General features: G+C 73.0%; 36 protein-coding genes, 7 tRNA genes and 3 pseudogenes. 33 read left to right on the top strand and 13 right to left on the bottom strand.

What is annotated here, in order from left to right; genetic code table 11:
- The 3 genes and pseudogenes from cobT to C3486_RS25940 all read left to right on the top strand — a co-directional run.
- Positions 1-1,801, top strand: a pseudogene (gene cobT / locus C3486_RS25950) (nicotinate-nucleotide--dimethylbenzimidazole phosphoribosyltransferase); the annotation flags it as partial.
- 607 nt (positions 1,802-2,408) lie between these two features.
- Positions 2,409-3,650 carry a uroporphyrinogen-III C-methyltransferase gene (gene cobA / locus C3486_RS25945; RefSeq protein ID WP_103835179.1) on the top strand — a complete coding sequence of 414 codons (1,242 nt, stop codon included), beginning with the start codon at positions 2,409-2,411 and terminating at the stop codon, positions 3,648-3,650.
- Between the two features lie 412 nt (positions 3,651-4,062).
- Positions 4,063-4,884, top strand: a complete 822-nt coding sequence (locus tag C3486_RS25940; protein WP_103835178.1) for an RNA methyltransferase — start codon at positions 4,063-4,065, stop codon at positions 4,882-4,884.
- A gap of 108 nt (positions 4,885-4,992) precedes the next feature.
- On the opposite strand, the gene C3486_RS25935 is transcribed toward C3486_RS25940, so the two are convergent.
- Complete coding sequence (locus C3486_RS25935; protein WP_258052991.1) at positions 4,993-6,711, bottom strand: serine/threonine-protein kinase; 1,719 nt, start codon at positions 6,709-6,711, stop codon at positions 4,993-4,995.
- 851 nt (positions 6,712-7,562) lie between these two features.
- Here C3486_RS25935 and C3486_RS25930 point away from each other — a divergent pair.
- From C3486_RS25930 to C3486_RS25920, 3 genes are all read left to right on the top strand, one after another.
- A complete protein-coding gene (locus tag C3486_RS25930; protein ID WP_103835177.1) occupies positions 7,563-7,772 on the top strand; it encodes a hypothetical protein in 210 nt (69 codons plus the stop codon).
- A gap of 288 nt (positions 7,773-8,060) precedes the next feature.
- Positions 8,061-9,047, top strand: coding sequence for a phosphotransferase family protein (locus C3486_RS25925; RefSeq protein WP_374936917.1), 987 nt, complete (start codon positions 8,061-8,063; stop codon positions 9,045-9,047).
- Positions 9,048-9,185: 138 nt separating this feature from the next.
- Positions 9,186-9,464 carry a zf-TFIIB domain-containing protein gene (locus tag C3486_RS25920; protein ID WP_103835175.1) on the top strand — a complete coding sequence of 93 codons (279 nt, stop codon included), beginning with the start codon at positions 9,186-9,188 and terminating at the stop codon, positions 9,462-9,464.
- 104 nt (positions 9,465-9,568) lie between these two features.
- On the opposite strand, the gene C3486_RS25915 is transcribed toward C3486_RS25920, so the two are convergent.
- The 5 genes from C3486_RS25915 to C3486_RS25895 form a co-directional block, all read right to left on the bottom strand.
- Positions 9,569-9,640: transfer RNA gene (locus tag C3486_RS25915), tRNA-Val, on the bottom strand.
- Between the two features lie 43 nt (positions 9,641-9,683).
- Positions 9,684-9,755, bottom strand: a tRNA-Val gene (locus C3486_RS25910).
- 68 nt (positions 9,756-9,823) lie between these two features.
- Positions 9,824-9,895, bottom strand: a tRNA-Val gene (locus tag C3486_RS25905).
- Between the two features lies 1 nt (position 9,896).
- A tRNA-Cys gene (locus tag C3486_RS25900) sits at positions 9,897-9,970 on the bottom strand.
- A gap of 35 nt (positions 9,971-10,005) precedes the next feature.
- Positions 10,006-10,078 (bottom strand) — tRNA-Gly (locus C3486_RS25895).
- Positions 10,079-10,267: 189 nt separating this feature from the next.
- Between C3486_RS25895 and C3486_RS25890 the strand changes: the two genes are divergently transcribed.
- The 3 genes from C3486_RS25890 (at position 10,268) to C3486_RS25880 (ending at position 13,105) form a co-directional block, all read left to right on the top strand.
- Positions 10,268-11,323 carry a chorismate-binding protein gene (locus C3486_RS25890; RefSeq protein ID WP_103835174.1) on the top strand — a complete coding sequence of 352 codons (1,056 nt, stop codon included), beginning with the start codon at positions 10,268-10,270 and terminating at the stop codon, positions 11,321-11,323.
- Positions 11,320-12,144: an aminotransferase class IV gene (locus C3486_RS25885; RefSeq protein ID WP_103835173.1), complete on the top strand. Its 825-nt coding sequence runs from the start codon at positions 11,320-11,322 to the stop codon at positions 12,142-12,144. Before C3486_RS25890 ends, C3486_RS25885 begins: the two co-directional genes overlap by 4 nt.
- Before the next feature lie 127 nt (positions 12,145-12,271).
- Positions 12,272-13,105 (top strand): GNAT family N-acetyltransferase, encoded by an 834-nt coding sequence (locus C3486_RS25880; RefSeq protein WP_103835172.1) that lies wholly within the window; start codon positions 12,272-12,274, stop codon positions 13,103-13,105.
- A 12-nt stretch (positions 13,106-13,117) separates the two neighbouring features.
- Here C3486_RS25880 and C3486_RS25875 read toward each other — a convergent pair whose 3' ends face one another.
- On the bottom strand, positions 13,118-13,645 hold the full coding sequence (locus C3486_RS25875; RefSeq protein ID WP_103835171.1) for a DsbA family protein: 528 nt from the start codon (positions 13,643-13,645) through the stop codon (positions 13,118-13,120).
- Between the two features lie 175 nt (positions 13,646-13,820).
- On the opposite strand from C3486_RS25875, the gene C3486_RS25870 reads away from it, so the two are divergent.
- Entirely contained in the window at positions 13,821-14,267 is a 447-nt protein-coding gene (locus C3486_RS25870) for a hypothetical protein (RefSeq protein ID WP_103835170.1), read from the top strand.
- Positions 14,268-14,336: 69 nt separating this feature from the next.
- Positions 14,337-14,510 carry a hypothetical protein gene (locus C3486_RS37450; protein WP_181138693.1) on the top strand — a complete coding sequence of 58 codons (174 nt, stop codon included), beginning with the start codon at positions 14,337-14,339 and terminating at the stop codon, positions 14,508-14,510.
- A gap of 87 nt (positions 14,511-14,597) precedes the next feature.
- Here C3486_RS37450 and C3486_RS25865 read toward each other — a convergent pair whose 3' ends face one another.
- A complete protein-coding gene (locus C3486_RS25865; RefSeq protein WP_103835169.1) occupies positions 14,598-15,164 on the bottom strand; it encodes a CGNR zinc finger domain-containing protein in 567 nt (188 codons plus the stop codon).
- A 338-nt stretch (positions 15,165-15,502) separates the two neighbouring features.
- Positions 15,503-15,916 (bottom strand): SsgA family sporulation/cell division regulator, encoded by a 414-nt coding sequence (locus C3486_RS25860; protein ID WP_003959770.1) that lies wholly within the window; start codon positions 15,914-15,916, stop codon positions 15,503-15,505.
- Positions 15,917-16,102: 186 nt separating this feature from the next.
- On the opposite strand from C3486_RS25860, the gene C3486_RS25855 reads away from it, so the two are divergent.
- The 4 genes from C3486_RS25855 to C3486_RS25840 all read left to right on the top strand — a co-directional run bounded on the left by C3486_RS25855 (position 16,103) and on the right by C3486_RS25840 (position 17,457).
- Positions 16,103-16,534: a TIGR02611 family protein gene (locus tag C3486_RS25855; RefSeq protein WP_103835168.1), complete on the top strand. Its 432-nt coding sequence runs from the start codon at positions 16,103-16,105 to the stop codon at positions 16,532-16,534.
- Positions 16,535-16,630: 96 nt separating this feature from the next.
- Positions 16,631-16,702, top strand: a tRNA-Val gene (locus C3486_RS25850).
- A 151-nt stretch (positions 16,703-16,853) separates the two neighbouring features.
- A complete protein-coding gene (locus C3486_RS25845) occupies positions 16,854-17,324 on the top strand; it encodes an SRPBCC family protein (protein ID WP_103835167.1) in 471 nt (156 codons plus the stop codon).
- Between the two features lie 61 nt (positions 17,325-17,385).
- Positions 17,386-17,457, top strand: a tRNA-Val gene (locus C3486_RS25840).
- Between the two features lie 75 nt (positions 17,458-17,532).
- On the opposite strand, the gene C3486_RS25835 is transcribed toward C3486_RS25840, so the two are convergent.
- Entirely contained in the window at positions 17,533-18,258 is a 726-nt protein-coding gene (locus C3486_RS25835) for a 3'-5' exonuclease (protein WP_103835166.1), read from the bottom strand.
- 238 nt (positions 18,259-18,496) lie between these two features.
- Between C3486_RS25835 and C3486_RS25830 the strand changes: the two genes are divergently transcribed.
- Both C3486_RS25830 and C3486_RS25825 read left to right on the top strand, forming a co-directional pair.
- Complete coding sequence (locus C3486_RS25830; protein WP_103835165.1) at positions 18,497-19,090, top strand: DUF4365 domain-containing protein; 594 nt, start codon at positions 18,497-18,499, stop codon at positions 19,088-19,090.
- Positions 19,090-20,265, top strand: a complete 1,176-nt coding sequence (locus C3486_RS25825) for a hypothetical protein (protein WP_103835164.1) — start codon at positions 19,090-19,092, stop codon at positions 20,263-20,265. The genes C3486_RS25830 and C3486_RS25825 overlap by 1 nt, the downstream gene beginning before the upstream one ends.
- A gap of 97 nt (positions 20,266-20,362) precedes the next feature.
- On the opposite strand, the gene C3486_RS25820 is transcribed toward C3486_RS25825, so the two are convergent.
- A complete protein-coding gene (locus C3486_RS25820) occupies positions 20,363-20,917 on the bottom strand; it encodes a DinB family protein (RefSeq protein WP_103835163.1) in 555 nt (184 codons plus the stop codon).
- 160 nt (positions 20,918-21,077) lie between these two features.
- On the opposite strand from C3486_RS25820, the gene thrS reads away from it, so the two are divergent.
- Positions 21,078-23,060, top strand: coding sequence for a threonine--tRNA ligase (gene thrS / locus C3486_RS25815; protein ID WP_103835162.1), 1,983 nt, complete (start codon positions 21,078-21,080; stop codon positions 23,058-23,060).
- Positions 23,061-23,159: 99 nt separating this feature from the next.
- Positions 23,160-23,720: an HIT domain-containing protein gene (locus tag C3486_RS25810; protein WP_103835161.1), complete on the top strand. Its 561-nt coding sequence runs from the start codon at positions 23,160-23,162 to the stop codon at positions 23,718-23,720.
- A gap of 78 nt (positions 23,721-23,798) precedes the next feature.
- On the opposite strand, the gene C3486_RS25805 is transcribed toward C3486_RS25810, so the two are convergent.
- Both C3486_RS25805 and C3486_RS25800 read right to left on the bottom strand, forming a co-directional pair.
- Positions 23,799-25,451: a hypothetical protein gene (locus C3486_RS25805; RefSeq protein WP_103835182.1), complete on the bottom strand. Its 1,653-nt coding sequence runs from the start codon at positions 25,449-25,451 to the stop codon at positions 23,799-23,801.
- Between the two features lie 200 nt (positions 25,452-25,651).
- Entirely contained in the window at positions 25,652-27,859 is a 2,208-nt protein-coding gene (locus tag C3486_RS25800) for an elongation factor G-like protein EF-G2 (protein WP_103835160.1), read from the bottom strand.
- A 363-nt stretch (positions 27,860-28,222) separates the two neighbouring features.
- On the opposite strand from C3486_RS25800, the gene pgsA reads away from it, so the two are divergent.
- The 14 genes and pseudogenes from pgsA (at position 28,223) to C3486_RS25730 (ending at position 41,488) form a co-directional block, all read left to right on the top strand.
- Complete coding sequence (gene pgsA, locus C3486_RS25795; protein WP_103835159.1) at positions 28,223-28,873, top strand: phosphatidylinositol phosphate synthase; 651 nt, start codon at positions 28,223-28,225, stop codon at positions 28,871-28,873.
- The gene (locus C3486_RS25790; protein WP_258052990.1) at positions 28,870-29,844 is read left to right on the top strand and encodes a phosphatidylinositol mannoside acyltransferase; all 975 of its coding nucleotides are present in this window, start codon (positions 28,870-28,872) and stop codon (positions 29,842-29,844) included. The genes pgsA and C3486_RS25790 overlap by 4 nt, the downstream gene beginning before the upstream one ends.
- Positions 29,841-31,000, top strand: a pseudogene (locus tag C3486_RS25785) (glycosyltransferase family 4 protein). The gene C3486_RS25790 and the pseudogene C3486_RS25785 overlap by 4 nt, the downstream one beginning before the upstream one ends.
- Positions 31,001-31,241: 241 nt before the next feature.
- Positions 31,242-31,784 (top strand): hypothetical protein, encoded by a 543-nt coding sequence (locus tag C3486_RS25780; RefSeq protein ID WP_103835158.1) that lies wholly within the window; start codon positions 31,242-31,244, stop codon positions 31,782-31,784.
- A gap of 144 nt (positions 31,785-31,928) precedes the next feature.
- On the top strand, positions 31,929-32,840 hold the full coding sequence (gene pdxS / locus C3486_RS25775; protein WP_103835157.1) for a pyridoxal 5'-phosphate synthase lyase subunit PdxS: 912 nt from the start codon (positions 31,929-31,931) through the stop codon (positions 32,838-32,840).
- A 49-nt stretch (positions 32,841-32,889) separates the two neighbouring features.
- Positions 32,890-33,486, top strand: coding sequence for a pyridoxal 5'-phosphate synthase glutaminase subunit PdxT (gene pdxT / locus C3486_RS25770; RefSeq protein WP_103835156.1), 597 nt, complete (start codon positions 32,890-32,892; stop codon positions 33,484-33,486).
- Between the two features lie 64 nt (positions 33,487-33,550).
- The gene (locus tag C3486_RS25765; RefSeq protein WP_103835155.1) at positions 33,551-34,303 is read left to right on the top strand and encodes a YebC/PmpR family DNA-binding transcriptional regulator; all 753 of its coding nucleotides are present in this window, start codon (positions 33,551-33,553) and stop codon (positions 34,301-34,303) included.
- 330 nt (positions 34,304-34,633) lie between these two features.
- Positions 34,634-35,200, top strand: a pseudogene (ruvC, locus tag C3486_RS25760) (crossover junction endodeoxyribonuclease RuvC); the annotation flags it as partial.
- A 197-nt stretch (positions 35,201-35,397) separates the two neighbouring features.
- Complete coding sequence (gene ruvA / locus C3486_RS25755) at positions 35,398-36,018, top strand: Holliday junction branch migration protein RuvA (protein WP_103835153.1); 621 nt, start codon at positions 35,398-35,400, stop codon at positions 36,016-36,018.
- Between the two features lie 67 nt (positions 36,019-36,085).
- Positions 36,086-37,186 carry a Holliday junction branch migration DNA helicase RuvB gene (gene ruvB, locus C3486_RS25750; RefSeq protein ID WP_374936916.1) on the top strand — a complete coding sequence of 367 codons (1,101 nt, stop codon included), beginning with the start codon at positions 36,086-36,088 and terminating at the stop codon, positions 37,184-37,186.
- A 162-nt stretch (positions 37,187-37,348) separates the two neighbouring features.
- Positions 37,349-37,909 carry a preprotein translocase subunit YajC gene (yajC, locus tag C3486_RS25745; RefSeq protein WP_103835152.1) on the top strand — a complete coding sequence of 187 codons (561 nt, stop codon included), beginning with the start codon at positions 37,349-37,351 and terminating at the stop codon, positions 37,907-37,909.
- Positions 37,910-38,059: 150 nt separating this feature from the next.
- The gene (secD, locus tag C3486_RS25740) at positions 38,060-39,805 is read left to right on the top strand and encodes a protein translocase subunit SecD (protein WP_103835151.1); all 1,746 of its coding nucleotides are present in this window, start codon (positions 38,060-38,062) and stop codon (positions 39,803-39,805) included.
- A 1-nt stretch (position 39,806) separates the two neighbouring features.
- Positions 39,807-40,943: a protein translocase subunit SecF gene (gene secF, locus C3486_RS25735; RefSeq protein WP_103835150.1), complete on the top strand. Its 1,137-nt coding sequence runs from the start codon at positions 39,807-39,809 to the stop codon at positions 40,941-40,943.
- The gene (locus C3486_RS25730; RefSeq protein ID WP_103835149.1) at positions 40,940-41,488 is read left to right on the top strand and encodes an adenine phosphoribosyltransferase; all 549 of its coding nucleotides are present in this window, start codon (positions 40,940-40,942) and stop codon (positions 41,486-41,488) included. Before secF ends, C3486_RS25730 begins: the two co-directional genes overlap by 4 nt.
- Positions 41,489-41,546: the final 58 nt, after the last annotated feature.

Here is a 41,546-nt window from a genome sequence, read left to right as displayed (position 1 = left end):
CCCCCGCCGACGCCGGGCAGCCCGCCGCGGACGCCGAGGCGCCCGAGGCCCCGGCGCCGCGCCCCGCCGACCCCGCCGCCGGTTACGGCGACGAGGAGCGTGCGGCGTACACCGCGTCATGCGCGAGCGCCGCGACATCCGGAACGGCTTCCGCAACGACCCGATCCCCAACGACGTACTGCTGCGCGTCCTGGAAGCGGCGCACACCGCACCCAGCGTCGGCCACTCCCAGCCCTGGGACTTCGTCGTCATCCGGTCCGCCGAGACCCGCGAGCGGATGCACGAGCTGGCGATGCAGCAGCGCGAGGCGTACGCGAAGTCGCTGCCCAAGGCGCGCGCGAAGCAGTTCCGCGAGCTGAAGATCGAGGCGATCCTCGACACGCCGGTCAACATCGTCGTCACGGCCGACCCCACCCGCGGCGGCCGCCACACGCTCGGCCGGTACACCCAGCCGCAGATGGCGCCGTACAGCTCCGCGCTCGCCGTGGAGAACCTCTGGCTCGCCGCGCGCGCCGAGGGCCTCGGCGTCGGCTGGGTCAGCTTCTTCGACGAGCGCGAGATGGTCCGTGAGCTGGGCCTGCCCGACCACCTGGAGGTCGTCGCATACCTGTGCGTCGGGTACGTCGACGAGTTCCCGGAGGAGCCGGAGCTGATGCAGGCCGGGTGGTCCAAGCGCCGCCCGCTGTCCTGGGTCGTGCACGAGGAGACGTACGGGCGCCGCGCGCTTCCCGGCGCCGAACCGCACGACCTGCTCCAGGAGACCCTGCAGGGCATCCGCCCGCTGGACGCCAAGGCGCTCGGCGAGGCGTGGGAGCGCCAGAAGCGGATGACCAAGCCGGCCGGCGCGCTCGGCATGCTGGAGATCATCTCGGCGCAGCTGTGCGGCCTGTCGCGGAAGTGCCCGCCGCCCATCCCGGAGCCCGCCGCCGTGGCGATCTTCGCGGGCGACCACGGCGTGCACGCCCAGGGCGTCACCCCGTGGCCCCAGGAGGTCACCGGCCAGATGGTCGCCAACTTCCTCGGCGGCGGCGCGGTCTGCAACGCCTTCGCCAACCAGGTCGGCGCCGAGGTCTGCGTCGTGGACGTCGGCGTGAAGTCCGAGCTGCCGGCCACCCCCGGCCTGCTGCCGCGCAACGTACGCCCCGGCACGGACGACATGACCGCCGGGCCCGCGATGCCCCGCGAGGACGTCCTCAAGGCCATCGAGGTGGGCATCGAGACCGCCCGCGACCTGGTGTCGGCCGGGAACAAGGCGCTGCTCACCGGCGAGATGGGGATCGCGAACACCACTGCGTCGGCGGCGCTCATCTCCGTCTACACCGGCTCCGACCCGGCCGAGGTCACGGGGCGCGGCACGGGCATCAACGACGAGACGCACGCCCGCAAGGTCGACGTCGTCCGCCGCGCGCTCGAACTGCACCAGCCGGACCCGTCCGACCCGATCGGCGTCCTCTCGGCCGTCGGCGGCCTGGAGCACGCCGCGCTGGTCGGCCTGATCCTCGGCGGCGCTTCGCTGCGTACGCCGGTGATCCTGGACGGCGTGAGCGCCGGCGCGGCCGCGCTGGTCGCGCGGGCCGTGGCCCCCGAGGCGCTGGCCGCGTGCATCGCGGGCCACCGCAGCGCCGAACCGGGCCACGTCGCGGCCCTGACCAAGCTGGGTCTGCGCCCGTTGGTCGACCTCGACCTGCGTCTCGGCGAGGGCACCGGCGCGCTGCTCGCGCTGCCGATCGTGCAGAGCGCGGCGCGTGCGATGCACGAGGTCGCCACGTTCGATTCCGCGGGAGTCACCGAGAAGGGCTGACCGCCGGGGGACGGCTCGCCGGGCAGCTGTACCGGCGGGCGTCCCCACGCCCGGGCCGTCCGCCGCACGGGGTGTTCCCCGCGTGGGCCCCACGCCCGCACCGGCCGCGTGGGGCCCGCCCTCGGGCGCGCCGGGGACCGTCGGCCACCCGCGCTCTTGCGCTTCGGTGCTCCGGCGCTTCGGTGCTCCGGCGCTGGCTGGGCACGAGCCTGGCGGAGCGTCCCGCAGCCGCCCGCGGGGGGGAGCCCGAAGCGCCCCGGCAGCCACGCGGGGGCGCAGGCCGCCAGGCACGTACCCGGCGAGTCCCCGAAGACCACAGTCCTCCGGGGGCCACCGCCCCCCCCGGGGACACCCCCGTCCCCGGTGGACAGCACCGTCCTCCGCGGACACCCTCGTCCCCGATGGACAGCACTGTCCTCGGTGGACACCCCCGTCCCCGGAGGACACCCGGCGGCCGCCCCGGCGCCGCCCCCGCATGACCCCCGCCCCGCGGCCAAATAGGCTGTGGGCCGGAACGCGTGGCCGCCCGCACCGGCCGCACCACCACCCTCACGCCGCTCCAGCGCCGAAGCGGCCCCGCATCACCCGTACAAGGAGCCGTACCGCCATGGCCGTTCCCTCCGAGCACGCCGCCTATCCCGTCGGCCTGCGCCTGTCCGGCCGCCGGGTCGTGGTGCTGGGCGGCGGCCAGGTCGCCCAGCGCCGGCTGCCCGGCCTGATCGCCGCTGGCGCCGACGTCCTGCTCATCTCGCCGTCCGCCACCCCCTCCGTCGAGGCCATGGCCGACGCCGGCGAGCTGACCTGGGAGCGGCGTACGTACCGGCCGGGCGACCTCGCGGACGCCTGGTACGCGCTGATCTCCACCGACGACGACGCGGCCAACGCCGCCGCCTCCCAGGAGGCCGAGGAGAACCGCGTCTGGGCGGTGCGCTCCGACGACGCCGAGGCCGCCACCGCCTGGACGCCGGCCACCGGCCGCAGCGAGGGCGTCACGGTCGCGGTCCTCAACACCGACACCGCGGGGCGCGACCCGCGCCGCGCCGCCGCCGTACGCGACGCCATCGTCGAGGGCCTGCGGGACGGCACGATCGCAGCGCCGCACCACCGCCGCCGTACCGCCGGCGTCGCGCTGGTCGGCGGCGGACCCGGCGACCCCGACCTGATCACCGTGCGCGGCCGCCGGCTGCTCGCCGAGGCGGACGTCGTGATCGCCGACCGGCTCGGCCCCCGTGACCTGCTGGACGAGCTGCCGCCGCATGTGGAGGTCATCGACGCGGCGAAGATCCCGTACGGCCGGTTCATGGCCCAGGAGGCCATCAACAACGCGCTCATCGAGCACGCCAAGGCCGGCAAGGCGGTCGTGCGTCTCAAGGGCGGCGACCCGTTCGTCTTCGGACGCGGCATGGAGGAGGCCGAGGCGCTGGCCGCCGAGGGCATCACCTGCACGGTCGTACCCGGCATCTCCAGCTCCATCAGCGTGCCCGGCGCGGTCGGCGTGCCGGTGACGCACCGGGGCGTGGCCCACGAGTTCACCGTCGTCTCCGGCCATGTGGCGCCCGAGGACCCGCGCTCGCTGGTCGACTGGGCGGCGCTGGCCAAGCTGCGCGGCACGCTCGTGATCCTGATGGGCGTCGAGAAGATCGGCGCGATCTCCGCGGCGCTCGTACGGCACGGGCGGCCCGCCGACACCCCGGTCGCCGTGGTCCAGGAGGGCACGATGGCCACCCAGCGCCGCGTCGACGCGACCCTGGAGACGGTCGGGGCGCGGGTCAAGGAGGAGGACGTCCGCCCGCCCGCCGTCATCGTCATCGGCGACGTGGTGAACGCGGCCAAGACCTTCACCCCGTAAGCCCGACCGGCGGATCCGCCCGGCGCCGTGGCCGGCGCGCGCCACGGCTGGTGCGTGTCACGGCCCGCGCGCGTCACGGCCGAGCGCGCGCCGTGGCCGGTGGCGCCACGGCCGGTGCCGGGCCCCCGTGCAGTGACGCTTCGCCACCTGGGCCCCCTTTGCTGGGGTTATATACGAGGTGGAGACGGCGGAACGCGTTGTCCACAGGGGTATTCCGGTTCACCGGTCCTACCTCGGGCCACCGGTCCTACCTTGGACCACCGGCCCCCACCTCGGGCCACTGGGCCCACCTCGGGCCACCGGCTCCCACCTCGGGCCACTGGGCCCACCTCGGGTCTTCGGCCCGTAACCGCAGGTAACAAAATGTGGTCCCGGCATGGGAACCGCAACGACGACAAGGCACCATCGACCCGTGGCAGACATCATCACCGTCGACGACCCCGACGACCCCCGGCTGCGCGACTACACCGGCCTCACCGACGTGGAGCTGCGCCGCAGGCGCGAACCAGCCGAGGGGCTGTTCATCGCCGAGGGCGAGAAGGTGATCCGGCGCGCCCGGCACGCCGGGTACGAGATGCGGTCCATGCTGCTCTCCGCCAAGTGGGTCGACGTCATGCGGGACGTCATCGACGAGGTGCCGGCCCCGGTGTACGCGATCGACCCCAAGCTCGCCGAGCAGGTGACGGGCTATCACGTGCACCGCGGCGCGCTCGCCTCCATGCAGCGCAAGCCGCTCCCGGAGGCGAGCGACCTGCTCGCCTCGGCGCGCCGCGTCGTCGTCATGGAAGCGGTCAACGACCACACCAACATCGGCGCGATCTTCCGCAGCGCCGCGGCCCTCGGCATGGACGCCGTACTGCTCTCGCCGGACTGCGCCGACCCGCTCTACCGGCGGTCGGTGAAGGTGTCGATGGGTGCGGTCTTCTCCGTGCCGTACGCGCGGCTGGAGCAGTGGCCGCGGAGCCTGGAGACCGTACGGGAAGCGGGCTTCAAGCTGCTCGCGCTCACGCCCGACGAGAAGGCGACCGCCATCGACGACGCGGCGCCGCACCGCCTGGAGCGGGCCGCGCTGATGCTCGGCGCCGAGGGCGACGGGCTGTCCCGGCAGGCCCTGGTCGCCGCCGACGAGTGGGTGCGCATCCCGATGGCGCACGGCGTCGACTCGCTGAACGTCGGCGCGGCCGCGGCGGTGGCCTTCTACGCGGTCGCCACGGGCCGCCCGGGCTCGGCCTGAGCTCCGGGCTCGGCCTGAGCTCCGCTCACTCCCGGGCCGTCGTCCGCCTTACCGAGCACTGAGTCCGCCGGTCGGCCGATCCCGCCGGTCGTACCGCTTCCGCCGGTGCTACCGGCTGCGCTCCGCCTCCGGAGCCGCCTGGGCGCCCCGCGGCGCTTGGCCGTCCGCAGCAGGCGTACCCGTGTCACCAGGCGTGGCCATGGCAGGCGTACTCGCCTCACGCGTACCCGTCTCACGCGCCCCCGTGGCGTGGGTGCGTTCGCCGTGGGGCGAGCCCAGTACTCCCAGGCCGCGGGTGGGGCCCTGGCAGCCCTGGGCCGCGGCGATGCCGAGGGCCACGAGCAGGGTCACCGTGACGAACACGATGAGGCGCTGGCGCAGCAGGCGGCGGTCGGGGCCCGCCGGGCGGCGGCCGCCCGACGTCGTGCGCGCGGCCGGCCGAGAACCGTTTCGCCCCGCCGAGCGGGCACCCGGCACACGCCCCGCCGGGCGTCCGCCGGAGCGTCCTTCGGAGTGCGGGCCCCCGGTCCTGCCGTGCGGGCCGGACTTGCCGTGGGAAGAGGGCCCCGACCGGCCGTTCGAGCCCGCCGGCGTCGCGCGGCCGGCCGGGCCGGCGGCGGACGAGCGGCCGTTGGAGCCGACGGGCGCCGACCTGCCGTTCGAACCGGGCGAGGAAGAACGTCCGTTCGAGGACGGGGAAGCGCCCCGTGAACCGCTGCCGCCGCCGCTCGCCGGCGCGGGCCGTCCGCCGCTGCTGTGCCCCGGCGCGGGTGGCCAGCCGCCCTGCGAGCCCGCACCCGACCGGGAACCGGACGGGCGGGACACGGAAGGCCGTGAGGAGGACTGCGGCCGCGGCGTGTTCGGCCCCCCGGGCGTACGCCGTTCGTCCGCGCGCTGGCGTACGAACTCCTCCGCCCGGCGGCCCGGGGCACGTTCCGGCGCGCCCCGCTCCGTACGGATCAGCGCCTCACCGGGCAGCCCCTCCACCGGGCCGTCGGAGAGCCCGTGCGCCTCACGCGCGGCGATCTCCTTCAGCCGCAGCGACAGCGACAGCGTGCTGGGGCGTTCGGCCGGGTCCTTGGCCAGGCACGACTCGATCAGCGGCACCAGCGCTTCGGGCACCCCGGCCAGCTGCGCCTCCTCGTGCACCACGCGGTAGAGCATGACCTCGGAACTGCCGTGCCCGAAGGGCGAGTCCGCGGTACAGGCGTACGCCAGCGTGGCCCCGAGCGCGAAGATGTCCGTCGCGGGCGTGACGGCCGCGCCGCGCACCTGCTCGGGCGCCAGGAAGCCGGGCGAACCGACGGCCGTGCCGACGTGCGTGAGCGTGCTCGCGCCGGTCGCCCAGGCGATGCCGAAGTCGATGATCCGCGGGCCCTTGGGGGAGAGCAGGATGTTCGACGGCTTCAGGTCACGGTGGACCACGCCCGCGTCGTGCACGGCGAGCAGCCCCTCGGAGAGCGCGGCGCCGATCGTGGCGACCTGCGCCGGGGGCAGCGGGCCCTCGTCGTTGACCTTGTCGTGCAGCGAGGGCCCCGGTACGTACTGGGTGGCGAACCACGGGCGGTCCGCGTCCAGGTCGGCCGCCACCAGCCGCGCCGTGCAGCCGCCCCGGATCCGCCGCGCGGCCTGCACCTCGCGCGCGAAGCGGGAGCGGAACTCGTGGTCCTCGGCCAGGTCGGGGCGGATCACCTTCAGTGCCACCCGCTGGCCGCGCTTGTCGGACCCGAGGTAGACCACGCCCATGCCGCCGGCGCCCAGCCGCCGGTGCAGCCGGAACGAGCCGACGACCCGCGGATCCTCGCGCCGGAGCCGCATCATCGCCATGTCCGTCCCCTACCTGCGGTGGGGAGGCCCCACTCCGCTGCATCCGTCTGACGTGCCACAGCTTACGGATTGACGACGCGTTGCGCTGTCAGGCCGCGCATGCGTCGGCCATGGATTGCGGGCGGCCGGCGGACGGCGTACCCGGCGGAGGTGGAATCCGCCTCCCGCAGCGCCGAGTTCCGCCGCCCGGTCCCAAGGGTCGGCGGCGGCAGGGGGATTGACGGGCCGGTGGGCGGCGGCCGGGCGGCGGTGTCCGGCACTGCGGTACGGGAGCGGAAGGCGGCCACGCGGTGCGGCGGCCCGGTACGCGGGCCCGGCCGGTGGGTGCCGGGGGAGAGGCGGAAGTGACCGAAGTCACGCCAAGGGGTCCTCCCGGCGCACACTCGGGCATACGGAGGGCCTCCGGCGGCCCCGGCCCCGGAGTACGACCGGGCATCCGCGGCGCCTGACCGGCCCCCGGCCCCCTTGCCCGCTCGGACACCCGGCGGCCCTGGTGCCCCCCCCGGTGCCTCGGTTCCGGTGATCCCGTTCCCGGTGGGCCCGGCCCGGCGACCCCGCCCCCGGCGGCCCCGGCCCCGGTGAACCCCGCCGTCCGGGCGGACCCGGCGCTCGGGCAGGCGCTCGCCCCGCCCCGCCCGCCCCCTCCGGGATGTCCCCCACCCGCCACCCCCGGTCTCCACCCACGGGAGTACATGCGGCGGCGTCCTGTCATCCTCCTGGAGGCCCGGTGATCAGTACGTCGGGCTGACGACCCGCGCGTCCCGGCTGCCTAGTGTGGAGGTCAAGCGGTGGGCGCGGTACTCGTCCCCCGAGGTCGGACGCCCGCCGCTGTGAACGAGGGGAGCGGGGCGATGGCGGGCACGGCAGGACGGTCGGTGATCCGTACGCAGGGGCGCAGGGCGGCCACCGCGTTCGGTGGGCACCAGCCCGCCGGCACCCGTCATCCGCTGGTGGCGGCGGCCATGGTGCTGCCGCTGGCGGTGCTGCTCGCCGTCGTGTTCGGCGGCTGGGACGCCGTCATGACACAGGCGTCGTCCGTGGCCGGAATGCTGGGGCGCTGACACGCCGGTCCCGGTAGAGCGGTCCGGGACCGGAGCCATACGGCGCTCCGGGGACAAGCCTCCGGCCGATTGACCCCGTGGGGACGGGGGTGCGGCGGACGGCACGAAGGGCCGGGCATCTGGGGAGGTGCCCGGCCTTCGCGCGTCCGGAAACCGGCGGAGGGGTGCCCGGCTGCCGCCCGGGAGGCGGTGCGTACGATCCCAGCGGCGGGGCCGGCCGGTGCGCTCTGCACGAGCCGGGTCCGTACGAGCCGAGGGGGAACGTTGTCCCGCGCCCTGATACGCCGCCTGGCGGCGCTCTCCGAGACGGCTGTGACGTCCGAGTCCGCCACCCGTGCCCCCGACGGTCCCGCCGTCGGTGCCCCCGCTCGCGCACACTCCGTAGCCGGCACCTCCGCTCCCGAACGCCCCGCCGTCCTCGCCGACCGGCCCGACGGCACCGTGGTCCGCACCGGGCGGACCGTCGCCAAGGCGCACGCGCCCGACTGCGACGCCGCCGCGCTCGCCGTGCGGCTGCGCATCGCCGCCCATCCGCTGCTGCACGGCACGCTGCTGCCCCCGCTCCCCGTCGCAGGCCCGGACGGCTACCTGCTCCGGTACGAGGACGGGCGTCCGCTGACCCGCTGGCCGTACGGGCGGCCGGTCGCGCCGGACGATCCGGCCGCCGCGCCCTGGGAGGACGCGGCCCGGCTGCTCGCGCGGCTGCACGCCGTGGACCCCGAGGCGCTGCCCGGCCCGGTCCCGCCGATGCGGGGCCCGGCCAAGGCCGCCCGGGCGCTGGCCCGGATGCGGTCGGCGCCGGTCGCCGCGGTGCCGTCCCTGGCGGCGGCCGCCCGCGCGGTGGAGGCCGGTTGGGCAACGCTGCCCGCCTGGGCGCGCGACGAGGCACCCATGCCCGGCCCCGGCCTGCTCTGCCACGGTGACCTGCACCTGGGCCAGTTGGTGCGGCATCCCGAGCCCGACGGGCGCTGGCTGCTCATCGACGTCGACGACCTCGGGGTGGGGGAGCCGGGCTGGGACCTCGCCCGGCCTGCCGCGTGGTTCGCGAGCGGGCTGCTGGCGGGCGAGGTATGGGCGCGGTTCCTCGGTGCGTACCGGGCCGCGGGCGGCCGTGCCGTACGGCCCGAGGGGGACCCGTGGCCCGAACTCGACGTGCCCGCCCGCGCCCTGACGGTCCAGACCGCCGCGCTCGCCGTGGCCAAGGCCGCCCCCGAGGGCCGCGCGCTGGACGAGGCGGAGGGCGCGCTCGTCGACTCCTGCGCCCGGATGGGCTGACTCCGCGCCCGGTCGTCTGGTGACAAGCTGTTACGCACCGGGGCAGTTGAGGCGGTACTTCCGGCCGTAGGGTGAACACACCAACGGCGGACGGAGGTTCCTTCGCCGCCGCCGTGCGACCACAGGAGTTGAGCCGACATGCAGTGTCCCAAGTGCCATGCGCCGATGCACACGTACAACCGGAACGGGGTCCAGATCGAGCAGTGCTCCGGCTGCCGCGGGATCTTCCTGGACTACGGCGAGCTGGAGTCGCTGACCCGCCTGGAGGCCCAGTGGACGCAGCAGGCCCCGCCGCCCCCGCCCGCGCCGCAGGCCTACCCGGCCGCGCCCGCCTGGGGCGCGCCGCACCATGGGCACCACGGCCACCATGGACACCACGGGCACCGCAGCTTCGGCCGGATGCTCTTCTCCTCCTGATCGCCGGTGCCCGCCCGGCCCTCGGCGGGCCGGGCGCCCGGCGCGGCAACGACGACAGAACGACGAAGGGCCGGAGCGTCTGCTCCGGCCCTTCGTCCTGTGTGTGGACGATACTGGGATTGAACCAGTGACCTCTTCCGTGTCAGGGAAGCGCTCTCCCGCTGAGCTAATCGTCCTCGGGACCACGGTCACTCCATGAAGTGAGCCATGGGCACTGCGTGCGCGATACTGGGATTGAACCAGTGACCTCTTCCGTGTCAGGGAAGCGCTCTCCCGCTGAGCTAATCGCGCGGGGTGATCTCTATTAGATCATGGTCTTCGGGGGCCGGGTCCCTGGGGACCGGATCCTTGCGGACCAGTGGACGATACTGGGATTGAACCAGTGACCTCTTCCGTGTCAGGGAAGCGCTCTCCCGCTGAGCTAATCGTCCTTGGAGGTGGAGACGGGATTTGAACCCGTGTAGACGGCTTTGCAGGCCGTTGCCTCGCCTCTCGGCCACTCCACCAGGAGTGCAGGGGTTCGGGAAGATCCCCCACTCAGAGCGGACAACGAGGCTCGAACTCGCGACCTCAACCTTGGCAAGGTTGCGCTCTACCAACTGAGCTATGTCCGCAGGTGCCTCCCCCAGACTAACGCCTGGGAGCTGCTGTCTTCGGTCGGCTTCCGCTTTTCGCTTCCGCGTCCCGGCGACGTGTTGAACTCTAGCGGATTCCTGGGCCAGTACAAAAACGCGTTTGTGCAGCGTGCTGCGGTCCTCGCTCGACCAGGGCGGCGGCCGGGGTGCCGTCCTAGACTCGACGGCGTGCCCGACCTGCCTCCGATGGCCCGCTTCGGCGGCCTCCTCGCCTCTGACCTGCGCGACGTCACCAGCGATCCCGCGGCCCTGGACTCCGCCGGCTGGTGGGCGGTCGTCGCCGACTTCGAAGGCCGCCTCGTGTGCGCGCGCTTCGGCGACGTACGGGAGGACCCCGGCGGCGGCCCCCGCGGTGCCTGGCGCGGGCCCGCACCGAGCGCCTGGACCAGCTCGCTGGACCGCGCCGCCTACACCGCGGGCGTCCGCCGGATACGCGAGCACATCGCGGCCGGCGAGGTCTACCAGGCGAACCTCTGCCGCATCCTCTCCGCGCCGCTGCCCGAGCCGGACCACGCCGACGTGGACGCCCTGACCGCGCTGCTGGCCCACGGCAACCCCGCGCCGTATGCCGGAACGGTTCGCCTCCCCGCGCACGGCGTCGAGGTCGCCACCGCCTCGCCCGAGCTGTACCTGCGCCGCGACGGCCGCACGGTCGAGTCCGGGCCCATCAAGGGCACCGGCCGCACCGCCGACGACCTGCTGGAGAAGGACCACGCCGAGAACGTGATGATCGTGGACCTGGTCCGCAACGACATGGGACGGGTCTGCGCCACCGGCTCGGTCACCGTCCCCGCGCTCTGCGCCGTCGAGCCCCACCCCGGACTGGTCCACCTCGTCTCCACCGTCCGCGGCGAGCTTGCCGAGGGGGCCGGCTGGCCCGAGCTGCTCGTCGGCACGTTCCCGCCCGGCTCCGTCACCGGCGCCCCCAAGCGCAGCGCGCTGGACATCATCGAGTCGCTGGAGACCGCGCCCCGCGGCCCGTACTGCGGCGGCATCGGCTGGGTCGACGCCGACCGGCGCACCGGCGAGCTGGCCGTCGGCATCCGGACCTTCTGGATCGACCGGCGGGCCGCCGCGGGGCCGGTGCTGCGCTTCGGCACCGGCGCCGGCATCACCTGGGGCTCCGACCCCGACCGGGAATGGGACGAGACCGAGCTGAAGGCGGCACGCCTGCTGGCGGTAGCGTCGGAGACGTACCGAACGACTGGAGGAACGACGCGATGAAGATCTGGCTCGACGGGGAACTGCGGGATGCCGACGGCGCCCGGGTCTCCGTCTTCGACCACGGACTGACGGTCGGCGACGGGATCTTCGAGACCGTGAAGGCCGAGCACGGCCGGGCCTTCGCGCTCACCCGGCACCTCCACCGGCTGACCCGGTCGGCCCGCGGCCTCGGCCTGCCCGACCCCGACGAGGACGAGGTGCGCCGCGCCTGCGACGCCGTCCTCGCCGCCAACCCGATGCCGCTCGGCCGGCTGCGCATCACCTACACCGGCGGCCACTCGCCGCTCGGCTCGGACCGCGGCGAGGACCGCCCCACCCTCGTCGTCGCGCTGGGCGAGACGACCCGCAGGCCCGACACCACGGCGACCATCACCGTGCCCTGGACCCGCAACGAGCGCGGCGCGCTGACCGGCCTGAAGACCACCTCGTACGCGGAGAACGTGGTCGCCCTGGCGCGCGCCCGGCAGCAGGGCGCCAGCGAGGCGCTGTTCGGCAACACGGTGGGGCAGCTGTGCGAGGGCACCGGCTCGAACGTCTTCGTCGTGCTCGACGGTGAACTGCACACCCCGCCGCTGGAGTCCGGATGCCTGGCCGGCATCACCCGCGCGCTGACCGTCGAATGGACCGGCGCCAAGGAGACCGACCTGCCGCTGGACGTCCTGGAGCGGGCCGAGGAGATCTTCCTGACCTCCACGCTGCGCGACGTCCAGGCCGTCACCCGCAACGACGGGCGGCAGCTCGGTGACGGTCCCGGCCCGGTGACCGCCAAGGCCATGCGGATCTTCGCCGAGCGCGCCGCCGCCGACCCCGACCCGCGCTGAGCGCGCCGGGCGCGGCCCGCTGAGAACCGGCGCCGAGCGGGCCGTGCCGGGCCGGGTCCGGGCCGGGGCACCGGCGACTGCCGGCCCGGCCGATGTCTGAGGCGCCGTACGCGGGTAGAACAACAGCGTGACCACAACGCTGCGCCCCACCGGCCCGGAAGAACGCCTGGAGGGCGGCGCCCGGGCCCGCAAGTACGACGTCTGCGTCAACAGCCGCCCCGTCGGCCGGCTCCGGCTCACCACCGACCCGCGGTCGGCGGTGCCCACCGGCCGCCTCGGCGACCTGTGGATCGCCGAGGCCGACCGGCGGCGCGGCCGTGCCACCGTCGCGGCGCTGGCCGCCGAAGAGGTGCTGCGCGGCTGGGGCTGCCGGCGCATCGAGCTGTTCGTGCCGGCCGACGCCACGCCCGCGCTGCGGCTCGGCGCCGCGCTGGGCTACACCCCGCGCGCCCACCGCATGCGCAAGGAGCTCACCGCCCCGCCGGAACTGCCGCCCGGCAGCACCGACCGGCCGCTGGACGAGGCGGCCTACCCCGGCTGGCAGAAGGCGGCGCAGGAGGAGTTCGTACGGGTCATGACCGCCCAGGGCGAGCCGGCGGACCGGCTCACCGAGCTGGTGGCGGCCAGCCACCGGCTGCTGCTGCCCGACGGCGTCCACACGCCGGGCCAGAGCCTGCGCGTCCTGAGCCACGAGGGCACGGACGTGGGCACCGTCTGGACGGCGCTGGACGTGCCGGACGAGCCGGGCGCCGGCTATGTGTACGACGTCAAGGTCGCGCCCGAGCACCGCGGCCGCGGCCACGGGCGCACCCTGATGGGCATAGCCGAGCGGGAGTGCCTGGCCGCCGGGCGCGACTGGCTCGGACTGAACGTGTACGCGGACAACACCGTGGCCCGCCGGCTGTACGAGTCCCTGGACTACCGGATCACCGAGCACTGGCTGTGGAAGCCGCTGCTGTGAGGCGCAGGGGCGTCACTCGGCCCCGGCGAGCAGCCGGTCGGCGATCTCCTCGATGCGGGCCCGCAGCCCCTCCTGGCTCTTGCCGCCGTCCAGCCGCTCGCCGCCGATGACGTACGTGGGCGTGCCGGTGACGCCGATCGCCCGGCCCTCGGCCTGGTCCGCGTCGACGATCAGCAGGTGCCGCCCGTCGATCAGCGCGGTGTCCATCTCCTCTGCGTCCAGGCCCAGCTCGCCGGCCACCTGCAGAAGCAGCTTCTCGCCCTGCTTCGCCAGCTGCCCGGTGCGCCCGAGCACGGCCTCCACGTACGGCCATCCCTGGCCCTGCTCGATGGCCTCCTCGGCGGCCTGGGCCGCGGCGTAGGCGTGCTTGTGCTTCTCCAGCGGGAAGTGGCGCAGCCGGATCTCCAGCCGGTCGCCGTAGCGCTCGCGCAGCGCGCGCAGGTCGTCGAGGGCCGCGTGGCAGTCCGGGCACTGCAGCTCGCACCAGACGTCCAGGACGACGGGGAGGGCGGGCGCTGCGGGGGAGGAGGCGTCGTTCATGGGCCCAGTCTCCCAGCTCCGCAGGACCCCGCCGTACGGCCCCCGCGGCCCGCCCGTACCGGTACCGGGGGAGGAGAAGTACCCGGAGACGTCCCCGAGGACGGCCCGCACCGTGGCCGGTGGGCCGGGCGAGGGGGCACGATGGAGGGAGAACCGTTCACGGCAGGAGGACCCGATGCTGACCTCGACCGTCTGCGCCGCGCTTACGGTGGCCGGCCTGGGCATCGCCGCGCTGACCGCATTCCGCCGGCGTTTCCTGGCCGCGACGCGCATCGCCGCCTTCGCGCTGATCCCCGTCGGGCTGGACCTGACCGGCATCCTCGACTGGATCACGGGGCTGGTCCTCAAGCCGGCCGTGTGGGCGGGCTTCGGCCTGCTGGCGCTCTCCGCGCTGCTGTTCCTGGTGAGCCGCTTCGCCGAGCGCCGCTCCGTACGGCGCAGGGAGCGCCGCGCCGCGGCCGCCGGGCAGCAGGCCGGCGCGGTGGCCCCGGGCGCCTCGGCGCCGTCCCTGGGCGCCGGCCGTGACACCGGCCGCAGGCCCGCCGCCAAGCCCGCAGGACAGGCCGGCGGCGAGGACGACTTCTCCGATATCGAAGCCATCCTGAAAAAGCACGGAATCTGAGGAAGTCCCCCTCTACCGGGGGACTTACGCGCCGCTCGCGGCGACCGGCTGCGCCATGATCTCCGCGAGATGAACGACGAGTGCGCCCTGCCCCGGGAGAACCCTCCCCGGGCCCCAGACCCTGCTGCTCCCTCTTCCCGCGGCTGCCTGTTCGCGCTGTCCCAGCCGCCGCTGATGCTGTTCCTCACCGTGATCGGCGTCCTGCTCCTGGTGGGCGCCGTGCACGACCTCTTCCTGCTGTGAGCCGGTGGACTGCGGTGAAAGGGCCTGCGGCAGGCCGACGGCCTGCCGCAGGCCGGCGGCCGTGGCACGGTCCACCGGCCCGCCGGCTCAGCTCGCTGCCTCCCGGCGGCGGGCCCGGTACGCGGCGACGTGCAGCCGGTTGCCGCAGGTACGGCTGTCGCAGTAGCGGCGCGAGCGGTTCCGCGAGAGGTCGACGAAGGCGTGCCGGCAGTCCGGCGCCTCGCAGCGCCGCAGCCGCTCCCGCTCCCCGGCGACGACCAGGAACGCCAGCGCCATCCCGCCGTCCGCCGCGAGGTGGTCGGCCACCGAAGCGCCCGGCGCGAAGTAGTGCACGTGCCAGTCGTAGCCGTCGTGGTCGGTGAGGCGTGGGGTGGTCCCCGCCGCCGCGACCAGCGCGTTCAGCAGCTCGGCCGCCGACCGGTCGTCGTCAGCGGCGAAGACCTGCGCGAACCGGGCCCGTACGGACCGGACGGCCGCGAGGTCCCGTTCGCCGAGTGTGCCCACGTCGCTGATCGCGTTGCGCGCGACGAACTCCTGCAGCGCCCTCACGTTGCCGAGCGTGTCGGGGGCCGGGCCGGCCCCGCCCTCTGGTGCGGTGTTCAGGAGGTCGACGACCGCCTCCAGCGCGCACCGGCTGTCGTGGGTGATCATCACGGTCGCTCCCTGGCCGGGAGGGGGCGGGCCCTGCCGCCCCCGGGGTCCATGGACGGTGGCCGGCGGATCTCCAGCGATCGGCCGGCCACCCCCTTGTGCCGAATGGTCGCCGACTCTAGCGCTTCCAACAAGGCACGGCGGACACGACGGGAGAGGTTCCTGCGGCCCGTGGGGCGCGGCGTCCGGGCCGGTCAGCGCGGACGGCGCCGCCGCCGCGGTGGATTCCGCGGCGGCGACGCCGGTGCTTGCCGTATGAACTTGTCCGTTCTGCGCCGTCTCCCCGAGTCGGACGGCGCGCGTGGTGAGCGGTTGACGCGGTACGCGGTCGCGGATCTCCTCTAGCTCTCCGCGAGGATGTGGGAGAGCTCCGTGTCGAGATCGAAGTGACGGTGCTCGGTGCCCGGCGGAACCGCGGCATCCGTGCGCTTCAGGAAGGATTCCAGGGCCCGCGCCGGGGCTTCGAGCAGAGCCTCGCCCTCCGGGGAACTCAGGGCGATGCAGACAACACCCTGACCGTGGCTACGGGACGGCCAGACGCGGACGTCGCCGGTGCCGGTGGGCCGGTGGAGGCCCTCGGCGAGGAGATCGCGGGCGAATACCCACTCGACGGTCTCCTCGGCTCCGGTGTGGAAGGTGGCGTGCACGGCATAAGGATCGGCCGTGTCATACCGCAGGCCCGCAGGTACAGGCAGTGAGGACTCGCTCGACACAACGAGGCGCAGGTGCAGCTCGCAGCTGACCGTGGTGTTCATACGCCAGGGCCTTTCGCTCAGTGTGCGCTCGGGGGTTCGCACGTCGGCGAAATCGACATGCCACCTACGGTGGTGTTGTAAACCCCTCTGACTGTTTTGGGTGGCTTCAGGTACCTCTTACGGAGGAGTCCGGACTCCTCCTGAGCCTCCATGCGGGGTCCCGGAACCTCGGGTAGGTTTGCCGGTATGAACGCGGAGAGTGACGGGGGCCGGGGCGCCGGCACGGGGGGCGCCACTGCGGTCCCGCAGAAGCTCGGGTCGAAAGCACCGCATTTCGTGAAGCGGTCCCGGACCCTCCACATGAGCTGGCAGGTCGGGATCTTCATCGTCGGGCTCGCGGTGGTCGTCGGCGGCATCATCATGCTGCCGCTGCCGGGCCCCGGCTGGCTGGTGATCTTCGCCGGCATGGCGATCTGGGCGACCGAGTTCGTCTGGGCGCAGCTCGTGCTGCGCTGGACCAAGCGCAAGGTCACCGAGGCCGCCCAGCGGGCCCTCGATCCCAAGGTCCGCCGCCGCAACATCATCCTGACCACGATCGGCCTGGTGATCATCGCCGCGGGCCTCGCGGTCTACGTGTGGCAGTTCGGCTTCGTCATGCCGTGGAAGATCCCCCACTGACGGCGAGCCGCCGAGCGGTGCCGGTGAGGATGGTCATGAGCCCCGCTGACATGCGGTAATGTTGGCCGTGCGCCAGGCCGCACGGCACCGGCGCCCGGGCGATTAGCTCAGTGGGAGAGCGCTTCGTTCACACCGAAGAGGTCACTGGTTCGAACCCAGTATCGCCCACGATCGCGAGGGTGAAGTGTGTTCGCGCAAGACGCGAACCGCTTCGCCCTCGTCGTGTTCTGCGCGGCTTCGCCGCGCCTGGCGGGGGCTCCGCCACCCGCACCCCCCTGTCGGGGCACCCCCGCAGCGTTCCGCCGGGCACACTGGCCCCATGTCCCCTTGGCCGACCCGCCCGCATCACTACCGCTTCCGCAGTGTGTGGCTGCTCGACGCGCCGCCCCCGGACGTGTACGCGGCGCTGGAAGGCGTCGAGTCCTACCCCCGCTGGTGGCCCCAGGTCGCCGAGGTGCACCGGACCGACGCGCACTCCGGCACCGCCCGCATCCGTTCCGTACTGCCCTACAGCCTGCGGATCACCGCCCGCGAGACCCGGCACGACCCGGCCGCCGGCGTCCTGGAGACGGCGCTGCACGGGGACATCGACGGCTGGGCCCGCTGGACGGTCCGCGCGCACGGCTCCGGCACCCGCGCGCTGTACGAGCAGGAGGTGGAGGTGCGCAGGCCGCTCATGCGGCGGCTGGCCTACCCGGGGCGCCCGTTCTTCCGCCTCAACCACGCCCTGATGATGCGGGCCGGACGGCGCGGACTGGCCGCCTGGCTGGACGGCCGGCTAGGGATTTGAACGGAGGGCCCCGCGACCTGTATTGTTCAGGTCGTTCGCAGGGGACACCCCGAAGAACCCCGGGCGATTAGCTCAGTGGGAGAGCGCTTCGTTCACACCGAAGAGGTCACTGGTTCGAACCCAGTATCGCCCACCCGGACAGAGGCCGGACCGTACCAACGGTCCGGCCTTCTGCGTGTGTTCGCACGAGCGGGAGGTCTCCGTACGTTCAGGCGGCCGCCGGGAGGTCCGGGCGGAGCGGCCAGTGCGGGTCGACCGGCTCCTCCGTGCCGTTGCGCGCGAACCACGCCTGCAGGCCCCGCGCCTGCGCCGCGTGCCACACCGCCTGCAGCGCGTGCAGCTCCGCCACGCTCAGCCCTTCCAGGCGTGCCGCGAACGTCTGCCCCACCGCCCGTACGACCTGCAGCGCGGCCGTCGCGTCCGCCGCCGCCTCGTGTGCCCCGGACAGCTCGACGCCGTAGTGCTCGCACAGGTCCGTCAGCGTCCGGCGGCCCTTGCGGTACCGGTCCAGGTGCTTGTCCAGCACCCGCGGGTCCAGGACGCACAGCGACTGCGCCCCCAGGTATGCCGCGAGCGAGGACGCGCGGTGCCGCCGCAACTCGCGGTCCAGCAGCGTCAGATCGAACGGCGCGTTCATCACGACCAGCGGCCGGCCCGCCATCGCCTGCTCCGCCAGGGACCGCGCTATCTCCTCCATCACCGGCGCCGGCCAGCGGCCGTTCATCGCCAAGTGGTCGGCCGTCAGGCCGTGCACCGCCGTCGCCGCCTCCGGGATGTCCACTCCGGGATTGACCAGCCAGCGCGTGACACGCGGGGTCGAGCGGGGCGTCTCCTGGACGACCAGGGCGGCGGAGACGATGCGGTCCTGCTCCACATCGATCCCCGTGGTCTCGGTGTCGAAGGCAGCAAGCGGCCCGTCGAACCAGCTCGGCATTGTCCCAACTCCTCGTGCTCCTGCGGCGGGTGGCCTGCCCCGGGCCGCCCGAGCTGGTGATACCCGGCCCCCGCGGTTGTCGAACCGCCCTTGTTTGCGGACCACTTGACACGGAGACAACACAGAGGGGGCCACCGCCTCGCCCGCGGTCCGCCGGACCGCCGTGCGGTCCGGACACTCCCGCCCCCCACGCACCTCGACCGGCATCACACAGCAACGCCCGGAAGGCACAGGAGCGATGACGCTCGCGCAGCCCGAACCGGGCGGGCTGTCCCACGCAAGCGGGCGGTACCCCCAGCCTGGGGAGGGACCGGTACCGCTGCGCGGCCAGCTCGCCACCACCGCCTCCATGGAGACGCTCCAGGTGGGCTACCTCCACGCCGTCGCCGCTGCCGCCGGCTGCTCGCTCGCCCAGCCCTTCCCGGACAACGGCATCGACTGGCACGTCAGCCACAGCGCGCCCGGCCACGTCGTCGACGACGAGGTGACCATCAAGGTGCAGCTGAAGTGCACCTACCAGGTCCGGCCGCGGCCCCCGGGGCCCAGCTTCGGCTTCACGCTGGACAACGACCACCTCGTGAAGCTCGCCCGGACACCCGTCGCGGTGCACAAGATCCTGGTCGTGATGCTCGTGCCGCGCAGCCCCGAGGACTGGCTGCGCGCGAGCCACGACCGGCTCGAACTGCGGCACTGCTGCTACTGGACCAACCTGGCGGGCGTCCGGCCCACCGGGCGGCGCAAGACCACAGTGCGGATCCCGACCACGCGGGTCTTCGACGACCGCGCGCTCAGCGAGATCATGACGCGGGTCGGGGCGGGAGGGAGACCCTGATGTACCGGCCGACCGAAGACCACCCCTTCCCCGTACCGGACCCCGACCGGGTCGACCCGGCCGTCCTCGGCGCCCTCCTGGCGCGGCACGGCTGGCGGCGCCGGGGCAGCCCGCAGGGCCGGTACGCCCGCTGGACCCCGCCCGGCGGCACCGGCGGCACCAGCCTCCTGGTGCCCGAGTCCGCCGACTACCCCGACAGCGCCGACCTGGTCGGCGAGGCGCTGGCCGCGCTCGCCCGCACCGCGGCGCCCTCGGCCCGCGAGGTGCTGGTCGGCCTCGCGCTGCCCAGCGACGAGGTGCACTGGGAGCGCGACGTCCCCGACGAGGGCTCCGGCGCCACCCTGTGGACCGCGCAGGAACGGCTGCGCGCGGCCGCCCGCTCGCTGCTGGTCGCGGGCGCCCTCGGCACGTACGCGCGTGCCGGGTACCACGGCGCCCGGCACAAGCGGCAGGCCGAGGCGTTCCTGGACCAGGTGCTGGTCGGCCCGGCCCCGGCCGGCCGCCGGCTCACCGCGTACGTACCGGTCGGCGCGGGCCGCGGCACGGTCGCCGGCCTCCAGCGGGCGCTGCACGCGGCCCGCGACGCCACCGACTACCAGCGCGCCACGGGCGGTCTGGAGGCGTACGAGGCCGCCGTGGAGCTCGGCGTCTGCCACGAGCTGACCGAGGCGCTGATCTCCCTGGTCCGCGGCGCGGAAGGGGTCCGCATCACGCTCGCCTGGTCACCGGCCGAGGGCCCGCCGCCGGGCTGCCCGGCACGCCCCGAACCGGTCGAGTTCACCCCCGGCGACCTGCCCGCGCTGCAGCAGGCAGCGCAGCGCTACGTACGGGACGAGCCCTCGCTCGCCGTGCGCGTGACCGGCACGGTCGTGCGGATGCGCCGCGAGCGGCCCGACGGGCCCGGCGCCGTGCGGCTGCGCGTCCTGGCCGGCGCCGACGTCGCGCAGGTCAGGGTCGCCCTCGACGAGGAGGACTACCGGATCGCGGGCCACGCGCACCTGCTCGGGCTCCCCGTACGGGTGACCGGTCAACTGGAGAGCCGCGGCGGCTTCCGGCGGATAACGGGAGCCGGCGGCGTCACGCCCGTACGGGTCGACGAGGGGGAGCGGGACCGGCTGCTGAAGTCGCTGCAGGAGAACCTGGACCACTTCGAGGAGGCGTGCGGGGGCGAGTGAACCGCGGGCGCGCCGCACTCGGCCGCGGCGCGCCCGCTTCCGCACGGGGCGTGCCCGCTTCCGTACGCGGCATGCCTGCCCCCGTACGCCGGGTCCGTCAGCGGCGCGCGTACAGGTCGCGCAGCAGGGCGATCTCCGCGCCGTGGTGGATCGCCTCCCGGTTGATGTGCAGCACCAGCTCGGCCATCGGCGACTCCGCGAACTCGCCCTCGGCCGGTCCGCACGGCCGCGCCAGCCCCTCCTCGCCCAGCCCGCGCACGCCCTCGTGCCAGGCCGCGTACGCCGTGTCCAGCTGCTCCAGCGCGGCCAGTGCCGTGCCCGCGTACGGGAAGGTCTCGTAGGCCGGCGGCGGTCCGCCGAAGTGGTTCGCCACGCGCATCCCGAAGACCCCGACGACGATGTGGGCCAGCCGCCAGGCGATGGTCGTGACCGGCGGCGGCACCGGCTCGGGGACGGCGTAGTCGATGGTGAAGGGGCCGGAGCCGGCTTGGACCGGGGCGCTGCCCGTGCCGTGCGGCCGGACGTTCCAGGCGTCCGGCACGGGCTCCCAGAAGTACTCCTCGTCGGTCAGCCCGTCCAGGCGGGGCCGCAGCTGGTGCCGCCAGTGCCAGTCGAGCTGCTCCGTCAGCAGATCGTTCCAGTCGAGGGCCATGGCCCGACGGTAGGCGGCGCGGGTGCGGTGCGCGAGAGGGGCGCGCCGGGGCGCGGGAGCGCCGCCGGAATACCGTTTCGCGAGGCGGGCCCGTGGCTCGGTACGATTCATGCTGCGCAGCGATCGCTGCCGTCCAGCAGACATGAGTCAGGAGAGTCCGGTGTCAGACGTCCGTGTGACCATCCAACGCGATTCCGAGCGGGAAGAACGCGTGGTGACCACGGGCACTACGGCCGCCGACCTCTTCCAGGGCGAGCGCAGCATCGTCGCGGCGCGGGTGGCCGGAGAGCTCAAGGACCTCGCGTACGAGGTCGCCGACGGCGAGACCGTCGAGCCCGTGGAGATCACCTCCGAGGACGGCCTGAACATCCTGCGGCACTCCACCGCGCACGTGATGGCGCAGGCCGTGCAGGAGCTGTTCCCGGAGGCCAAGCTCGGCATCGGCCCGCCCATCAAGGACGGCTTCTACTACGACTTCGACGTCGAGACCCCGTTCACCCCCGAGGACCTCAAGCGCATCGAGAAGAAGATGCAGGAGATCCAGAAGCGGGGCCAGCGCTTCGCGCGCCGGGTCACCACCGACGAGGACGCCCGCGAGGAGCTGGCGGCCGAGCCGTACAAGCTCGAGCTGATCGGCCTCAAGGGCAAGGCGGGCGAGGCCGCCGAGGGCGCGGACGCGGAGGTGGGCAGCGGCGAGCTGACCATCTACGACAACCTCGACGCCAAGACCGGCGAGCTGTGCTGGAAGGACCTCTGCCGCGGTCCGCACCTGCCCACCACCCGGAACATCCCGGCGTTCAAGCTGATGCGCTCCGCCGCCGCCTACTGGCGCGGCAGCGAGAAGAACAAGCAGCTCCAGCGGATCTACGGCACCGCCTGGCCGACCAAGGACGAGCTGAAGGCGTACCTGGAGTTCCTCGCCGAGGCCGAGAAGCGCGACCACCGCAAGCTGGGCGCCGAGCTGGACCTGTTCTCCTTCCCGGACGAGCTGGGCCCCGGCCTCGCGGTCTTCCACCCCAAGGGCGGCGTGATCCGCAAGGTCATGGAGGACTACTCCCGCCGGCGGCACGAGGCCGCGGGCTACGAGTTCGTGAACACCCCGCACATCTCGAAGGAGCACCTCTTCGAGACCTCGGGGCACCTCCCGCACTACGCGGAGGGCATGTTCCCGCCCATCGAGTTCGACGGGCAGAACTACCGCCTCAAGGCGATGAACTGCCCGATGCACAACCTGATCTTCAAGTCGCGTGGCCGGTCCTACCGTGAACTGCCGCTGCGCCTCTTCGAGTTCGGCACCGTGTACCGGTACGAGAAGTCGGGCGTCGTGCACGGCCTGACCCGCTCGCGCGGCTTCACCCAGGACGACTCGCACATCTACTGCACCAAGGAGCAGATGCCGGAGGAGCTGGACACGCTCCTCACCTTCGTGCTGGACCTGCTGCGCGACTACGGCCTGACCGAGTTCGAGCTGGAGCTGTCCACCCGCGACCCCGAGTCGGACAAGTTCATCGGCTCGGACGAGGACTGGGAGGAGGCCACCGAGGCGCTGCGCCAGGCGGCCGAGAAGCAGGGCCTCCCGCTGGTCCCGGACCCGGGCGGCGCCGCGTACTACGGCCCGAAGATCTCCGTGCAGGCCAAGGACGCCATCGGCCGGTCCTGGCAGATGTCGACCCTGCAGGTGGACTTCAACCAGCCCAAGCGGTTCGGCCTGGAGTACACCGCGGCGGACGGCTCCAAGCAGCAGCCCGTCATGCTGCACCGGGCGCTGTTCGGCTCCATCGAGCGGTTCTTCGGTGTGCTGCTGGAGCACTACGCCGGTGCGTTCCCGGTCTGGCTGGCGCCCGTCCAGGCGACCGGCATCCCGATCGGCGACGCGCACGTGCCGTACCTGGAGGACTTCGCGGCCGAGGCCCGCAAGCAGGGTCTGCGCATCGAGGTGGACTCCTCCTCGGACCGGATGCAGAAGAAGATCCGCAACGCGCAGAAGTCCAAGGTCCCGTACATGATCATCGCGGGTGACGAGGACATGGAGAACGGCGCGGTGTCCTTCCGCTACCGCGACGGCTCGCAGGAGAACGGCATCCCGAAGGCCGAGGCCATCGCCAAGATCCTCAAGGCGGTCGAGGACCGGGCCCAGGTCTGACCCGCACCGCTGCCGACGGCCCCCGGAGCGCGCCCCGCGCCCTCCGGGGGCCGTTTCCGTCCCCGGACCCGGCGGCGCCATGCCGACGGGTGAAGTCATATGCTGCTCATCATGACGACTGAGCCGGAGCAGCAGATCGGAGTCGGGACCCAGGACGCCTTCCAGCGCCTCTGGACGCCGCACCGGATGGCCTACATCCAGGGTGAGAACAAGCCGAGCGGCCCGGGGGCCGACGACGGCTGTCCGTTCTGCACGATCCCGTCGAAGTCGGACGAGGACGGTCTGATCGTCGCCCGCGGCGAGCACGTCTACGCGGTGCTCAACCTCTACCCGTACAACGGCGGCCACCTGATGGTCGTGCCCTACCGCCACGTCGCGGACTACACCGAGCTGGACGAGCCCGAGACGGTGGAGCTGGCGAAGCTGACGAAGCAGGCCATGGCGGCGCTGCGCGCGGCGTCCGGCGCGCACGGCTTCAACATCGGCATGAACCAGGGCTCGGTCGCGGGCGCCGGCATCGCGGCGCACCTGCACCAGCACGTCGTACCGCGCTGGGGCGGCGACACCAACTTCATGCCCGTCGTGGGGCACACCAAGGTGCTGCCGCAGCTGCTGGCCGACACCCGGGCGATGCTGGCGGACGCCTGGCCGTCGGTCTGACGCGGCGCCGGTCATGCGAGCGGCCCCGGTACGGACGTCCGTACCGGGGCCGCTCGCATGCCGTGCGTGCCGCCGCGCTCACGCGTCGTAGGCGTCCGCCTTCCGCGGCGTCGGGTCCTGCACCGCGCCGCTGAGGACCAGCGAGCGGTTGTCGAAGCGGGTGATGTCCACGCCGTTCTCCTGGAGCACGCTGAGCGCCGCCGAGTGCACCACGCGCAGCACGGGCGTGGCGGCGCGCAGCGCGTCGTCCGCCATGAAGCGGTGCCGCCAGGGCTTGTCGGCCCAGACGTGCCGCAGGCCGAACGGCTCGGGGAGGACGAGCTTGCCGCCGAGGAAGTCCAGGACCGGCGGGAACCAGGTCAGCGGGGCCCGCGCGGCGAGCCGGACGACCTCGTCGGTGTCGATGAGCGGGAGGGTGGAGGTCTTGGTCTCCCAGAACTTCACCGTCTTGTTGACCGTGACGGTCTTGGGGCTGGGCTTGCTGGTGAAGAGGCCGTTGACCGGGCCGAGGGCGTGCCCGGTGACCTCGATGCGCAGCGTCTCGTGCAGCACGGTGACGGTGATCATCAGGGTCAGGACGAGCTGGCCGTCCCAGAGGACGAACTGCACGCCCAGGTAGTGGCGGTTGCCGGCGCCGAACTGCTGCTCGTTGCAGATCCGCTCTATCTCGTGCGGGCGGATCTGGTACGCGTCGGTGTCGGTGCCCTCGGGGCGGGCGACCTCGCCCGCGCCCTCGGCGACGGGCACGACGATCCAGTGGCGTACGGAGGGGGGCTGGCCGAAGCCGCCGGTGTGCAGCGGGCTGCGCTCCAGCAGGCGGAGCCGGTCGTGGATGACGCGGATGACGTCCCAGCTGCGGAAGGGGTGGATCTCGGTGCCTTCCTCGGCGGGGCGCAGCTCCTCGGCGAGCTGCCAGCTGCCCCAGCGGGTGCCCATGCCGAGTATGCCCTTGGGGCCGGCGTAGAAGACGACGTTGCTGTTCTGCTCGGCGCTGAGCTTGGCGAGGTTCTGGCGGAGCTGTTCGGCGGCGGTCTGGGTGGGGTCCTGCGGCACCGCCTCGGGGATCTTGGCGCCGATGCCGCCGCCCTCCAGCAGGCCCTTCCACGCCTCGCGCAGGTCAACGGCGGTCTGCTCGCAGATCCGCTTGGCCCACCACCAGCCGATGACGGGGGCGATGAGCATCAGCCGTACGTAGATCATCCAGAAGCTGTCGAAGGGCAGCTTGATCAGGAAGATCAGGAGGACGCCGCCGAGCGCGACGAGCAGCACCGTGCCGAGTGCGCTCTTCCCCTTGCTGGTGGCCTTGTCCAGGATGCGCTTGAGCTGGAAGAGGCCGAGCCAGAGGAGCACGCCGGGCAGGAAGAGCAGGCCGAAGACGACCATCAGGATGGTCAGCTTGGTGTCCCGCTCCTTGCGGATGCGGCTGGCGGCGAGGCAGTGCTCGACGACGGTCTGCGGCTCGATGCCGAAGGACTGGATCAGTGCCTTGCGGCCGCCGCCGAGCATGCGGACCTGTACGGCGCGCGAGAACGCCTCGCCGAGGTTCGGCTCGAACAGGGAGAGCTTGGGTTTCTTGATCTCGGAGGTGGCGGTGTCGGAGTCGGCCTTGGAGATGTCCGAGAGCGGACTGTCCCGGTAGGCGGCCGAGGCCAGTGCCTGGGTCGCCGCCGTCTGGCCGGCGCCGCCCGCGATCGGGACCTGCGCCCCCGGACTGAAATCGAAGCCGTCCATCGTCGTCACAAGGCCCCCTCGCCGCCGTCTGCCCCTGCCGTGGGCGTGCTTCCGGAGGACGCCCTTAGGCGCCCTTCCCACCGGCCGCCCCCGGCACACCTGCTGAGCTGGACCTCAGCGTACAGCCGGCGTGCTGCCCAAGGGAGTTGAGCGAGCCCCTGAGCAGCACGCCGGCCCTCTGTCCGCCTCCGGAAGGCGGACTATCCGCCGTTCTCGGACTTCTCCCGCTCCTCCCGGATCCGCGCGGCCAGCTGCGGCGGCATCGGCTCGTGCCGGGCGTAGCGGCGCTGGAAGCGGCCGGTGCCGTGCGAGAGTGACCGGAGATCGACGGCGTAGCGGCCGATTTCGATCTCCGGGACCTCGGCGCGCACCAGGGTCCGGCCGGCGCCGGACTGCTCGGTGCCCACGACGCGGCCGCGCCGTCCCGAGAGGTCGCTCATCACCGGGCCCACGTAGTCGTCGGCGACCAGGACGGTGAGTTCGGCGACCGGCTCCAGCAGGTCGATGCGGGCGTCGGCGGCGGCCTCCCGCAGCGCCAGCGCGCCCGCCGTCTGGAACGCGGCGTCGGAGGAGTCCACGGAGTGCGCCTTGCCGTCCAGCAGCGTCACCCGGACGTCGACGAGCGGGTACCCGGCCGCGACGCCGCGCGCCGCCTGGGCCCGTACGCCCTTCTCCACGGACGGGATGAACTGCCGGGGCACCGCGCCGCCCACGACCTTGTCGACGAACTCGATGCCGCTGCCGCCCGGCAGCGGCTCCACCTCGATCTCGCAGATCGCGTACTGGCCGTGGCCGCCCGACTGCTTGACGTGCCGGCCCCGCCCGGCGGCCTTGGCGCCGAACGTCTCCCGCAACGAGACCTTGTGCGGTACGGCGTCGACCTGCACCCCGTACCGGGACCGCAGCCGCTCCAGCGCCACGTCGACATGGGCCTCGCCCAGGCACCACAGGACGACCTGGTGGGTGTCCTGGTTCTGCTCCAGGCGCATCGTGGGGTCCTCGGCGACGAGCCGGGCCAGCCCCTGGGAGAGCTTGTCCTCGTCCGCCTTGCTGTGCGCCTGGATGGCGACCGGCAGCAGCGGGTCGGGCATGTCCCAGGGCGCCATCAGCAGCGGCTCCTCCTTGGCGGAGAGGGTGTCGCCGGTCTCGGCCCTGGACAGCTTCGCCACGCACGCCAGGTCCCCGGCGACGGCCTTGGCGACCGGCCGCTGCTGCTTGCCGAAGGGCGCGGAGAGGGCACCGACGCGCTCGTCGACGTCGTGGTCCTCGTGGCCGCGGTCGGCCAGACCGTGCCCGGAGACGTGCACGGTCCGGTCCGGGTACAGGGTGCCGGAGAAGACCCGGACGAGGGAGAGCCGGCCGACGTACGGGTCGGACGAGGTCTTGACGACCTCGGCGACCAGCGGCCCCTCGGGGTCGCAGGTGAGGGGCGGCCGGGGCTTGCCCTCGGGCGTGGTGACGGCGGGCGCCTCCCGCTCGGCCGGGGTGGGGAAGCCCCGGGTGATCAGCTCCAGCAGCTCGACGGTGCCCAGTCCCTCCTTGCTGCCCTCGGCGGCGGGCGCGGCGGCCAGCACGGGGTGGAAGGTGCCGCGGGCCACGGCGGTCTCCAGGTCGCCGATGAGGGTCTTGATGTCGATGTCCTCGCCGCCGAGGTAGCGGTCCATCAGGGACTCGTCCTCGCTCTCGGCGATGATCCCCTCGATCAGCCGGTTCCTGGCCTCCTGGATCAGCGGCAGCTCGTCCGGCTCGGGGTCGCGTTCCTTGCGGCTGCCGGTGGAGTAGTCGTACACCCGCTGGGTGAGCAGCCCGATCAGGCCGTGCACGGGGGAGTGGCCGTCGGCGCCGGCCTCGCCGTACAGCGGGAGGTACAGCGGCAGCACGGCGTCCGGGTCCTCGCCGCCCAGCATCGTGCCGCAGGTCCCGGTCATGCTCTCGAAGTCGGCGCGGGCCGCCTCCAGGTGCGTGATCACTATGGCGCGGGGCATCCCGACCGCCGCGCACTCGTCCCAGACCATGCGGGTGGCGCCGTCCACGCCGTCCGCCGCCGAGACGACGAAGAGGGCCGCGTCCGCTGCCCGCAGACCGGCCCTCAGCTCCCCGACGAAGTCGGCGTATCCGGGAGTGTCCAACAGATTGATTTTGATGCCGTCCCATTCGACAGGGACCAGGGAGAGCTGTACCGAGCGTTGCTGCCGGTGCTCGATCTCGTCGTAGTCGGAGAGGCAGCCGCCGTCCTCCACCCGGCCCGCCCTGTTGACCGCGCCCGACGCCAGCGCGAGGGCCTCCACCAGGGTCGTCTTCCCCGATCCGCTGTGGCCGACCAGCACCACGTTCCGTACGGAGGAGGGGTGGTCGACCGCTGCTGCCCTGCCGGCGGCTCCTGGATGTGTGCTCGTCTTGTCGCCCATGTGTCTCGCCTCCAGGTCGACACTCTGCGGTGCTCCGAGCTTTCCACCGAGGTCATGGTGCGTCCATACATCGCACAAGGGACGATAAGGGATCTTGGGGGTGTCCGCGGACCAGCCCGTACAAGCCCGAACGGGTGGTCCGCGCATCTCTGTGCGGCCGCCAACTCCCGCCGTCCGCCGTGCTCATGGCCGTCCGCGCGGAAGCGGACGGCTGCGCCGGGCGGGTGGCGGAGGAGACGCCGGCGGACCGGCGGGTCGCGCGCGAGCCGTGGTGCGTTCGCAAAGCGCCGAGGACGCCTGGCTACGATGGGCCAGCCGGTGGCCCCTTGACCGCGCGGCCCGCACACAACCTCCGGGAAGGCCATGCTGAACAAGTACGCGCGTGCGTTCTTCACGCGTGTTCTCACGCCGTTCGCCGCCCTGCTCATCCGTCTCGGCATCAGCCCCGACGTGGTCACCGTCCTGGGCACCGCCGGCGTCGTCGCCGGAGCGCTGGTCTTCTACCCGCTCGGCGAGTTCTTCTGGGGCACCGTCGTCATCACCCTGTTCGTCTTCTCGGACCTGGTCGACGGCAACATGGCACGGCAGCTGGGCCGCTCCAGCCGCTGGGGCGCCTTCCTGGACTCCACCCTGGACCGGGTCGCCGACGCCGCCATCTTCGGCGGCCTCGCCCTCTGGTACGCGGGCCGCGGCGACGACCTGCTGCTCACCGCCGTGACGATCTTCTGCCTCGCCTCCGGCCAGGTCGTCTCGTACACCAAGGCGCGCGGCGAGAGCATCGGCCTGCCGGTCAACGTCAACGGCCTCGTCGAACGCGCCGAGCGGCTGGTCATCTCGCTCGTCGCCTGCGGCTTCTCCGGGCTGCACAAGTTCGGCGTGCCCTGGATCCAGCACCTGCTGCCGATCGCCCTGTGGATCGTGGCCGTCGGCAGCGCGGTCACCCTCGGCCAGCGGGTGGTCACCGTACGCCGGGAGTCCGCCGAGGCGGACACCATGGGGGGAGAGGGCGCGTGAAACTCGACATCGGCCGGCTGACCGGGCCCGGCGGGCCCCTCGACACCGGAAAACTGACCGACGCGCTGTACGGACTGGGCTGGGCCACGGTCAAGAAACTGCCCGAACCGGTCGCCGTCCGCCTCGGCGAGCGCATCGCCGACACCGTCTGGAAGAAGCGCGGCAAGGGCGTCCGGCGCCTGGAGGCCAACCTCGCACGGGTGGTCCCCGACGCCTCGCCGCAGACCCTCGCCCGGCTCTCCCGGGCCGGCATGCGCTCGTACATGCGGTACTGGATGGAGTCCTTCCGGCTGCCGGCCTGGAGCCTGGACAAGGTCCGCGACAGCGTCGACGTCCAGGACGTCCACCACCTCACCGACGCCCTGGACAGCGACCGCGGCGTCATCCTCGCCCTGCCCCACATGGGCAACTACGACCTCGCCGGCGTCTGGGTCACCCGCGCCCTCGGCGTGCCCTTCACCACCGTCGCCGAGCGCCTGAAGCCCGAATCCCTCTACGACCGGTTCGTCGCCTACCGCGAGAGCCTCGGCATGGAGGTACTGCCGCACACCGGCGGCGCCGCCTTCGGCATACTCGCCCGCCGGCTCCGCGCCGGCGGCCTCATCTGCCTGGTCGCCGACCGCGACCTGTCCGCCTCCGGCCTGGAGGTGAAGTTCTTCGGCGAGGCCGCCAAGATGCCCGCTGGACCGGCCATGCTCGCGCTGCAGACCGGCGCCGTGCTGCTGCCGGTCACTTTGTGGTACGACGGTACGCCCGTCATGCGGGCCCGTGTGCACCCCGGTATCGAGGTACCCGAGACCGGCACGCGCACCGAGAAGGCCGCCGCGATGACCCAGGCCCTGGCCGACGCCTTCGCCTCGGGCATCGCCGAGCACCCGGAGGACTGGCACATGCTGCAGCGCCTGTGGCTCGCCGACCTGGACCCGCGCGGCACGGACGCCGGCGGCGCCGGCGGGACGGAGGCGCCGTGAGGATCGGCATCGTCTGCCCCTACTCCTGGGACGTCCCCGGCGGCGTGCAGTTCCACATCCGGGACCTCGCCGAGCACCTGATCCGGCTCGGCCACGAAGTCTCCGTACTCGCCCCGGCCGACGACGACACCCCGCTGCCGCCGTACGTCGTCTCCGCCGGACGTGCCGTCCCCGTCCCGTACAACGGTTCCGTCGCGCGGCTCAACTTCGGCTTCCTCTCCGCAGCCCGCGTACGCCGCTGGCTCCACGACGGCGCCTTCGAGGTCATCCACATCCACGAACCGGCCTCGCCCTCGCTCGGCCTGCTCGCCTGCTGGGCCGCGCAGGGCCCCATCGTGGCGACCTTCCACACCTCCAACCCGCGCTCCCGCGCCATGATCGCCGCGTACCCCATCCTCCAGCCCGCGCTGGAGAAGATCAGCGCCCGCATCGCGGTCAGCGAGTACGCCCGCCGCACCCTCGTCGAACACCTCGGCGGCGACGCGGTCGTCATCCCCAACGGCGTCGACGTCGACTTCTTCGCCCGCGCCGAACCGAAGAAGGAGTGGCAGGGCCGCACGATCGGCTTCATAGGCCGCATCGACGAGCCCCGCAAGGGCCTCCCGGTCCTCATGAAGGCCCTCCCCGAGATCCTCGCCCAGGTCCCCGACGCGCGCCTCCTCGTCGCCGGCCGCGGCGACGAGAAGGAAGCCGTCGCCGACCTCCCCGAGGAGCTCCGCTCCCGCGTCGAGTTCCTCGGCATGGTCAGCGACGAGGACAAGGCGCGCCTCCTCCGCAGCGTGGACCTGTACGTCGCGCCCAACACCGGCGGCGAATCCTTCGGCATCATCCTCGTCGAGGCGATGTCCGCAGCGGCCCCGGTCCTCGCCTCCGACCTCGACGCGTTCGCGCAGGTCCTGGACCAGGGGGAGCGGGGGAGCTGTTCGCCAACGAAGACGCGGGGGCGCTCGCCGCTGCGGCCGTACGGCTCCTGCGCGACCCCGCGCGGCTCGCGGAACTCCGGGAGCGCGGCGCCCGCCACGTGCGGCGCTTCGACTGGTCGACCGTCGGGGCCGACATCCTCGCCGTCTACGAGACGGTCACCGACGGCGCGGCTTCCGTCGACACGGACGAAAAGATCGGGCTCAGGGCCCGGTGGGGACTGGCCCGAGACTGAACGGAGGCCCGGCCCCGCACCCTCAAGCCCCGCGCAGCGGCATCCGCCCGCCGCAGGTGAAACGCCGCCGCACCCGGCACCGTACGGAGAAGCCCCCGCGGCAGCGAACCGCGCCGCACCCGGCAACGAAGACGCAAACCGCCGACGGAGGCGCACCCCGCCGACGGAGGCCGCACCCCGCCGACCGAGGCGCACCCGGCCCGTCCAGGCCGGGCCGAGCGGCCCGGTAACGTGACGCCCCGTGACCACCTTCATCTGGATCCTCGCGGCGCTGATCGTCATCGGCGTGTACCTCAGCTGGACGGCCGGCAGGCTGGACCGGCTGCACGCGCGGATCGACGCCGCCCGCGCCGCGCTGGACGCGCAACTGCTCCGGCGCGCGTCCGTCGCGCAGGAGCTCGGGACGTCCGGGATCCTCGACCCCGCCGCCTCGATCGTGCTGTACCAGGCCGCGCACGAGGCACGGCAGGCCGAGGAGGACCAGCGGGAGGTCGCCGAGAGCGCGCTCAGCCAGGCATTGCGCGCCGTCTTCGACGAGACCGAGCAGGCCGACGCCGTACGGCAGGCCCCCGGCGGCGAGCAGACGCTCGCCGAGCTGAGCGCGGCGGTGCGCCGGGTCCCGATGGCGCGCCGGTTCCACAACGACGCCGTACGCGCGGCCCGCGCCGTGCGCCGGCACCGCGTCGTACGCTGGTTCCGCCTCGCCGGCCACGCGCCGTTCCCGCTGGCCTTCGAGATGGACGACGAGGCCCCGGCGGGCCTGGCGGAGCGCACGGCGGCCTGAGCCGGCGGGCCGGCGGGAAGCCCGTGGCCGGGGCTCAGGGGGCCACCAGGAGCCACCGCCCTGCAATTGGCCCTTTTCACGTGCCGTACACAAACGGTTCTCTAGGTGCAGTAGCACAACCACCCGCATTTAGTGAGGTCAATCGTGTCCAGCACGCCCACCACGCCCCAGACCCCGGAGACCGGAACCGCCCGCGTCAAGCGCGGCATGGCCGAGCAGCTCAAGGGCGGCGTGATCATGGACGTCGTCACGCCGGAAGAGGCGAAGATCGCCGAGGACGCGGGTGCGGTGGCCGTCATGGCGCTGGAACGCGTGCCGGCCGACATCCGCAAGGACGGCGGCGTGGCCCGCATGTCCGACCCCGACATGATCGACGGCATCATCAACGCCGTCTCCATCCCGGTCATGGCCAAGTCCCGCATCGGCCACTTCGTCGAGGCCCAGGTCCTCCAGTCCCTCGGCGTCGACTACATCGACGAGTCCGAGGTCCTCACCCCCGCCGACGAGGTCAACCACTCCGACAAGTGGGCCTTCACCACCCCCTTCGTCTGCGGCGCCACCAACCTCGGCGAGGCCCTGCGCCGCATCGCCGAGGGCGCGGCCATGATCCGCTCCAAGGGCGAGGCCGGCACCGGCAACGTCGTCGAGGCCGTCCGCCACCTCCGCCAGATCAAGGGCGAGATCGCCAAGCTGCGCGGCTGCGACAACAACGAGCTGTACGCCGCCGCCAAGGAGCTCCGCGCCCCGTTCGAGCTGGTCAAGGAGGTCGCCGAGCTCGGCAAGCTGCCGGTCGTCCTCTTCTCCGCGGGCGGTGTCGCCACCCCGGCCGACGCCGCGCTGATGCGTCAGCTCGGCGCCGAGGGCGTCTTCGTCGGCTCCGGCATCTTCAAGTCCGGCGACCCGGCCAAGCGCGCCGCCGCCATCGTGAAGGCCACCACCTTCTACGACGACCCGAAGGTCATCGCGGACGCCTCCCGCAACCTCGGCGAGGCCATGGTCGGCATCAACTGCGACACCCTCCCCGAGGCGGAGCGCTACGCCAACCGCGGCTGGTGACCGGACTGCCGGTGAGTACGTACACGAGCGAGCGAAGCGAGGCCGGTGCATGAGTGACCGCACCCCCACCATCGGCGTGCTGGCGCTCCAGGGCGACGTTCGCGAGCACCTCACGGCGCTCGCGACCGCCGACGCCCTGGCGCGCCCGGTGCGCCGCGCCGAGGAACTGGACGACATCGACGGTCTGGTCATCCCCGGCGGCGAGTCCACGACCATGTCCAAGCTGGCGGGCGTCTTCGGCATGCTGGAGCCGCTGCGCGCCTTCATCCGCGCGGGCAAGCCGGTGTACGGCACCTGCGCCGGCATGATCATGGTCGCGGAGAAGATCCTGGACGGCCGGGACGACCAGGAGACCTTCGGCGGCGTCGACATGATCGTGCGCCGTAACGCCTTCGGGCGGCAGAACGAGTCCTTCGAGGCGGCGGTCGACGTCGCCGGGATCGACGGCGGACCGGTCGAGGGCGTCTTCATCCGCGCGCCCTGGGTCGAGTCGGTCGGCGCCGAGGTCGAGGTACTGGCCGAGCACGGCGGCCACACGGTGGCCGTCCGGCAGGGTAACGTCCTCGCCACGTCCTTCCATCCGGAGCTCACCGGCGACCACCGGGTCCACGCGTTCTTCGTGGACATGGTGCGTCACGCGGCGTGACGCGGTCTGGGTAGGATCTAGGGCGTTCGTTTTCAGAAATTGGTTACGCGAAGGAGACAGGCGGATGTCCGGCCACTCTAAATGGGCTACGACGAAGCACAAGAAGGCCGTGATCGATGCCAAGCGCGGCAAGCTCTTCGCGAAGCTGATCAAGAACATCGAGGTCGCGGCGCGGATGGGCGGCGCGGACATCGACGGCAACCCGACGCTGTACGACGCCATCCAGAAGGCGAAGAAGCAGTCGGTCCCGAACAAGAACATCGACTCCGCGGTCAAGCGCGGTGCCGGCCTCGAGGCCGGTGGCGCCGACTACGAGACGATCATGTACGAGGGTTACGGCCCGAACGGTGTCGCGGTGCTCATCGAGTGCCTCACCGACAACCGCAACCGTGCCGCCTCGGACGTGCGCGTCGCCATGACCCGCAACGGCGGCTCCATGGCCGACCCGGGTTCGGTGTCGTACCTGTTCAACCGCAAGGGCGTCGTCATCGTCCCCAAGGGCGAGCTCTCCGAGGACGACGTGCTCGGCGCGGTGCTGGACGCGGGTGCCGAGGAGGTCAACGACCTCGGTGAGACCTTCGAGGTGCTGAGCGAGGCCACCGACCTGGTCGCGGTGCGTACCGCGCTCCAGGAGGCCGGCATCGACTACGACTCGGCCGACACCAACTTCGTCCCGACCATGCAGGTCGAGCTGGACGAGGAAGGCGCGAAGAAGATCTTCAAGCTGATCGACGCGCTGGAGGACAGCGACGACGTCCAGAACGTCTTCGCCAACTTCGACGTCTCGGACGAGGTCATGGCCAAGGTGGACGCGTAAGCGCCCACGACGGCCGACACGGCTGACGGCTGTTACGGCGGGCCGGCAGGGGAGCACACCCTGCCGGCCCGCCGCCGTTGCACGGGGAGCGGGGCCGGCGGAGCGGAGTGCCGCGCCGGCGGACCGGCCGGCGCCGTTCCGCCCGTGCGCCCCGGTGGCGCGGCCGCGGGCCGGGAACACGCCCGGGGGGCGGGGCGGCCGGGGTGTGCTGTCAGTGCCACCCGATACTGTGCTGAGCAGGGGATCTCCGCTCCCCCGTGGTGGGGGTGGAGGGCCGAAACGGTACGGCGGCGGCTGCCGGCAGCGCGGCGCGAGGGGAGGGGAACACCCGTGAAGGTGCTCGGTGTGGACCCGGGGCTGACGCGCTGCGGTGTCGGCGTGGTCGAGGGCGTGGCCGGGCGGCCGCTGACGATGGCGGGCGTCGGGGTGGTCCGCACCCCCGCCGACGCCGACATCGCGGACCGGCTCGTCCTCATCGAGCGCGGCATCGACGCCTGGCTCGACGAGCACCGGCCCGAGTACGTCGCCGTCGAGCGCGTCTTCAGTCAGCACAACGTCCGTACGGTCATGGGGACGGCGCAGGCCAGTGCCGTCGCCATGCTGTGCGCGGCGCGCCGCGGACTGCCCGTCGCGCTGCACACGCCCAGTGAGGTCAAGGCCGCCGTCACCGGCTCGGGCCGGGCCGACAAGGCGCAGGTCGGCGCGATGGTGACCCGGCTGCTGAGGCTCTCGGCGCCCCCGAAGCCCGCCGACGCGGCCGACGCGCTCGCGCTGGCCATCTGCCACATCTGGCGCGCACCCGCCGTCAACCGCCTCCAGCAGGCCCAGGCGCAGGCCCGCAGCACGGCCCGGCGCACCCCGCCCGCCGCACGCCCCGCCAGAACACCCCGCGCCACCGCCCCGGAGGGCACCGCCGGCCGCGCCTCGGGAAGCAGCCGCACCCCCGCGCCCGAGCGCCCCGCCGAAGCGCCGCGCACCTCCGCCTCCGGGCGCCCCGACGAAGCGGCGCGCGCCCCCGTTGCCGGGCGTGCCGACGCCGCGTCCCGCACGACCGCTCCCGTACGCTCCACCACTCGTATCCCGAAGGGCATGTCATGATCGCCTTCGTCTCCGGGCCGGTCGCGGCCCTCGCCCCCGACGCCGCCGTCGTCGAGGTCGGCGGCATCGGCATGGCCGTCCAGTGCACCCCCGGCACCCTGTCCGGGCTGCGCATAGGAGAGCGGACGAAGCTCGCCACCTCCCTCGTCGTACGGGAGGACAGCCTCACGCTGTACGGCTTCGCGGACGACGACGAGCGGCAGACGTTCGAGCTGCTGCAGACGGCGAGCGGCGTCGGGCCCCGGCTGGCCCAGGCGATGCTCGCGGTGCACTCCCCGGACGCGCTGCGCCGCGCCGTCTCCACCGGCGACGAGAAGGCGCTCACGGCCGTGCCCGGCATCGGCAAGAAGGGCGCGCAGAAGCTGCTGCTGGAGCTGAAGGACCGGCTCGGCGAGCCGGTCGGCAGCGCCGGGCCCGCGGTCGGCAGCCCGGTCACGGCCGGCTGGCGGGACCAGCTGCACGCCGCGCTGATCGGCCTCGGGTACGCCACCCGCGAGGCCGACGAGGCGGTGGGCGCGGTCGCCCCGCAGGCCGAGGCGGCCGTCGCGGACGGCGGTACGCCGCAGGTCTCGCAGCTCCTGAAGGCGGCGCTGCAGTCGCTGAACCGGGCCCGCTGACCGGGCGCCGGCCCGGGTACCCCTACGATCCGGCACTCCACCCACCGACGACGCGAGGCAGTACGCAGTGAACTGGGACGACAGCACCGACACCGCCGACGGACAGGATTCCGGCCTGCCGCCGGGCGGCGCCGACCGGCTGGTCGGCGCCGACGCCGACGGCGAGGACACCGCCGTCGAGGCCGCGCTGCGCCCGAAGGACCTGCAGGAGTTCGTCGGCCAGGAGCGGGTGCGCGAGCAGCTCGACCTGGTGCTGCGGGCGGCCAGGGCACGCGGCGCCACCGCCGACCACGTCCTGCTCTCCGGCGCCCCCGGCCTCGGCAAGACCACCCTGTCGATGATCATCGCGGCGGAGATGGGCGCCCCGATCCGGATCACCTCGGGCCCCGCCATCCAGCACGCCGGCGACCTGGCGGCCATCCTCTCCTCCCTCCAGGAGGGCGAGGTGCTCTTCCTCGACGAGATCCACCGGATGTCGCGGCCCGCCGAGGAGATGCTCTACATGGCGATGGAGGACTTCCGCGTCGACGTGATCGTGGGGAAGGGGCCGGGGGCCACCGCCATTCCGCTGGAGCTGCCGCCGTTCACGCTGGTCGGGGCCACGACGCGGGCCGGTCTGCTGCCGCCGCCGCTGCGCGACCGCTTCGGCTTCACCGGGCACATGGAGTTCTACGCGCCGCACGAGCTGGAGCGCGTCATCCACCGCTCGGCGGGACTGCTGGATGTCGACATAGAGGCAGAGGGAGCCGCCGAGATCGCCGGCCGGTCGCGCGGTACGCCCCGCATCGCCAACCGTCTGCTGCGCCGCGTACGGGACTACGCCCAGGTCAAGGCGGACGGGCTGATCACCCGCGAGATCGCGGCGCAGGCGCTGGACGTGTACGAGGTCGACGGGCGCGGCCTGGACCGGCTGGACCGCGCGGTGCTCACGGCGCTGCTGAAGCTCTTCGGCGGCGGGCCGGTGGGGCTGTCGACCCTGGCGGTCGCGGTGGGGGAGGAGCGTGAGACGGTCGAGGAGGTCGCCGAGCCGTTCCTCGTCCGCGAGGGCCTGCTCGCGCGGACGCCCCGCGGCCGCATCGGGACGCCCGCCGCGTGGACCCACATGGGGCTGGTGCCGCCGCAGCAGACAGCGGGCGGAAACGGACAGCAGGGGCTGTTCGGGACGTGACGGCGCGGGGACTCGCCGGGCCAGGAACTGCGGTGCGATGCTGGGCGTTGTTCCACTGAGGCGGACTCGCTTAGACTCCGCCGATGCCGTCCGTACGGTCCGGCATCCCACCCCCGTATACCAGGCCGCGGCTCCGCGGTCGTGCGAAGGAAATTCCGTCCCGTGAATATCGTGACTCTCCTCCCGTTCATCGTGCTCATCGGGGCCATGTTCCTGATGACCCGGTCCGCCAAGAAGAAGCAGCAGGCGGCCGCCCAGATGCGGAACGAAATGCAGCCCGGTACCGGCGTCCGCACGATCGGAGGCATGTACGCCACCGTCAAGGAGATCCACGACGAGACGGTCCTCCTCGAGGTGGCCCCCGGCGTGCACGCGCTGTACGCGAAGAACGCCGTCGGCGCCGTGCTGGCCGACGACGAGTACAACCGCATCATCGACGGCGCCGAGAACGGCACCGTCGTCCCGGACGACCTGTCCTCCCTGACCGGCGCCTCGGCCGTCAACGCCGCCGAGGGCGACACCACCGGCAAGGGTGACGCCGCCGAGAAGATCGACCTGGGCAAGGAAGGCTCCGCCGAGAAGGCCCCCGAGGCCAAGGCCGAGGAGCCGAAGGCCGGCACCGCCGCCGACGCCGACGCCAAGGAAGCCGTGGCCAAGGATGCCGACGCCGAGGACGCCAAGGCCGAGGACGCCAAGAAGGACGGCGGCGCCGACGCGAAGTAGGCCCGCCTCTCAGGGAACCGCGGTGCGCCCGAGGGCGGTGCGCCGCGGTTCCCGGACCGTCTAGGCTCCGGCGGGGGCACGTCCCCACAAGACTTCGTGGCCGTCCGGCACTGACCTGATTCGGGCGGTTGGACAGGGAGATACGAGAAGGTGGCAGCACCGAACAAGGGCCGAAGGTCGCCGGCGGCCCAGGGCAGGCCGGGGCGCGCCCTGGTCCTGATCCTGGTCGTCATCGCGGCACTGGCCGGGGGGATGCTCTACTCCGGCACGATGGCGCCGCGGCTGGGCATCGACCTCGCGGGCGGCACGAGCTTCACGCTGGCGGCGCAGAACCAGCCGGGCAAGCCCAACGCGATCAACGAGACCAACATGAAGACGGCCGCGGGGATCATCGAGCGCCGGGTCAACGGTCTCGGTGTCTCCGAGGCCGAGGTCCAGACGCAGGGCACCAACCACATCATCGTGAACATCCCCAAGGGGACGAACGCGAAGCAGGCCCGCCAGCAGGTCGGTACCACCGCCCAGCTCGGCTTCCGTACGGTGCTGACCGCCGCGGCCGGTACGAAGACGCCCTCGCAGGGCGCCTCCGAGCCCCCCAAGGCCGGCAACGGCGACAAGAAGAAGGACGGCGCGGCGACGCCCACTCCGACCGGCAGGCCCACCACCCAGGGCCGTGCCGTCGGTGACGCGCTGAAGAAGGACGACGCCCCCTCGGGCTCGGCCACGCCGACCGCCAAGACGCCGAGCATGCCGCCGGCCCAGCAGCAGCCGCAGGGCGCCGGCATCCCGGCCGCGCTGCAGAAGAAGCTCGCCGCGCTGGACTGCTCCACCAAGGAGAGCCGCTCGGCCGCCGCCGAGCAGGCCGCCCGCGCCAAGCCCAGCGACCCGGTCGTGGCCTGCGAGGACGACGGAAAGACGAAGTACGCGCTCGGGCCCGTGAAGGTCGAGGGCACGGACGTCGACGACGCCAAGGCCACCTTCGACCAGCAGGGCGGCCAGGGCTGGCTCGTCCAGATGAACTTCACCTCCGCCGGCGGCAAGAAGTTCGCCGACGTGACCGGTGACATCGCGAGCAAGGCCCCGCCGCAGAACCAGTTCGCGATCACCCTGGACGGCGAGGTCGTCTCGGCCCCGCGGGTGAGCAGCGCGATCGCGGGCGGCAACGCCCAGATCACCGGTGGCTTCACCCAGCAGTCCGCCGAGGACCTGGCGAACATGCTGTCCTACGGTGCGCTGCCGCTCTCCTTCAAGATCGCGGACGAGACCACCGTCACCGCGGCCCTCGGCGGCGAGCAGCTGACCGCGGGCCTCATCGCCGGTGCCATCGGCCTCGCGCTGGTCGTCATCTACCTCGTCGCCTACTACCGCGGCCTGTCGCTGGTGGCGCTGGCCAGCCTGGTGGTCTCGGCGGCCCTGACGTACGCGCTGATGACGCTGCTCGGCCCGGCCATCGGCTTCGCGCTGAACCTCCCGGCCGTCTGCGGTGCGATCGTCGCGATCGGTATCACGGCCGACTCGTTCATCGTGTACTTCGAACGCATCCGGGACGAGATCCGCGAGGGCCGTACGCTCCGGCCGTCCGTCGAGCGGGCCTGGCCGCGCGCCCGGCGCACGATCCTGGTCTCGGACTTCGTGTCGTTCCTGGCCGCCGCCGTGCTCTTCATCGTGACGGTCGGCAAGGTCCAGGGCTTCGCGTTCACGCTCGGCCTGACGACCCTGCTGGACGTCGTGGTGGTCTTCTTCTTCACCAAGCCGCTGATGACGCTGCTGGCGAAGCGGAAGTTCTTCCACTCCGGGCACCCCTGGTCGGGTCTGGATCCCACGCGCCTCGGCGCGAAGCCGCCGCTGCGCCGCGGCCGGCGGACCTCCGCCCCCATCGAGACGAAGGAGGCGTGAGATGTCCAAGCTCGGCAACATCGGCGCCCGGCTGTACCGCGGCGAGGTCGGCTACGACTTCATCGGCAAGCGCAAGATCTGGTACGGCATCTCGATCCTGATCACGATCACCGCGATCGTGGGCCTCGCGGTGCGCGGCCTGAACATGGGCATCGAGTTCTCCGGCGGCGCGGTCTTCACCACCCCGAAGACCTCCGTCTCCGCCTCCCAGGCCCAGCACCACGCCGAGACCGCCTCCGGCGGCCACCAGGCGATGGTCCAGAAGCTGGGCAACGGCGGCCTGCGCATCCAGATCAGTGAGCTGGACACCAAGGAGGCCGTGCCGGTCCAGGAGGAGCTGGCCAAGGACCTGAACGTCCCGGTCAAGGACGTCAACACCCAGCTCGTCGGGCCCAGCTGGGGTGAGGAGATCGCCAACAAGGCCTGGCTGGGCCTGGGGATCTTCATGGTCCTCGTGGTGCTCTACCTCGCCATCGCCTTCGAGTGGCGGATGGCGCTGGCGGCCCTGATCGCGCTGATCCACGACCTCACGATCACGGTCGGCGTGTACGCGCTGGTCGGCTTCGAGGTCACGCCGGGTACGGTCATCGGCCTGCTGACCATCCTCGGTTACTCGCTCTACGACACGGTCGTGGTCTTCGACAGCCTCAAGGAGGCGTCGCGGGGCATCACCAAGCAGTCCCGCTACACCTACGGCGAGATCGCCAACCGCTCCATCAATTCCACGCTGGTGCGGTCGATCAACACCACGGTCGTGGCGCTGCTCCCGGTGGCGGGCCTGCTCTTCGTGGGCGGCGGCTTCCTGGGCGCGGGCATGCTGAACGACATCTCGCTCGCCCTGTTCGTGGGCCTCGCGGCCGGTGCGTACAGCTCGATCTTCATCGCCACCCCGCTGGTCTCCGACCTCAAGGAGCGCGAGCCGCAGATGAAGGCGCTGGCCCGGCGGGTGCGCGCCAAGCGGTCCGCCGCGGCGGCCAAGGCCGAATCCGGCGCCGAGGCGCCCGAGGGCGCGGCGGACGACGGCGACGAGCCGCAGGACGGCGCCCCGGCGGCGGCCGGCAGCTCGGCGGCCGGTCCGCGCAGCCAGCCCGCTTCCCGCGGCCGCGGCCGCGGCCGTCCGTCGGGGAAGCGCCGATGAGCGCCCCCGCGGAGCTGCGTGAGCTCCTGCTGAGCAGGATCGCCGATGTGCCGGACTACCCGCAGGCGGGCGTCGTCTTCAAGGACATCACCCCGCTGCTGGCCGATCCGGCCGCCTTCGGGCGGCTGACCGACGCGCTGGCGGAGGTCTGCGCCCGGTTCGGCGCGACGAAGATCGTGGCGCTGGAGGCGCGCGGCTTCATCCTCGCGGCGCCGGTCGCGGTGAAGGCGGGCGTCGGCTTCGTGCCTGTGCGCAAGGCCGGCAAGCTGCCCGGGGCGACCCTCGGCCAGAGTTACGCGCTGGAGTACGGCCACGCCACGATCGAGATCCAGGCCGATGCGCTGGCTCCCGGCGACCGGGTGCTGGTGATCGACGACGTGCTGGCCACGGGCGGTACGGCCGAGGCGTCGCTGACCCTGATCCGGCGCTCCGGCGCCACGGTCGCGGGCGTCGCCGTCCTGCTGGAGCTGGGCTTCCTGGACGGCCGCGAGCGGCTGGCGGCCGGTCTGGACGGGGCTCCGCTGGAGGCGCTGATCACGGTCTGAGGCCACGGCGGGGAGCGCCGGCGAGGCGGCCGCGGGCCGCGTACGGCGCTCGAAAGCC

It is taken from the genome of Streptomyces sp. Ru73 (assembly GCF_002920575.1).
Lineage (GTDB): Bacteria > Actinomycetota > Actinomycetes > Streptomycetales > Streptomycetaceae > Streptomyces.
Note: the sequence above shows the minus strand (reverse complement) of the source record. Positions and strands in the feature narration are given on the sequence as shown.

Excerpts from the sequence above, each read along its gene's own strand:
- cobA (WP_103835179.1), top strand. The coding sequence starts at position 2,409 with ATGGCCGTTCCCTCCGAGCACGCCGCCTATCCCGTCGGCCTGCGCCTG.
- C3486_RS25935 (WP_258052991.1), bottom strand. The coding sequence starts at position 6,711 with ATGGCGATGATGCGGCTCCGGCGCGAGGATCCGCGGGTCGTCGGCTCG.
- C3486_RS25930 (WP_103835177.1), top strand. The coding sequence starts at position 7,563 with ATGGCGGGCACGGCAGGACGGTCGGTGATCCGTACGCAGGGGCGCAGG.
- C3486_RS25920 (WP_103835175.1), top strand. The coding sequence starts at position 9,186 with ATGCAGTGTCCCAAGTGCCATGCGCCGATGCACACGTACAACCGGAAC.
- C3486_RS25885 (WP_103835173.1), top strand. The coding sequence starts at position 11,320 with ATGAAGATCTGGCTCGACGGGGAACTGCGGGATGCCGACGGCGCCCGG.
- C3486_RS25875 (WP_103835171.1), bottom strand. The coding sequence starts at position 13,645 with ATGAACGACGCCTCCTCCCCCGCAGCGCCCGCCCTCCCCGTCGTCCTG.
- C3486_RS25870 (WP_103835170.1), top strand. The coding sequence starts at position 13,821 with ATGCTGACCTCGACCGTCTGCGCCGCGCTTACGGTGGCCGGCCTGGGC.
- C3486_RS37450 (WP_181138693.1), top strand. The coding sequence starts at position 14,337 with ATGAACGACGAGTGCGCCCTGCCCCGGGAGAACCCTCCCCGGGCCCCA.
- C3486_RS25860 (WP_003959770.1), bottom strand. The coding sequence starts at position 15,916 with ATGAACACCACGGTCAGCTGCGAGCTGCACCTGCGCCTCGTTGTGTCG.
- C3486_RS25855 (WP_103835168.1), top strand. The coding sequence starts at position 16,103 with ATGAACGCGGAGAGTGACGGGGGCCGGGGCGCCGGCACGGGGGGCGCC.
- C3486_RS25845 (WP_103835167.1), top strand. The coding sequence starts at position 16,854 with ATGTCCCCTTGGCCGACCCGCCCGCATCACTACCGCTTCCGCAGTGTG.
- C3486_RS25835 (WP_103835166.1), bottom strand. The coding sequence starts at position 18,258 with ATGCCGAGCTGGTTCGACGGGCCGCTTGCTGCCTTCGACACCGAGACC.
- C3486_RS25830 (WP_103835165.1), top strand. The coding sequence starts at position 18,497 with ATGACGCTCGCGCAGCCCGAACCGGGCGGGCTGTCCCACGCAAGCGGG.
- C3486_RS25825 (WP_103835164.1), top strand. The coding sequence starts at position 19,090 with ATGTACCGGCCGACCGAAGACCACCCCTTCCCCGTACCGGACCCCGAC.
- C3486_RS25820 (WP_103835163.1), bottom strand. The coding sequence starts at position 20,917 with ATGGCCCTCGACTGGAACGATCTGCTGACGGAGCAGCTCGACTGGCAC.
- C3486_RS25810 (WP_103835161.1), top strand. The coding sequence starts at position 23,160 with ATGCTGCTCATCATGACGACTGAGCCGGAGCAGCAGATCGGAGTCGGG.
- C3486_RS25805 (WP_103835182.1), bottom strand. The coding sequence starts at position 25,451 with ATGGACGGCTTCGATTTCAGTCCGGGGGCGCAGGTCCCGATCGCGGGC.
- C3486_RS25800 (WP_103835160.1), bottom strand. The coding sequence starts at position 27,859 with ATGGGCGACAAGACGAGCACACATCCAGGAGCCGCCGGCAGGGCAGCA.
- pgsA (WP_103835159.1), top strand. The coding sequence starts at position 28,223 with ATGCTGAACAAGTACGCGCGTGCGTTCTTCACGCGTGTTCTCACGCCG.
- pdxT (WP_103835156.1), top strand. The coding sequence starts at position 32,890 with ATGAGTGACCGCACCCCCACCATCGGCGTGCTGGCGCTCCAGGGCGAC.
- C3486_RS25765 (WP_103835155.1), top strand. The coding sequence starts at position 33,551 with ATGTCCGGCCACTCTAAATGGGCTACGACGAAGCACAAGAAGGCCGTG.
- ruvA (WP_103835153.1), top strand. The coding sequence starts at position 35,398 with ATGATCGCCTTCGTCTCCGGGCCGGTCGCGGCCCTCGCCCCCGACGCC.
- secF (WP_103835150.1), top strand. The coding sequence starts at position 39,807 with ATGTCCAAGCTCGGCAACATCGGCGCCCGGCTGTACCGCGGCGAGGTC.
- C3486_RS25730 (WP_103835149.1), top strand. The coding sequence starts at position 40,940 with ATGAGCGCCCCCGCGGAGCTGCGTGAGCTCCTGCTGAGCAGGATCGCC.